The 57671-nt window shown below is 70.1% G+C and carries 43 protein-coding genes and 2 pseudogenes (1 of these 45 running past the window's edge); 13 read left to right on the forward strand and 32 right to left on the reverse strand.

The features are described from left to right. The 8 genes from ACIA8X_RS42730 to ACIA8X_RS42765 all read right to left on the reverse strand — a co-directional run. A partial coding sequence (locus ACIA8X_RS42730; protein ID WP_399460564.1) for a leucine zipper domain-containing protein occupies window positions 1-282 on the reverse strand: 282 nt, incomplete at its 3' end. 192 nt (window positions 283-474) lie between these two features. After that, on the reverse strand, window positions 475-1563 hold the full coding sequence (locus ACIA8X_RS42735; RefSeq protein WP_399460565.1) for a YihY/virulence factor BrkB family protein: 1089 nt from the start codon (window positions 1561-1563) through the stop codon (window positions 475-477). A 190-nt stretch (window positions 1564-1753) separates the two neighbouring features. Beyond that, the gene (locus tag ACIA8X_RS42740) at window positions 1754-2656 is read right to left on the reverse strand and encodes a hypothetical protein (RefSeq protein ID WP_399460566.1); all 903 of its coding nucleotides are present in this window, start codon (window positions 2654-2656) and stop codon (window positions 1754-1756) included. Further along, complete coding sequence (locus ACIA8X_RS42745; RefSeq protein ID WP_393459301.1) at window positions 2653-3084, reverse strand: hypothetical protein; 432 nt, start codon at window positions 3082-3084, stop codon at window positions 2653-2655. The genes ACIA8X_RS42740 and ACIA8X_RS42745 overlap by 4 nt, the downstream gene beginning before the upstream one ends. 505 nt (window positions 3085-3589) lie before the next feature. After that, the gene (locus ACIA8X_RS42750) at window positions 3590-4132 is read right to left on the reverse strand and encodes a hypothetical protein (protein WP_399460567.1); all 543 of its coding nucleotides are present in this window, start codon (window positions 4130-4132) and stop codon (window positions 3590-3592) included. 295 nt (window positions 4133-4427) lie between these two features. Beyond that, entirely contained in the window at window positions 4428-4949 is a 522-nt protein-coding gene (locus ACIA8X_RS42755) for an SMI1/KNR4 family protein (RefSeq protein WP_393459307.1), read from the reverse strand. Between the two features lie 286 nt (window positions 4950-5235). Next, window positions 5236-5847, reverse strand: a complete 612-nt coding sequence (locus tag ACIA8X_RS42760) for a hypothetical protein (protein WP_393459310.1) — start codon at window positions 5845-5847, stop codon at window positions 5236-5238. Window positions 5848-5879: 32 nt separating this feature from the next. Beyond that, window positions 5880-13628 (reverse strand): DNRLRE domain-containing protein, encoded by a 7749-nt coding sequence (locus ACIA8X_RS42765; RefSeq protein ID WP_399460596.1) that lies wholly within the window; start codon window positions 13626-13628, stop codon window positions 5880-5882. Between the two features lie 1272 nt (window positions 13629-14900). Between ACIA8X_RS42765 and ACIA8X_RS42770 the strand changes: the two genes are divergently transcribed. The 3 genes from ACIA8X_RS42770 to ACIA8X_RS42780 all read left to right on the forward strand — a co-directional run bounded on the left by ACIA8X_RS42770 (window position 14901) and on the right by ACIA8X_RS42780 (window position 18813). Continuing rightward, on the forward strand, window positions 14901-15365 hold the full coding sequence (locus ACIA8X_RS42770) for a hypothetical protein (RefSeq protein WP_393459313.1): 465 nt from the start codon (window positions 14901-14903) through the stop codon (window positions 15363-15365). 30 nt (window positions 15366-15395) lie between these two features. Next, window positions 15396-16352, forward strand: a complete 957-nt coding sequence (locus ACIA8X_RS42775) for a L,D-transpeptidase (protein ID WP_393459316.1) — start codon at window positions 15396-15398, stop codon at window positions 16350-16352. A gap of 214 nt (window positions 16353-16566) precedes the next feature. Next, window positions 16567-18813 carry a peptidoglycan recognition protein gene (locus tag ACIA8X_RS42780; RefSeq protein WP_399460568.1) on the forward strand — a complete coding sequence of 749 codons (2247 nt, stop codon included), beginning with the start codon at window positions 16567-16569 and terminating at the stop codon, window positions 18811-18813. 145 nt (window positions 18814-18958) lie between these two features. Here ACIA8X_RS42780 and ACIA8X_RS42785 read toward each other — a convergent pair whose 3' ends face one another. From ACIA8X_RS42785 to ACIA8X_RS42795, 3 genes and pseudogenes are all read right to left on the reverse strand, one after another. After that, complete coding sequence (locus ACIA8X_RS42785; protein ID WP_399460597.1) at window positions 18959-19432, reverse strand: hypothetical protein; 474 nt, start codon at window positions 19430-19432, stop codon at window positions 18959-18961. Window positions 19433-20054: 622 nt separating this feature from the next. After that, a pseudogene (locus ACIA8X_RS42790) lies at window positions 20055-20315 on the reverse strand (RNA polymerase sigma factor); the annotation flags it as partial. A gap of 139 nt (window positions 20316-20454) precedes the next feature. Beyond that, entirely contained in the window at window positions 20455-20808 is a 354-nt protein-coding gene (locus tag ACIA8X_RS42795; protein ID WP_393459325.1) for a hypothetical protein, read from the reverse strand. 812 nt (window positions 20809-21620) lie between these two features. Here ACIA8X_RS42795 and ACIA8X_RS42800 point away from each other — a divergent pair. Further along, a complete protein-coding gene (locus ACIA8X_RS42800; protein WP_393459328.1) occupies window positions 21621-22853 on the forward strand; it encodes a serine/threonine-protein kinase in 1233 nt (410 codons plus the stop codon). 198 nt (window positions 22854-23051) lie between these two features. Here the strand turns inward: ACIA8X_RS42800 and ACIA8X_RS42805 are convergent. From ACIA8X_RS42805 to ACIA8X_RS42840, 8 genes and pseudogenes are all read right to left on the reverse strand, one after another. Then, window positions 23052-23378 (reverse strand): annotated as a pseudogene (locus ACIA8X_RS42805) (CBS domain-containing protein); the annotation flags it as partial. A gap of 198 nt (window positions 23379-23576) precedes the next feature. Continuing rightward, window positions 23577-23837, reverse strand: a complete 261-nt coding sequence (locus ACIA8X_RS42810) for an ANTAR domain-containing protein (RefSeq protein ID WP_393459331.1) — start codon at window positions 23835-23837, stop codon at window positions 23577-23579. Between the two features lie 370 nt (window positions 23838-24207). Next, complete coding sequence (locus ACIA8X_RS42815; RefSeq protein ID WP_393459334.1) at window positions 24208-25215, reverse strand: hypothetical protein; 1008 nt, start codon at window positions 25213-25215, stop codon at window positions 24208-24210. A gap of 131 nt (window positions 25216-25346) precedes the next feature. Then, window positions 25347-27029, reverse strand: a complete 1683-nt coding sequence (locus ACIA8X_RS42820) for an SWIM zinc finger family protein (RefSeq protein WP_393459337.1) — start codon at window positions 27027-27029, stop codon at window positions 25347-25349. A 1235-nt stretch (window positions 27030-28264) separates the two neighbouring features. Next, window positions 28265-31114: an SNF2-related protein gene (locus ACIA8X_RS42825; protein ID WP_399460569.1), complete on the reverse strand. Its 2850-nt coding sequence runs from the start codon at window positions 31112-31114 to the stop codon at window positions 28265-28267. A gap of 110 nt (window positions 31115-31224) precedes the next feature. Continuing rightward, on the reverse strand, window positions 31225-31806 hold the full coding sequence (locus ACIA8X_RS42830; RefSeq protein ID WP_393459343.1) for a sugar kinase: 582 nt from the start codon (window positions 31804-31806) through the stop codon (window positions 31225-31227). Continuing rightward, the gene (locus tag ACIA8X_RS42835; RefSeq protein ID WP_393459346.1) at window positions 31803-32951 is read right to left on the reverse strand and encodes an ROK family glucokinase; all 1149 of its coding nucleotides are present in this window, start codon (window positions 32949-32951) and stop codon (window positions 31803-31805) included. Before ACIA8X_RS42835 ends, ACIA8X_RS42830 begins: the two co-directional genes overlap by 4 nt. A gap of 141 nt (window positions 32952-33092) precedes the next feature. Next, window positions 33093-33830: a GntR family transcriptional regulator gene (locus ACIA8X_RS42840; RefSeq protein ID WP_393459716.1), complete on the reverse strand. Its 738-nt coding sequence runs from the start codon at window positions 33828-33830 to the stop codon at window positions 33093-33095. 129 nt (window positions 33831-33959) lie between these two features. Here ACIA8X_RS42840 and ACIA8X_RS42845 point away from each other — a divergent pair, with 129 nt between their 5' ends. Beyond that, window positions 33960-34982 carry a Gfo/Idh/MocA family oxidoreductase gene (locus tag ACIA8X_RS42845; protein WP_399460570.1) on the forward strand — a complete coding sequence of 341 codons (1023 nt, stop codon included), beginning with the start codon at window positions 33960-33962 and terminating at the stop codon, window positions 34980-34982. A gap of 34 nt (window positions 34983-35016) precedes the next feature. Here ACIA8X_RS42845 and ACIA8X_RS42850 read toward each other — a convergent pair whose 3' ends face one another. The 3 genes from ACIA8X_RS42850 to ACIA8X_RS42860 all read right to left on the reverse strand — a co-directional run bounded on the left by ACIA8X_RS42850 (window position 35017) and on the right by ACIA8X_RS42860 (window position 38230). Next, window positions 35017-36195, reverse strand: coding sequence for a cytochrome P450 (locus ACIA8X_RS42850; RefSeq protein ID WP_399460571.1), 1179 nt, complete (start codon window positions 36193-36195; stop codon window positions 35017-35019). A gap of 48 nt (window positions 36196-36243) precedes the next feature. After that, a complete protein-coding gene (locus ACIA8X_RS42855; RefSeq protein WP_393459355.1) occupies window positions 36244-36924 on the reverse strand; it encodes a response regulator in 681 nt (226 codons plus the stop codon). A gap of 61 nt (window positions 36925-36985) precedes the next feature. Then, window positions 36986-38230, reverse strand: coding sequence for a sensor histidine kinase (locus ACIA8X_RS42860; RefSeq protein WP_399460572.1), 1245 nt, complete (start codon window positions 38228-38230; stop codon window positions 36986-36988). Between the two features lie 178 nt (window positions 38231-38408). Here ACIA8X_RS42860 and ACIA8X_RS42865 point away from each other — a divergent pair, with 178 nt between their 5' ends. Then, window positions 38409-38609 carry a hypothetical protein gene (locus ACIA8X_RS42865; RefSeq protein ID WP_393459361.1) on the forward strand — a complete coding sequence of 67 codons (201 nt, stop codon included), beginning with the start codon at window positions 38409-38411 and terminating at the stop codon, window positions 38607-38609. A gap of 61 nt (window positions 38610-38670) precedes the next feature. Here the strand turns inward: ACIA8X_RS42865 and ACIA8X_RS42870 are convergent, their stop codons facing one another. From ACIA8X_RS42870 to allB, 4 genes are all read right to left on the reverse strand, one after another. Next, entirely contained in the window at window positions 38671-39057 is a 387-nt protein-coding gene (locus tag ACIA8X_RS42870) for a ribonuclease domain-containing protein (protein ID WP_393459364.1), read from the reverse strand. Window positions 39058-39212: 155 nt separating this feature from the next. Beyond that, a complete protein-coding gene (locus tag ACIA8X_RS42875) occupies window positions 39213-39839 on the reverse strand; it encodes a dihydrofolate reductase family protein (RefSeq protein ID WP_393459367.1) in 627 nt (208 codons plus the stop codon). Between the two features lie 225 nt (window positions 39840-40064). Further along, entirely contained in the window at window positions 40065-41180 is a 1116-nt protein-coding gene (gene alc / locus ACIA8X_RS42880; RefSeq protein ID WP_399460573.1) for an allantoicase, read from the reverse strand. A gap of 50 nt (window positions 41181-41230) precedes the next feature. After that, window positions 41231-42571, reverse strand: a complete 1341-nt coding sequence (gene allB, locus ACIA8X_RS42885; RefSeq protein ID WP_399460574.1) for an allantoinase AllB — start codon at window positions 42569-42571, stop codon at window positions 41231-41233. Between the two features lie 249 nt (window positions 42572-42820). Between allB and ACIA8X_RS42890 the strand changes: the two genes are divergently transcribed. Beyond that, window positions 42821-43621: an IclR family transcriptional regulator gene (locus ACIA8X_RS42890; RefSeq protein WP_399460575.1), complete on the forward strand. Its 801-nt coding sequence runs from the start codon at window positions 42821-42823 to the stop codon at window positions 43619-43621. A gap of 68 nt (window positions 43622-43689) precedes the next feature. Here the strand turns inward: ACIA8X_RS42890 and ACIA8X_RS42895 are convergent, their stop codons facing one another. After that, on the reverse strand, window positions 43690-44010 hold the full coding sequence (locus tag ACIA8X_RS42895) for a DUF5955 family protein (protein ID WP_093905618.1): 321 nt from the start codon (window positions 44008-44010) through the stop codon (window positions 43690-43692). A 185-nt stretch (window positions 44011-44195) separates the two neighbouring features. On the opposite strand from ACIA8X_RS42895, the gene ACIA8X_RS42900 reads away from it, so the two are divergent. Beyond that, complete coding sequence (locus tag ACIA8X_RS42900) at window positions 44196-44798, forward strand: NTP transferase domain-containing protein (RefSeq protein WP_393459379.1); 603 nt, start codon at window positions 44196-44198, stop codon at window positions 44796-44798. A gap of 210 nt (window positions 44799-45008) precedes the next feature. Then, entirely contained in the window at window positions 45009-46631 is a 1623-nt protein-coding gene (gene aceB, locus ACIA8X_RS42905) for a malate synthase A (protein ID WP_399460576.1), read from the forward strand. 4 nt (window positions 46632-46635) lie between these two features. Here aceB and ACIA8X_RS42910 read toward each other — a convergent pair whose 3' ends face one another. The 3 genes from ACIA8X_RS42910 to ACIA8X_RS42920 form a co-directional block, all read right to left on the reverse strand. Then, the gene (locus ACIA8X_RS42910) at window positions 46636-46914 is read right to left on the reverse strand and encodes a SelT/SelW/SelH family protein (RefSeq protein ID WP_393459385.1); all 279 of its coding nucleotides are present in this window, start codon (window positions 46912-46914) and stop codon (window positions 46636-46638) included. Continuing rightward, on the reverse strand, window positions 46911-47825 hold the full coding sequence (locus ACIA8X_RS42915; RefSeq protein ID WP_399460577.1) for a HipA family kinase: 915 nt from the start codon (window positions 47823-47825) through the stop codon (window positions 46911-46913). The genes ACIA8X_RS42910 and ACIA8X_RS42915 overlap by 4 nt, the downstream gene beginning before the upstream one ends. 70 nt (window positions 47826-47895) lie before the next feature. Further along, complete coding sequence (locus ACIA8X_RS42920) at window positions 47896-49425, reverse strand: IucA/IucC family protein (RefSeq protein WP_393459391.1); 1530 nt, start codon at window positions 49423-49425, stop codon at window positions 47896-47898. Between the two features lie 94 nt (window positions 49426-49519). On the opposite strand from ACIA8X_RS42920, the gene ACIA8X_RS42925 reads away from it, so the two are divergent. The 3 genes from ACIA8X_RS42925 (at window position 49520) to ACIA8X_RS42935 (ending at window position 53161) form a co-directional block, all read left to right on the forward strand. Further along, window positions 49520-51025, forward strand: coding sequence for an IucA/IucC family protein (locus ACIA8X_RS42925; protein WP_399460578.1), 1506 nt, complete (start codon window positions 49520-49522; stop codon window positions 51023-51025). A gap of 67 nt (window positions 51026-51092) precedes the next feature. Next, entirely contained in the window at window positions 51093-52358 is a 1266-nt protein-coding gene (locus tag ACIA8X_RS42930) for a VWA domain-containing protein (protein ID WP_399460579.1), read from the forward strand. Continuing rightward, entirely contained in the window at window positions 52358-53161 is an 804-nt protein-coding gene (locus ACIA8X_RS42935; RefSeq protein WP_399460580.1) for a hypothetical protein, read from the forward strand. Before ACIA8X_RS42930 ends, ACIA8X_RS42935 begins: the two co-directional genes overlap by 1 nt. A 66-nt stretch (window positions 53162-53227) precedes the next feature. Here ACIA8X_RS42935 and ACIA8X_RS42940 read toward each other — a convergent pair whose 3' ends face one another. Then, window positions 53228-53869 carry a winged helix-turn-helix transcriptional regulator gene (locus ACIA8X_RS42940; RefSeq protein WP_399460581.1) on the reverse strand — a complete coding sequence of 214 codons (642 nt, stop codon included), beginning with the start codon at window positions 53867-53869 and terminating at the stop codon, window positions 53228-53230. Window positions 53870-53955: 86 nt separating this feature from the next. Here ACIA8X_RS42940 and ACIA8X_RS42945 point away from each other — a divergent pair, with 86 nt between their 5' ends. Beyond that, entirely contained in the window at window positions 53956-55164 is a 1209-nt protein-coding gene (locus ACIA8X_RS42945; RefSeq protein ID WP_393459406.1) for a pyridoxal phosphate-dependent aminotransferase, read from the forward strand. 57 nt (window positions 55165-55221) lie between these two features. Here ACIA8X_RS42945 and ACIA8X_RS42950 read toward each other — a convergent pair whose 3' ends face one another. Further along, window positions 55222-57671 carry the 3' portion of a type I polyketide synthase gene (locus ACIA8X_RS42950; RefSeq protein ID WP_399460582.1) on the reverse strand. The gene runs 2131 nt beyond the window's last position, so 2450 of the gene's 4581 nt are visible here — the last part of the coding sequence; the start codon falls outside the window, past its right edge — the gene reads right to left on this strand; its stop codon occupies window positions 55222-55224.

The raw sequence follows: 57671 nt of genomic DNA on the forward strand, positions 1-57671 counted from the left end.
GATCGGTCCGAGACGTGCGGGTCCGAGCTTGCGGCTCTGGCGCAGTCGGCAGACGCGGGCTTCGGTTGCGGCAGGGGTTCGGTGCGGTGTCGTGCGCGGGCGGCTGCTGCGGTCGATGAGCCCGCTTTCGCCCTCGGACCGCCAGCGCCGGATCCACTTGTGGGCCGTGGGACGGGAGATGCCCATTTCCGCGGCGACGTGCGCGACGGGACGGCCGGAGCGGACACGTTCGATCAGCAGTCGCCTGCCGTGAACGGTCAGCCGGGCATTACGGTGGGACACGAAGGCCTCCGTGCGGTGAAGATTCGACACCTCCACCACACACGGAGGCCTTCGCCATGATCAAGCCCGGCCAGCGTTAACAACGCTCGTGGTCAATACAGCTAGGGCCTGTCGATCGCGGAGACCAACGGCTACTGCGGACGCCTTGGGAGGAGAGATCCTGGACGAGGCCCGCGCCGGTGCTCCACCACCTCAGGATTCAAGACGGCGGCGGTCCTCCTCGTCCCACTTCCGGGTGTCGCGCGGCTGTACGTACGGCTCCTCCTCGGCCGGGTGACCGCCCGCAACAGCGCGCTGGCGGGCCATCTCCGCGTCGAACTCCAGGCCCAGCAGGATCGCCAGATTCGTGATCCACAGCCACACCAGGAAGATGATCACACCGGCGAAGGTGCCGTATGTCTTGTTGTACGAGGCGAAGTTGGCCACATACAGCGCGAACCCGGCCGAGGCGATCATCCAGATCACCAGTGCCAAGAAACTGCCCGGCGTGATCCAGCGGAAGCCGCGGACCCTCGCGTTCGGTGTCGCCCAGTACAGGATCGCGATCATGGTCGTGACCAGGACCACCAGCACCGGCCACTTCGCGATCGACCACACCGTCAGCGCTGTGTCGCCGACCCCCAGCGCGTTGCCGATTTCCTGTGCCAGGCCGCCGGTGAACACGACGATCACCGCACTGACCACCGCCATGACCATCAGGACCACCGTCACGCCGACGCGCACCGGCAGCACCTTCCATACCGGACGGCTCTCCGGGACGTCGTAGACCGCATTGGCAGTCCTGATGAACGCGGCGACATACCCGGAGGCCGACCACACCGCGATCAGCAGACCCACGATCGCCATGACCGAGCCGACCCCGGCGTTGCCCTGCATCTGCTGCACCGCGTTGCTCAGGACATCCCGTGCCGCACCCGGGGCCAGGTTCTGAATGCTGTCCAGAACCTGCTGCGACGCCGACTGCCCGACGACCCCGAGCAGTGAGATCAGCGCCAGCAGTGCCGGGAACAGCGCCAGGATGCTGTAGTAGGTCAGGGCCGCGGCCCGGTCGGTCAGCTCGTCCTTCTTGAACTCCTTCAGGGTGCCTTTCAGCACCGCCCCCCAGGAGCGCTTGGGCAGGTCCGTCGGAGTGTCCGGCGCCCGCTGCTCCGCCTGCTCATCCGGCCCGGCCTCAGATGCCCGCACGGTCTCGGCCCTCTGGCCGGTCGTGCCGTGCCCGCCGTGCCGTCCATGCCGTCCATGCCGTCCATGCCGTCCATGCCGTTTCAACGTCCGTACCATTCCGCACGAGTATCCCGCTGAGCACCACATATACGCGCATTCGCGCCATACCGTCACAAGATCAAAGAGGTCGACCTATGCAGCGGGCTCGCCCAGCGCACTCATGGTGGACACGCCTGCGCGAACGATCAGCCCGCCGCGTGTGGACGAACTCGCCGTCCACTACGAGGCGACCGTCCTCTTAGCGGTCTCACAGGGCCTCCCTCACCCCTTCAGGCAGCACGACGGTTCCCTGATACGCCCCCGAGGTCCACTCGGTCACCTCCTGTTCGTACCGGATGCGCTGCCCGTCGTGAGGGATCAGGAAAGTGCACTTGAAGGTGTGCGCGGTGACCCGGTAAGTCGAGGCGTCGAGGACGAGCGACTCCTCGACGCCGCCCACGGCGATCGCGCTGTCGGGTGCGGCGACGCCCGCCGCACGCAACTGGCTCAGAGTGGGGGCGAGTTCACGCAGGGCCTTCTGTACGACGCCCTGGTCCCGTACGCCGGTCAGCGGACCGGCCGCCGTACGGACGCGCAGTTCGACTCGGCCGTCCTCGCCGCCTTGGCCGTCCGCGCCGTCCTCCGGCGCGGTGAAGGTGACCTCGTCGCCGTATCCCCGGAAGGCGTCGAGCGCGGCGAGCGGGTCCTCCACCTCGTCCGCGAACTCCGGTGCGCCGAGGGGCCCGTGTTCCCAGCCGGCCGTGCCCTTCTTGACGTAGACCGTTCCGTCGGCGACGTAGATCTCCTCGGGTTTGCTCACGCCCTTGCTGAGGGTGGTGCCGGTGGAGTGCAGCGCCCACGGGTCGCCCGTGGTCCGGCGCACGGTGGCCGTGTAGGTCGCGGCGCTCTCCTGGCCCCGCAGGACCAAGCCCTCGCGGCCCTTCACAGCGAACGTCCAGCCCTTCTGTCCGGCCATCGCCGCCTCGGCGCGGGCGAGGAACTCGGGGACGGTGCGGGGATCGGGCTCGGTCTCGGGCTCGGCGGGGGCGACCTGCGGGCTCTGGGGCGTGGGCTGTGCGGACTCGACGGGCCTCCCCTCGTCCGTCGAGTCGGCACAGCCGGTCAACGCGGCGGCGAGGAGCACCGCCAGCGCGGCAGCGGTCTTTCTCACGCGGCGGCTCTCCTGGCTCGGCCGTGCAGCGTCAGATAGAAGGTCTGGAGCGATTCTCCGGGGCCGCCGAGTTCGAAGCGGTTGTGGACCTTGCCGAGCGGGTTCCAGATCCGGCCGTCCGGCATCCGTACACCGAACGGCTGGCCGAAGTAGGTGCGCTGGTCGGCGTCGAAGTCGACCCACACCGCCCCCGCGCGCCGAACGAGCACCTCACCAACGTAGGCGCCGAGCCCGAACAGAGTGTCCCGCACCTGCTCGCGCCCGGCCCCGCCCTTACGCAGCCCCTCGATCAGGAAATCCACGACCCGCAGGCTCGCCACGGAGTAGTCCAGCGGCAGCCGGTTGCGCACCGTCACGCGGGCGACGAACCCCGCAGCCCACGACCGCATCTCTCCGACACACAGGACGCGTTCGTCCACTGGGCTCATGCGGCCCCACCCCTTCGCTCGGTACGTCGGGAGACCTGCTCGTGGATCTCCCGATCGATCAAGCGGATGCCGCATCACCAACATCACGGGTCACAGGCGTGTTGATTGACACACAAGAAAGTCACAGGAGGTGTACAACCTTTTGCTCTTTCGTTGATCGGTGACAGGGGAACGTCGGTCCCCGAGGTATGGGCTGACGGTGCTCGATGCGGGCGGAGCGTGGCAGCCGCTACGATCACGGATCGTCACCGAGCAGTACAGGGAAGGACCGTGACCGAGGGACGGAGCACGGCGGCTGCGCCCCTGTCGAGCTGAGATACGAGCTGGGGCGGCGGGACTGGTCCACGCGTTGCGCGCACGCGCGCGGTCATGGGGGATCAACGGCCGCTGCAGGGGCTGCTCCTGCCGCTGCTCCTCACGGTGCCGGTGTGACGGCGGCTTGCTCGCGAAACTCGCCGACACCGCTGCCGTCAGGCGGTCACATGAAGTGGGGCTCAGCTACCGATCAGTCGATGCGGTCGCTCAGGCCCAGCACCTGCGGGTCGTGGCTGGGGAAGTACCTGGGCATGCCACCCACGTGGATGGTGCGCCCGTACACGCCGGCCAGGAACTCGACGGCACCCACCGGGAACTCTGACCAGTCGCCGTTGTCTCCACGGACGACCACCGGCCATGCGTCCGGGTCCTCGGGGCTCGTCCTCCAGTAGAAGACGTCCCCCGAATTGGAGGTCGCCCAGGAGATCAGACCGCCGGGCTGTGGATAGGGAACGTAGTCCTCGGTGTCACCCATCTCGTAGAGATCCTGAAGGATCTCGTCCCCCCTGGCCTCGGAAGCCCATGACGCCTCGGCGCCAGGCCGGGGAACGGACACCGACAAGAAGTCGTCGACGACCAGGATCGGATACGCCTCCGCCAGAGAGCGGAAGTCCGAGGGCAGCGCCGTGCCGAGGTCCGCCACCAGGGCGGCCCAGTCCACACTGCGCCCGCCCGGCACACGCCACCGAGTCATCGACGGCAGCGCGGCCTCCAGCTCTTCGATCCTCAGCATGTCGTCTGCCAATCCGGGCTGTTCTGGACCACCACGTTGTCGGCCAATGCTCCGTCCTCGGTGTGGGCGGACATGGTGATGCTGTCCACATAGCCCGTGGTGTGATTCGTTCACCCAGTCGCCGCCCACCTTGTCGCCGACGATGTGCGTGCGGTCGAAGATGTAGGCGCCCTCACTGACCCTGTTGTGCGGCGGGTCCGGGAATCGCCCCCCTGCCGCCCAAGGATGCACTGTTGAGCATGGCGACCTGCCGGGATGCGATGTCGTGGCCGAGTCTCAATGCTGGACGGGGTTTTTAGGGCAGGAATTCCCAGAACGGGCGGTCAGGCGCGAGATTGCGAGCACACACCGTCACGTCCTCACCCCTGAGATACGCCAGCAACCACTCGCTGAACGTCATCTCGTAGAGAGTGTGGGCCGGACTGTCGAGCTCCTGAACCAGGACGCTCCAGGGAGATGAGGGTTCATCAGGAACGCGAAGGAATACATATTCCCCGGTCATGGCCGACGTCACCGGCATCAACTCACCGGGGTCCGCCCCTACCGGACTGGGCAGAAACCCTGCCATGTCCTCGTCGCGCCATAGCTCGAGATCCCCCCTGATGGTTTCTCCCAGACTGTGCAGAAGATGGCCGGCAGGGTGCTCCAGATACAACTGCCCATTGATCACGATCGAACCGTAGGCGTCCACGATCTCACGGAAGTCCGCAGGAAATTCGATGCCGAGTTCCTGCTCCAGTTCGATCCAGGGCGCCGGATCCGACCAGTTGAACCGGGGGCCACCCAACAGGGCTTTTATCTCTGAAAGCGTCGCCACCACTGTGATCCTTCCAGCACCTTGAGCCGATGCCGGTCTGGGGGTAGACCGCCGTGCACGAGAGAGCAAAGGGCGTTCTCCGACTGCTGCGATGTCACGACGCGATGGGCCTCGTATCCGTCCCCGAGCCGGTGGACAGAGGGGACGCTCCTCCCAGGGATCACACCATCGGTGCCCATGTGCGGAAACCTCGCCCAGGCCGCGCGGCCCCTGCGGGCCGGCGGGCGCTTTCGATCACTTTCCGGCCGGTGTGGGCCGGGCCGGAGCCCGGCCCACACCGGTTGCGTCAGCCGAAGGACATGCCCGCGAACGGATCCGGTCCACCGGTCCACGGGTCCAGGCCCTGTTCGATGCGGCGCCGCTCCTCAGCTTCGTTGAGGAAGAGGGCGGAGCCCGCACCCCAGAAGGACTCGTCCCCGAGCGGGCAGTCGTCGAATTCCGCTCGTATGACACGCACGAGGAACTCGACCACTCCACAGTCGTAGCGACGCCACAGGTTGTCGTTCCTGTTGTACACGAGCAGAGGCCAGGTGGCCGGGTCCTCGGCCGAGGCGTCCCAGCACAGGATGTCGGCCGCGCAGGAGACCCCCCACGCGATCAACACCGGATCCAGACCGGCCGCCTCAGCGGCCTTCGGGATCCTGCCCCAGGCTCCCTCGGCGTTGGCCGTTTCGTGGATCATGCCGCCGTAGGGCGAGGCAGGTGGTTCCTGCCTGTTCTCGGGGGCGACGATCCCCAGGCAGTCCTCAACTCCACCCGCTCCGTAGGAGTCGATGAACCGGCGGTAGTCGGAGGGGAAGCTCCTTCCCCACGACTGTTCCACGCGGCCCCAGTCCACCGAGGTGTCGCTCTCGGCCGTAGGGGGCATGAGGCGCTGAAGCGTGTCCCACGCCGACATGCTGCTGTCCCTTTCTGCTGTACCCGATCCGGTCACGGCGTACCTCCGGTGGGAACCTGCCGCCCGGTGTTCTGGTCGTTGAACATGCCCAGGTTCCGGCGGTTCAACAATGTGTTGGACACGAAGGCGTCGATCTGGATCCCTGTGGATCCGTCCGGATTCGTCCCATAGGCGGATATCCGGAATCCGGTGGCCACGGTCCGGCGTCCACTGTACGACGGGGTCACCTGGTAGTAGACGGCCTGTCCAGCGTCGACCGCGGCCCGCACCTGGTTCTCGTAGTTCTTCATATTGTTGGCCCCCTGCTGGGAGCCCGTCTGCCAGTCGTTGGCTCCGCGGGCACAGGTCGCAAGGTTTTCGAGCTGGGTGCCCGAACCGCTCAACTGCTGACCGAGGAGGTGGCAGGCGTTGATGTTCGTCTTGGCCGGGAGACCGAAGTGGAAGGCGGCGCGACGGGCCCACTGATATCCGGGCGGTGCGACCACCTTGACATTCGTGTCGCTGCCCTCGTGAGTGTCGAGGTACGACTCGGTAAGGCAGGCGGTGGCGCCGGTGGAGCGGTTGCCGTTCTTCGCGTCCAGGTCACCGTGCTTGACCCAGCCGCCCGAACCGCTGCTGCAGTCGCCCCCGGTCTTGGTGTCGTCCTTCGGCGCCGGCCCTCGCGGCGTGGGCTTGGGATCCGGCTTGGGCGCTTCCTCCTCCTTCGACTCGTCGGACGTGTCGTCGGAGGTGTCGTTCGCCACCTCGGTGGCGACGTAGGCCACGGCGGCGACGACGACCACCGCTGCCACCACCGCGACACCGACCGGGCCCAGTGACAGCGCCGGCATGGCCAGGGCGAACCAGTGCCCGTCCAGTTCGACGTTGCTGGTGGGGTTGCCGCCGGTGAAGGCGTAGCGGTTGCCGGTGAAGGGGTCGGTGCCGAGGCCCATGTCCGCGAGGGCGCCGTTGTACATGTCCCGCGAGGTGAACCGGTTCAGGCCCGGGTCGTAGTCGCGGAAGCCCATGTCGTAGGTGCCGGACTGGGCATCCCACCGCTTGGCGTTGTAGCGGTAGGGGTTGAACGCCTCCTTCGTCGGGTCCGCGGTGTCAGGCTTGTCGATGCCGGTGAACTCGGAGGTGTCTTCCGAGCCGTAGGCGGTGTAGCCGTAGGTCGCCTTTGTGTCACCGGTGTCGGTGGTGAGGGTCTCGACGTCGCTCTGGCTGTTGTAGCCGTAGTGCGCGTCCTCGCTCGTCCCGTCGCTGTTGTGCTTGACCATGGAGAGCCGCTGGCCCCACGGGCTGTACTCGTAGGACTTCGTCAGCGCGCCGGCGACCTCCTCGTTCAGTACCTCGTCGGACAGGCCGAGGTACTGGTAGTCGGTGGTCTTGCCGTCCGCGGTCTTGGCCGTGGTGCGGTCGAGCGGGTCGAACGTGTACGTCGTCGACTTCATGGTGTCGTCGGCGCCCCGTTGCTGGGACTCGACGACGTGGTCGAAGCCGTCGTACACGTTGCGGGACTGGATCTTTCCGTCGGCGGTGACTGACTCCTGCCGTCCGAAGGGGTCGTAGGTGAAGTTGGACGTCACTCCGTTCGTGGTGGAGGTCTGCAGCCGGTTGCGGTCGTAGGTGAAGTTGGTGGACTCGTTCTTGACCGTCTGGCTGACGACGTTGGCGTTGTCGTCGTGGACGTAGCTCTCCGTGCCGGCTCCGGTGCCGGTCTTCACCGCCTGCGCCAGCCGGTCGGCGGGGTCATAGGTGAGGTTGGTGGTCGAGGAGAGGTACGCCGTGTGGTTGTCGGCGTTCATCTTCTTCGCCACGTCCTGCGCCAGGTTGCCGTTGGCGTCGTAGGCGTAGGTGTGCGAGGAGACCAGGGTGCCGCCCGGCTTCTTCTCGGTCTGGGTTTTTGCCGTGCCGTCCCGGTAGTAGGTGTGGTCGACGGTGTTGCCGTTCGGCTTCGTCTCCTGCAGCGGCAGTCCGCGGTCGGTGTACGTGTACGAGGAGACATTCGGGGACGGGTCCATGGCGGAGTCGCCGACGGAGACCGACTTGACCAGCTCACGCAGGTCGTACGTGAACTTGGAGTGCTGGTCGGGGTGGCTGATCGTCTCCGGTTGGCCGTTGGTGTCGTACGAGTAGGTGGTGGCCTTCTTCTCCTGTCCGGCCAGCGCCTCAGTGACCTTCTGGACCTGGTTGAGGCCGGTGTAGGTCAGCGTGTACGCGTCGATCCTGGCACCGGACGAGGTGTCGTCGATGGATGCCAGGTTGCCGTTGAGGTCGTAGGCATAGGTGAAGGTGTGCTTCTCGTTGTCGGTGTCGCCCGAGTTGTCGCGCACCAGCTTCACACCGTCGGCGACCACGGCACCGCCACTGTTCTGGAACAGTTGCAGCTTGGCGGAGTTGCCCTGGGTGAAGGTGTGGGAGCCCAGCGGGACCCAGGTCCCGGCTCCCGTCGCCTGGCTGATCGTCTTGTCGGTGGTTCCCGAGGCGTGGGTGACCGTGTACTTGGCGGACGTGGCCGCTCCGGACACCTGCGGGTACTTGACGTAGACGGTGTAGGTGCCGTTCCTGGGGATGTTCAGCGTCCAGGTGAACGCGTCGGTCCCGGTTCCGGCGGCGTGGACCTGGTGGTCGTGGCCCTGCTGCCCGGTGGCACTGGCCTTGGTCCAGGTGCCGGTCGAGCTGGTGTTCTGGGTGTCGGAGTTGTCGACGAGCGGGACCGCGGTGCCGACCGGGACGCCGTCGTCCGTCTTCGACTTGAGGCGGCCGTTGGGGAAGTAGCTCCAGCCCATGGTGCGGTTGAAGGAGCCTCCGGCCGAGGCCAGGGTGCGGGCGGTCTGCTGGCCGACGTCGTTGTAGTCGTAGGTGGTGGTGATGTCCCAGGGGTCCGTGGACGACCTCAGCCATCCGTTGTCGAAGTACTCGTAGGTGGTGTCGTTGCGGACGCTCTGGCCCTCGGAGGGCGGCAGCGAGGTCTTCGCCACCCGGCCGACCTCGTCATAGACCGTCTCGCTGTAGACGTTCGGGTCGTTGTAGCGGGCGTCGCCCGGGGCGTACGGCTGGTACTGCTTGGTCGGCCGGTTGAGGGCGTCGTACTCGGTGCGGCTCTCGAAGTCGCCCGCAGTCGCGGTCTCGGCGCCGCGCGGGCTGATCGCCTTCGTGACGTTTCCGACCTGGTCGTACTCGGTCTTGGAGACCCGGTAGGTGGTGCCCTCGTGAGGCACCTTCACCTCTGTCTGCTTGCCGCGCTCGTCGTAGGTGACGAACGTGGTGTTGCCCTCCTGGTCTGTGGTCTCGACCGCCAGGCCGTCCTTGTCATACGTGCTCGACGTGAACTTCCCGGCAGCGTCCGTGACCCGCACGACGCGGTGGTTCAGGTCGTACTCGCTCTTGGTGGAGTAGTCGGTGGTGTCGGCGGTCGCGTTCTTCTTGGGGTCGATGACCGTGACGACGTCGCCGACGTTGTTGTACTGGTAGGCGACCTTGTCACCGGCGGCGTTGACCACCGAGGCCAGCTGGTAGATCTCGTTGTAGTTGCTGGTGGTGAGGTAGTCGCCCGGCACGGAGGTGGTCGCGGTGCCCTTGGGCTCGGTGACCGTCTTGACGTTGCCGACCTTGTCGTAGGTGTAGGCCGTGGTGCGTTCGGGAGCCGTCGGCGAGTCCTTCGGCGCGGTCGCGGAGATGACCTGGTCCGCGGCGTCGTACACCGCCGTGGACACTGCGCCGTTGGGCGCCGTGACCTTGGTGGCGTTGTTGTTGGCGTCGAACTCCGGGGCCGGAGTGGTGATCAGCGCGGTCTCGTCCTGGTCCTTCGGCACGGTCGAGACCAGCGGACGCCCGAAGGTGTCGTAGTCCTGCGTGGTCGTCTTGCCCCGCGCGTCGGTGACCTCGGTGACCTGACCGCGCTCGTCGTACACATACGAGGTGGACTTGTTCAGTGCGTCGGTGATCCTTGCCGGGTAGCCGGTCGGCCCGAAGTCACTGTTCGTGGTCGGATTGCCGTTGGCGTCGATGGCCTTGGTCAGCTGCCCGTAGGAGTCGTACTCGTACTTCGTCGTGTAGTCGTCCGGCACTGTCGTCGTCGCGACACCCTTGGGGTCGGTGACCGTCTTCAGGTTGCCGAACGTGTCGTAGCCGAACTGCCACTTGCGGCCCTCCGGGGAGGTCTTGCGGAACAGGTCGGCGGAGTAGCCGTCCGCACGGGTCTGGTACTCGTACTTGACGGCGTTGGCCGGCCACTTGGAGGTGTCCGTCACGCAGGCGGTCGTCTGGTCCGGGACACCCGACTTGTTGTTCTCCGCGTCGCGCTGCCAGAGCGGGTAGCCCGTCTTCTGGTCGTAGCAGTACGCGGTCTTCGCCCCGTTGTCCTCCTCCAGGTACGTGACGTTGTTGTCCGCACCCCAGCTCATCTTGGTGTTCTGGGACTTGGCGTTGGTCGTCTGGACCGGGCGGCCGAAGTCGTCGGTGACGTACTTCGTGGCGTGCGTCTCGGCGTCCGTGACGGTGGTGTCGGTGAACTTGGTGTTCGTGGTGTTCGCCGCGTACGCGAAGCCGGTGTTGCCCTGGAGACGGTCCGTGATGGTCTTGGTCCACCAGTGGTACTTCGGGTCGTCGCCCGCCTGCGGCGCGTAGTACGCCAGGTCAGTGCCGTTGCCTCGCGGATCGGTGGCCTTGACCAGCTTGACGTTCTTGTTGCCCTGGGTGGCGTCGTAGGTGAACTTGAAGACCTTCGGCTGGCTGGAGCCGTCGCCGTCGGTGAACCGGCCGAGGAGGCCCTTCGTCGTGTAGAAGAAGGAGATCTTACGGACCGGCAGGCCCGGGACGGACCCGGAGATGTCCGTGATCGACTTGACGTGGTCGTAGATCTTCGAGTTCGTCAGGTTCGAACCGGTGACCTTGGCACCCGTGTCGTCGATGAACTCATACGACGCGTCGCCCTTCTTGTAGTACTCGACCCGCAGTGACTGTCGGCCAGCAGGGTCGGTGATGTACGTGAGGAACTTCGTCGGCTTGTTGTTGGACTTGCGTTCCTCGTACGTGTACGTCTGCGTGTTGCCGTTCTTGTCGACGACGGACGTCAGGTAGCCGTCGCAGCCGAACAAGAAGCGCGTGCCGTCCGGGCGCAGCAGCGTCCAGGCGTCCGGTATCGGGTCCTTGTTCGGGGTGCAGTCCAGGCCCGTCTTCATGGTGATGCGGTAGTGGACGCCCGCCGGGGCCTTCCACGTGCCGTCGGCCTGCTTGGTGAAGACGTGCGTGGTGCCGTCGCCGTCGGGCAGACGGATCTGCGTCGCGTTCGCGTTCGGGTTCGGGTGGAAGTCCAGCGGGGCACCCAGCCGGATCGGCCCGGCCAGCTGCGCCGACCAGCCCGCACCCGACACGGTGTCGGAGGTGTCCAGCGAGTTGTACGCGAACCGGGCGAACGTGGTCAGGCCACGGCCGGGGTTGGTGAACGCGTTGTAGGACCACACGCTGTTGCCCGAGGCGAGGTTGTTCATCACCGTCGAGCCCGCGCCGGTGTTCTTGCCGGTGTAGGAGTAGAACTTCTCAAGGCCGAGGGCGTTGGAGGTGGGGTCCTCCACCGCCACGTTCTGCTTCAGCGTCGGAATCCCGCCGGTTCCGGCGGACAGCCAGCTGCCGTCGGAGACCTTCTTCACGTCCCAGCCGAGCACGTATTCGGTGCGCTTGTTCCCGGAGTCGGAGTTGATCGGCGTCTTGACCTGCGCCTGGATCGTCGCCGACTGGCCGGGGCTCAGCGCCGGTATCGCCGTGGAGAGCTGGTTGCCGCCGGTGGTGACGTCCGTGCCGTCCGGGAGCTTCCACGTGTACGACAGCGCCCGCTCACCGCTCGCCCAGGCGGAGCTCGTCGTGTTGGTGACCGTGAAGTCCACCGTGTACGTGGAGTTGGGGGTCATCCGGGCCGGGGTCTGCGGCGCGTAGTACGTGTCCTCCGTGGTGGAGTCGACGTAGATCACCCGCAGCAGCGGGCCGAGCTGGTAGTCGGACGCCTCCGACGCGAGGAACAGGGTGCGCTCCTGCGGGCCGGTGGCCGTCTCGTCCTTCAGCCTGACCATCGCGCCCTTGTTGGAGGACGGTGTCCTGGCCCAGCCCTGGGTGAGCGAGGTGGCGTCCCACCAGTGCCGGCCGACCTCCGAGACCTGGGCGACCGTGTCCGAGACCGTGCCGGAGTGGTCACCGCCGGGCGTCGTCCACGCCGTCGTCGAGGTGGCGTTGTTCCAGGTGGCCGACGTCTCCGCGAAGTCCCGGGTCAGACCGCGCAGTTCGTAGATCGCGCCGTTCGTGCCGGTGGTGGTCTCCGCGCCCCACATGAACAGCCGCGACTCCAGCACCGTGGCCGTGGTCGGAATGTCGGAGGTGGCGAACTTCATCGCCGCGCGGGTCTTGCCGTACGTGGCGGAGTTGTTGCCCACGCTCAGCCACTTCTGGCCAACGCCGAAGGACTGGATGGCGTCCTGGTTGGTGGTCGGCTGCGCGGACGACAGGGTCGTGTCCGTCACCCCCGACGTGCCCTGGATCAGCCGCATGGTGCGGCCCGCCTTCGGCACGCCGACGATGCGGGTCGGTGAGCCGAGCAGCTCGCCGCTCTTGGTCTTCACCGCCAACTGGTAGTAGTACGAGCGGCCGATCTCGTTCGCCGAGGAGTCCGGGGTCGGTGTCGCGGTGGTGTCCGTGTAGCTGGTGGCCGCCTTGTCGATCGGCGCGACCAGCGTCGCGGCCGAAGGCGTGAACGCCTGCTGCGTGGAGCGGTGCAGCTGGTACTCCGCGATGTCCAGACCACTGTCACCGGTGGTGTTGGAGTACGTCTTCCACGACAGCTCCGGACCCGTGCCGTGGATCACCGTCGGCGAGTTCAGGGCCGTGCCGACCTTGCCGTAGGTGACCGTCAGCCGCGGGATCGTGGAGGTCTCGCCGCCGTAGTCTCCGTCACCGGCCTCATAGCGCGGGCCGCCGGTCGGGGTGGTGGACTCGTTGGTCGCCTTCAGTACGAAGCCGTGGTTGGTGGCGGTACCGTCCAGCCACTGCTGCACCGTGTCCGTGACCGGGAACTTGTGCCACTGGTTGTACTCGCCGGTGTTCTTCACGATCGACGCCGGGTTCACCCAGCGCACCGCGTCCGCGATCACCGCCGTCGAGCTGTCGGTGTCCCCCAGGACGACCTTGCCGGCCGTGCCCTTGGCGAAGTCGATCTGCGAGCCGCCGTTCAGCGACGCCCACACCCCGCCCGAGCCGGCCGTCTGGTCCACGGTGTAGGTGGCCGTACCGGCCTGCCCGGTCACCGTGTAAGGGGCCGCCGTGGAGCGGTCCGAGGCCGTCACATAGTGCGCGTCCACCCGGTAGGAGGCCGTCTCCGGGATCTTCGGCTGCCAGGTGTAGGTGTCAGTGGTGATCGAGTCCTTGTTGTACAGGTAGTCGCCGTCGATCCCGTACGTCTGCGAGCCCCGCGGCCACGTTCCGACCGCCGCCGTCGTCCCGGCGTCCCCGTCGTCCACCTGCACGCTCGTGCCGGACAACTCGCCCACCAGCGCACTGGTCTTGTCCCAGGTCGCCGACAGCTCGTCCCAGGTGCCGGTGGCCCGGTAGGCGCCGATGGTCACGTCGTTGGCATTGGTCGTATGCGCCTGGTCGAAGTACATCTCCAGGCGCGCGGTGTCGATCGGCGTGCCCGACGGGATCTCGCTCAGCGGGAACTTGATCAACGATCGGGAGGTACCCGTGTCGGTCTTGCCCGCCGACAGCTTCCAGGTCGTGTTGAAGTTCGCAGACGGCTGATCCGACAGGACCATCGTGTCCTGCGAGTCGGTCGGCGACGGTGCGATCGTGATCGTCGGGTCGATCACCACCGGGTACTGCCGCTCCTTCGACGCCAGCCACTTCGCGTCCGGCGTGACGGTGAGCTTCCAGGAGTCGCCGTCCTTGGTGAGCTTCTGGGTGACCTTGGTGCTGTAGGTCCTGCCGAAGACGGACTTCTCCGCCTTCTTCGCGTCCGTCATGTACGGCGCCGGGATCACCAGCTCCGGCGTGTGCGGCAACTCGCCGTACAGCGCGATCGAGCCGTCCTTGCGCGCCTTGGGCACCAGCCCGTCGGAGTCCAGCGTGAAGGTGAACTCCACGGTCCCGTCGGGACGTTCGGCCAGGGTGATGTTCTCCTTCACCCGGCCGGGGCCGACGGCGTACTCGATGTCCGCGCCGTGCACCACATCCTCGTACGTGACCGTGGAGCCCTTGGCCGTCGGCTTGAGGTCCCCGTCCTTCACACCGTCGAGACCCAGGGTGACCGAACGGCCGCTCGGCGACGCGAAACGCACCAGCCGGTCGGCGTCATCACCGAACCAGGACCGCCCGTTGTTCGTGGTGTTGGCGAACTCAAAACCCTTCGCCTTCGTACCACGCACGGCGGTGTCGATGGATTTCCAGGAAGCCTTCTTGCCCGACCCCGAGCGGTACGACGTCGGCACCGCCGACAGTTCCGCCTCCACCCGGCCGTCCGACAACTGCCAGAACCGCGCACTCGCCGTGCGCCGGCCCTTCAGCTCCTTGACCCGCTTCGCCTTCGGAGCGGCCTTGCCCTTCGGCAGCTTCTGCCGGTCGGCCATCTCCAACTCGTCATGCGACGGCGGCTTGGCCAATTCCCCGCTATCGTCATCGTCATCCGCGAACCAGCTCTTGACGGTGTCGACAATCCCCTTGTCATCACCGTCATCAGCGGGCGCCGCGTACGCGACCTGGGGCAACGCGGTGCTCGCCACCGCGGCTACCACCAGACACGCTATCAGCCTGCCCAGTCTGGGTTTCACGCCAAACCTTTCCTCTTGCGTCATGGCATAAACATGCCGCCGGAATTAACCCCGGCCGCAAGACACGAGTTCACAGGCCGGGGCGCCGGGTTTCTATTCATTCCGGTGACGCAATGTCAAGTCGTCGGACATTGCGGACGATCGACACTGAACAGGTCGCCAAGTGCCCGATATTTCCCGTCACTTGCTGTCGGCGAACGGCATCGGGTATAACCCGCCCGGTTCGACTTCGAGCAGTCCCATTTCGAGGGGGGATAATTCATGGCCGACAACACACGGGAATCCGCGACGCCGTCACTTTTCCGGCGCGCGGACCGGTCGGGTCTGATCGTGGCGGGCGCGGCGCTGGCCGCCTGCGCCGGACTCGTGGTGTACGGCGTCGCGGGCACCGGCGGGAGCGACGGTAAGCCGGAGCGCCGTACCCCCACCGCCTCGGTCACCTACGAGGTGTCCGGCCAAGGCACCGCCGACATCACCTTCCAGGCCCGCAGCGAGGCCGGAAAGGCCACCGTCGTCAAAGCCGCCGCCCTGCCCTGGCGCAAGACCGTCGACGTTCCCCTCGGCCAGGCCCCGACCGTCAGCATCACCCTCGGCGAGAACGGCGGTCAGGCCCGCTGCACCCTCGCGATCCGCGGCCGCTACGTCCAAAGCGCCACCGCCAGCGGCACGTTCGGCCGCGCCACCTGCGCCGGCGCCCTGCCCACCACACCCGCGACCGCGAACTGAGCTCGCCCTTCCCCTCCCAAGGAGTTCCCTGTGCACGCCCTTCTCCGGAAGGCTCTGATCACCGCCGCAATTCTCAGCACCCTCACGGTGATCTCCGCCTGCGGCGGGCAGGACGCCCAACAGACCGCAGCCTCCGACTCGGTCGAGGTGCCGCAGTCACCGCAGGACCCCGCTGCCGACGCCGTCGCCGGCAGCGCGTCGCCCAGCTCCTCCGGCTCCCCCTCCGCCAGCCCCTCCCCCTCCGCCTCCGGCGACGCATCCACCTCGCCCTCAGCATCCGCCTCCACATCGACCGACGATGCGAAGGGGACCGGACAGTCCGCGAGCGGCACGGGATCGGGATCGGGGTCGGGCTCCGGCGATACGGGATCCGCAGCCCAGGCGCCCACCGCGCCCGACTTCCCGGTGCCGGTCGAGGTGGGCGACGCCACCCAGCTGATCACCGTCAAGGCCGGCGGCTCCTACGCCACCGTCACCGCCTGGGCCAAGGGGCCCTCAGGCTGGAAGGCGCAGTTCAGCACGAGCGCGGGCCGGGTCGGCTCCAACGGCGTGACCGACGGGGCGACCCGCCGGCAGAGCACCTACACCACCCCTAGCGGCACCTACACCATCACGGAGGGGTTCGGCCACGTGGCGGGCGGCACCGCGATGCCGTATCACGTGGTCACCGACGATGACTGGTGGGTGCAGGACCCCGAGTCGAAGTTCTACAACTCCATGCACGGCGAAGCTGGAGCGGACTTCCCGCTCACCGAGTCCGGCGACCGCGGCAGCGAGCACCTCATCAACTACCCCACCCAGTACGCCAAAGCCCTCGTCATCAACTTCAACCGCTGGCCCGCCACTCCCGGCCGCGGCGCCGGCATCTTCCTCCACGTCAACGGCAACGGCGCCACCGCCGGCTGCGTCTCCGTGCCCCGGTCCACCATGGACCGCATCATGAGCTGGATCACCCCCTCCGCCCACCCCCGCATCGCCATCGGCTGAGCATCGCCGACCGATTCCGACGTCGGCGATGGGGTGATCTACGTCACCGAGATCTCGAACTGTGTGATGTTTCCCAGTCACAGCGCGCTGGGAGGGCGGGCCACCTGTGTGTCGGGTGTGCCTCAGGTGACTTTCTTCGTGGCCTTCTGGGGCCTTCTACTGGGGTGGATTCGTCGTGAGTCGTCGTACGACGCGTGCGTACAGACCGTTGAGCTTGAAGCGCCGGGCGTGGCTGACGCTCGGTGCGGTGGTCCTGGGGGGCGGAGGCGTGGTGACCTATGCGGTCGCCAGCCCGTCGGGCGACCCGGGTGCGGAGGGCCGGGCCAAGCGGCCTGTGGAGGTCTATGACCTCGCGCTGAAGGGGACCGTGGGCGGCAAGCGGGAGCTGCCGCGTACGGACACCGAGCAGTTCTCACTGGTCGGCGTCTCCTGGACAGGGGCCGTCAAGCAGCTCGACGGCACGGCGCAGGTGCGTACCCGCGGCCTGGAGAGCGGCGAGTGGAGCACCTGGCAGGACCTTGAAGTGAACATCGACCCGCCGGAGGACCTTGAGGCCGGGATGCGCGGCGCGTCCGAGCCGCTGTGGGTCGGTCCCTCCGACGGCGTCCAGGTCCAGGTCGTCCACGAGGACGGCACCACCGGCTCGCTGCCCAAGGGGCTCGAGGTCAACCTGGTCGACCCGGGCGTGGTGACCGACGCCGAGACGAAGGCGACCGAGCCGGCGGCGTTCGTCGCCGAGGAGACCAGCCCGGCGGCCACGCCCACCGATTCCACGACTCCCTCCGACGGTACGACCGCGACGCCGACGGACGGCCAGACCACCACCTCCCCCACGCCGACCGACACCACGCCCTCGGCGACCCCGACCACTTCGGACCCGGCCTCCCCCTCGGCGAGCACGTCTCCGAGCCCGTCGGCCACCACGCCCTCGGCGCCGCCGTCCACGGTTCCCAAGCCGCCGGTCACCTCGCGGGCCGGATGGGGCGCGGACGAGTCGCTCAGCCCCGACCCGTCCGAGTACAACGCCGACGTGAAGGCCGTCTTCGTCCACCACACCACCGGGGCCAACGACTACTCCTGCGCAGACTCGGCGTCGGTCGTGCGGGGCATCTACGCGTACCACACGCAGGTCAACGGCTGGAACGACGTCGGATACAACTTCCTCGTCGACAAGTGCGGCACCGTCTTCGAGGGCCGCAAGGGCGGCGTCGACCTGCCGGTGCTCGGCGCCCACACCTACGGCTGGAACCGTGAGTCCACCGGCATCGCGGTACTCGGCGAGTACACCTCCACCAGCGCCTCCAACGCCGCGCTGGCCTCCGTCGCCCGCGTGGCGGCCTGGAAGCTCGGCCAGTACGGCGCCGACCCGGCCGGCACCGTCCAGCTCACCGCGGGCGCGAGCCAGAAGAACTACTTCGGCACCAGTTACACGGCGGGCACCAAGTACACGTTCAACCGGATCTCCGGCCACCGCGACGGCTACAACACCCAGTGCCCCGGCAACTCCCTCTACGCCCAGCTGCCGACCATCCGCACCTGGGCCGCCGGCCCGGTGCAGGGCCTGAAGGTCACCTCCGTCGGCGGCGCGGGCCTTTCGGGTACGACGTACTACACCAAGGGCGCCATCACCGCGCGCTGGACGGCGACCACTCCGGCCTCGCTCATCTCCAAGTACGAGCTGCTGGTCGACGGCAAGGTTGCGGCCACCGCCTCCTCCACGGCCACCTCGGCGAACGCGACCCTGGCCGTGGGCAGCCACACCGTCGCCGTGCGGGCCGTGCACCAGTCCGGCAAGACCGCGACCACCGCCGCGCTGAACGTCGTAGCGGAGACGACCGCACCGACCTTCACGACCACGCCGAAGCTCTCCCTGCGCACCGGCACCGTCAACACCACCGCCATCCCGGTCACCCTCGGCTGGAAGGCGACCGACGACAAGGCACTGCGCGAAGTGAAGCTGGCGTCTCCGACCACGGCCACGTTCGGCCCGACCACTACCAGCTCCAGCCGCACCGCCAATTCCGGTACGGCCGCCACCTGGTCGATGCAGGCGTTCGACTACGCCGGTAACTCCCGCACCGCGTCCGCCTCCTACACGCCGGTGATCCTTCAGGAGACCTCGGCGGTGAAGTCCGGCAGCTGGACGACCCGTTCGTCCACCAGCTACCTGGGCGGCAAGTCGTACTCCAGCGGCTCCAAGAGCGCCAGCCTCAGCTGGACCTTCACCGGCCGCTCCGCCTCCTGGGTGGTCTCCCGGGCCTCCACCTCGGGTCAGGCGTACGTCTACGTCGACGGCGTCAAGGTCAGCACGGTCGACCTGAAGTCCTCCACCACCCTCTACCGGCAGGCGATCTGGACCAAGACCTGGGCCGGCAGCGCCAAGCACACCGTCAAGATCGTCGTCGTCGGCACCAGCGGCCGTCCCACCATCACCACCGACGGCCTCGTCTACATCAAGTAACCCCAACCGCCCCTCGGATCAGGGGCGTACGGCGCAGGGGCCCTCTTCCCACCTGGTCAGCCAGGCGGGAAGAGGGCCCCTTGCGGTGTGGCAGATCCGGCCCGTCGGTGATGCGGAGGCCCGCCTCGGAACGGCGGGCGGCGGTCTAGGGCCGGTTGGAAGGCGCCTTCGACGGCTTCGCTTCGGCGCTCGGCTTGCCTTGGCCCTTTCCGTTCTCCCCGGTATTCCCGGGCTTCTCTGCCTTGTTCGTTTTCGTCGGCGCCGGGGTGGCCTCTTGCGCCGCTCCCGTCAATTGGGCGCAGTAGGCAGCGACTTGTTGTTCGCCGCCCGCGGCGCGTACGAGACGCTGCCATGCCGTGGCGTTCAGGGCGTGGCCACGGTCCTTGACCTTCTCGTAGACGCGACAGTGTGCCTGGACGTCCTTTGCGGTGCTGGGGAGTGGAGTAGAGGCGGTGGGCGGTGTGCCGGACCCGGTGGAAGGAGAGTCCTGTTCGCCGGGCGTGGGTGCGGGCGGCCGGCGCGTGCTGTCGCTGGTGCCGGCCTGGGGAGCGGGGTGCTGCCCGCTGTCCATCACGCCGATGGAAGCGAAGGCAATGCCGCCCAGCAGCGTGCTCGTCACGAGAGTGAGTGCGCCGCCGCGCGCCCAGCGTTGCGTCCGGGGCCTCGGGCGCCAAGTCGTCCCAGCGTCGGGTGCGCAGGGCCCCGTCGACCGCCGTGCGTGCGCTTCGGAACGCGGCAAGGGCGGACTGCTCCGCGTGGTCGTCCACGGGCTGTTGCCGCAGTGCCTCACCGATCCGATCGGCCGTGCTGTCCAGGCCGGATGCGTCGTCACGTTCGCTCGTGTGGCCGGAGCGTGGCGCGGCCTCGGGGTGGTGAGCCTCGCCGCTCAACCGTTCGTCTCCGTTTCGACGGGTGCTCATCTCGGTTCCCCCCAGCGTCCGCGCGACATCGTGTGCCACATCGTCGGGGCCGAGCCAACGGGCCAGGTTCCTCACTCCACGGCGGGCCAAGAATCGTACGACGGCGCTGGGCCTGCCCATGACCCGGGCGACCGCGGACTCCTCCAGACGTACGACATGGTGGAGGAGGATCGCGTCGGCCTGGGCGCAAGGCAGGTGGGCGATCAGGGCCCGGGCCGTCTCGGCGGACAGCGTGGCTCCGGGCAGTGCGTGGGCGATCTGGTCCCCGGTCGCCGGCGCCCAGGGGCTTTTTGCCGAGTGGGGCGATGCGCCGCGACGTCGCAGGTGGCCGCGCGCGTGGCGCCGGGCGATGCTCGCCGTCCAGCCTCGGAATCCGTGCCCGTCGCCACGAAACCGTGGCAACTCCCGGGCGATCTCCCGCCAGGCAGCGGCGGCGACATCCTCGGCGCCCTCACTCACGGTCCCGCGCAGGTAGCCGAGCAGGCCCGGCTGGACCAATCGGTACAGCACCGCGAACGCGGCCTCGTCACCGTCCTGGGCCCGGGCGACCGCCGTGCCCAGCGCCAGATCGTCGGCCGACACGCGCTGAGCGTGCCTACCCGAGCACGGCGTACGGCGCCCGTATGCCCGCAAGAGGGGGCCTCCGGGGTCCTACGTGGTCGTCGGTTGTGAAGTCGCCGGCGGCAGCGATTTGTGGCGATCGGCAGAGGCCGGTCCGCTGTCAGGCTCGGTTGAGCCGGGCGGCGATCCCATGGCCGATCAGCAGGTACATGAGAGCCGGGAGGCCGTAGTTGAGGACAACTCGCAGACCCGCTGTGTCCATCGTGAAAATGTCCTGCGACCACCAGGCCAGCCAGTCCGCCGTTCCCCGCACGAACTCGACGAACACATTCGCCTGGTTCGCGTCGAGCAGGAACAGCACGATCCACAGGCCGAGCAGACCTGCCGCGATGTCGGCGATCGTGCAGACAGTGAGTGCCGCGCGTCGTGCGGCGGCCTGGTTGCGCATGGAGCGGTCCCGGTCTGAGGGCTGGTTGTACGACTGGTACCCGGGAACCGGGTCGATGTTACTCACAGGAAATCCGATCGACGTAGTGCCATGTCGGCGCGCTCGCTCCAGGTACGGAAATTCAGCCCGGGTAGTCGCCTTCTCTCTTCCTGCTTCTGCGTTCTGCATGCGCCGCCGCGTTACACCGCCGCCCGCAATGACACAAATATGGCTGCCCATTCAGGCAGTTGCCTAAATGTTCACGCATCAGGTCACTTTTCCGGATGGAATGAAAGGGGCTATTTCCGGAGTGGCATCACCGCCCCAAGTCCATTGTGCGCGCAATTTATGTAGAGGTCATGACGGTGGTAAGTATGCGCCTTCATAAGGGTGTCGGTCTCGCGACCATCTCCGTCCGCCCGTGACACTCCTGAGGTGTGGCGCGCTGTTGGGAGTGACCCCGGCGGGGTCATGGCGCCCACCCTCCGGGGGGAGGGTATGCAGGCGCCGCTATGCAGGGGCAGGCTCGGTTTCCCCCCGTGACCGGGTCTGTCCCTGCTCGCACGGCACCGTCACGGCATGCGTCTGCTGCGGGCGTACGCCGGGGGCATCCGGGCGGTGAGAGCCGTTCGGCGGTGGGTGCCCAGGGTGTGACGGGTCGGCGATCCAATGCGCTGTAGGGGGTGGCCCCAGGGTCCCGTGGCGCCCGCTCGCCCCCCCTTTCGAGTGGGTGGTCGCGCATTGAGGGGCAGGCAGGCGAGTCCCCCGTCGTCTGCCTGCCCCATGCGCGCCCCTCGGGAGTCGTCCGGTCCGAGGGGGGAATACGCACGGGCCTGGGCATCCGCGGCCCGAATGGCCGCAACCGTGATAGTCGACTCTGGGGACGTACGAGCATCGTGATGATCGGGGTGGGTGTGCAGGGTCTGCTGGCGGACCGCTATCAGGTGCAGGAACTGCTGGGACGCGGCGCGATGGGCGAGGTGTGGCGGGCCTTGGACCAGGTCCTCGGGCGCCCCGTGGCAGTCAAACTGCTCCGTGCCGAAGAGCCGGCGGACGCCGAGCGATTCCGCATGGAGGCGCAGATCGCGGCCCGGCTCAACCACCCCAACGTCGTGGGCATGTACGACTTCGGTGCGCACCACGAGCAGCTCTACCTGGTCATGGAATTCGTCGATGGCTGGAGCCTGGCCCAGGAACGCTCCCTGCGCGGCGCCCTGGCGCCGGCGGAGGCGGCAGCCATCACGGCCCAGGCGGCCGCCGGCCTTTCTGCGGCACACCAGCAGGGAGTGATCCACCGGGACGTCAAGCCCGCCAACGTGATGCTGACCGCCGACCGCACAGTGAAGATCGCCGACTTCGGCATCGCGCGCTTCGCCGAGGATGCCGCCAGCACCTTGACCGCCACCGGCAAGATCCTCGGCACCGCCGACTACCTCGCTCCGGAACGCGCTCTGGGTCGGTCCGCACAGCCCGCCTCCGACGTGTACTCCCTCGGCTGCGTGCTGTACGAACTGCTCACCGGACAGCCTCCGTTCAGCGGAGCGACCTCGCTGGCGGTGGTCCAGCAGCACGTCGGTGCCACACCACCGCCACCCGACCGACTGCGCCCCGAGATACCGCAGCCGCTCTCCGACCACGTGCTGCGTCTGCTCGCGAAGGACCCGGCCCACCGGCCCACCGCCGAGCAGGCGGCCGACTGGCTCGCCGAGCAGCACGGGACGCCGCGACCGGCCGAGCCGAACAGCACCACTCTCATGTCCGCCCCGGCGATTCCAACACCTCCGGCCCCGCACCCCGGGGAGTCCCGCACGGGCGCGCACTCCCGCCGTCGCGGCCACCGCAAACTGGCCACCAGATCCACTCTTTGCGGCGCCGGCCTCGCACTGTTCGCAGGGGCCGCAGCCCTCGGAGCATCGCTGAACTCCGGCGACGACACTCCTACGTCACCCTCTTCTCCCACCCCGACAACCGTCAGATCGTCACCCGAGAGCCGAGCACCGACCCCGACACCCCCGTCTGCCACTCCTTCCGCCACGACGCCGCCTGCGCAGGAGGACCATGAGGACGACGGCGACGAGCGCTCGGGTAAGCACGGCAAGGAGAAGGACGAGAACGGGCACTCCGACGACTGAGCCGCTGCCGAAGCATGCGTGAAGCCCCGGTGCCGACCGGCCCTTCGCGAGCCCTCGACCGGCAGCGCTTGCTCCTTGGGTTTCAGCAGTGCCCAGGCGTGCTGTGAGGCAGTGGGTGCAAGGCCCGCCGCCGGACGGCGTGGTGGCGGGGAGCCATCCGATCGAGGCGGGCCATGCTCCGGTGGACAAGGAGCGTTGATTGTTGGGCCTGGCGGCGCTGATGTCGCCGAGAGCAGACTGGGGGTCGCGCTCGATGGCCAGGTCGCCAATGGAGACGACGCCTACCGTGTGCTGCTCGTCGTCGGCGACCGGCACATGACGGACCGAGTGCTCCCGCATCGCTTCCACCGCGCGGCCCACATCGTCGTCGGGCTTCACCGTGACGAGATCGTCGCTGCACGCGTTCGCCACGGTCGTGTCGTTCGGATCGCCGCCGTCGGCCACCGCGCGGATCACCAGGTCGCGGTCACTCACCAGCCCGCGCAACCGCTCACCCTCGGTGACCAGAACGGCGCCGACGTTCTTTCACCGCCCGTCAGCCTTCCGAGTACCCGTAGGCAACCGAAGCCCACGCGCGTGGACGACGGTCAGGATCGGCGATTGTCCAATACCGCGGGGTTGCAGGTGTCCCAGCCGGCAGCGAGCCCCGCCAGTCGTCCAGGACTGGCACACCCCGCTTAACGGATTCTCAGATCCATCTCGTACGCCGCTGAACCTGCGGTTTCATTGGCCGGGCACGTTTTCGGGCGGTGTTGCAGGAGTGGGGTAGGGCAGTGCTGCGAGAGCGGCGTCGAGAGCTTGGCGGAGGTTGTCGGGCAGTGCCCTGCCAGCAGGCCAGGCGACCAGAGCCTCGGCCACTGTCCTCTGCTTCGTGTTCGTGTTCATCGACACCTCACGCAGGAGGTCCCGTGCGTCGTCGGGCGGGATGCCTCCGAGCGCGACCACCACGCCCATAGCCTGGTCGATGCGGGCACGGGCCTGCACACCCTTCGCGATGGTTCGCGGTCGAGCCGGGAACTACCCGCTACGGCAGTGGGGGGTGCCGAGGTCGTACGCCGGCCACCGCGGATGGATGCTCCGGCGAGCACCGAGCGAGACCTCCCACTGCTCGGGCAGTCGACTGAGGAGCTTGCACATGCCAGGGATCACATACGCGTCGCGGTCGCCGACCGCGCGCGTCGACCAGATGGACCGCGCCGCCTGACGGGATGAGCCGACCGCACCAACCGCGACCGTACCGGAGGCGACTTCGTCTCTCCTCACTACGCGCCCGGTCGCGGAACGCGTCCACAGCTATGGCACCCGCACCTCGTTTCAATGACAGAGAATCGCCTTCACGGGTTGCCGCCGCGGATCAGCCGCGGACGGTGATCCCGTACCGGGTCCGCATCCGCCGCAGCTCCCACAGCGAAACAGCGGTCACGGACAGCGGCCCGCCCAGCAGGGAGCAGAACTGGAAGACCGGCGGGCCCTTGGGCATGCCGCTGTCGATCAGGTTGAAGACCGCGAGCACCCACACCAGGATCGCGGTGATCACGGGCGGCAGCATCGCGTGGACGTGGGCGGTGTTGAAGGCGCTGCGCGCCGAGTACAGCGACGCAAAGAAGAAGAAGGGAAATCCCCACACGATCACGGCCAGCGCCGTGAAGGCGATCAGATAGCCGACCAAGTCCTTGCGGTTGTCGAGCGCGCTCTGGGCCGCCACGTAGAGGACCCCGCCGATGACGACCACCGTCAGCACGTACCAGCCGACCGCCTTGAGCGGGGCACGGAGCCGGGAGCGCAGCAGCGGCCGCTGGGGCGGGGGTGCGTAGAGGATGAACCCGAGGATGACCAGCGGTCCGGCGCAGATCAGCAGGATCGGGGTGATGATCAGGTTGGCGATGCCGTCCGTGCCCGCGTCCTCCCAGCGGTCCGCCTCCACTCCGTAGATCAGGATCAGTGCGAGGGTGGCGATGACGCCGAGCACCGTGCGGGCCACTTGGACCCGGTCCACGGTGCGGTCCTCGATCCGGCCCTCACCCTCCTGCACGAAGAGCCGGGCGGCGACACGGTGCGCGGAGCGGATGACGGCGCCGGCGAGGAAGAAGACGGAGAAGAACCACAGGCGGCTGCGGCGGCGGGGCGCGGGAGCGGGGGCCGGTGGGCCGTACGGGTACGGGTGCTGGTTCGGATACGGGTTCTGGTTCGGATACGGGTTCGGCGCGGGCGGGCCGTAGGGACCGCCCGCGGGCGGAGGCCCGTAGGGGTTGTTGGCCGTCGACCCTGGAGGATTGCCCCAACCCGGGCCGCCCGGTCCGCCCGGTCCGTTGCCTCCAGGTTGTCCCGAACCCGTTCCCGGACCCCATCCCCCCGTTGCCATGCCTCTCCCACCGTTGTTTTTCGGCCAGTTGCTGTGTCGCACGGCGACATCGCGGCAGTGTAATGGCTCGCGGAGCGGCTCAAGTGTCGGCTTCCGCAAGGTTCGTTGTCGGGTACGGCGCCTGGTCCTTGTCAGTCTTCCGGCGAGGTGCCCAGGCCGGTCAGGGCGCCGACCGGGTCGAGGTCGGGGGTGCCTCGGGGCCACCAGTCGTCGCGGCCCGGTTCCGACTCGTACGGGTACCAGACGCCGTCGCGGCCGAGGCGGAGCTGCAGATGGCCGCGGGGGTGGGTGAGGCGGTTGCGCCAGGGGCGGAAGGCCGGGAGGTCGGCGGCGAGGAGGAGGGGGCGGGCCCGGTCGAAGCGGCCGGCGGGTGGGTCCCAGGGCTCTTCGAGTACGGCGAGACCCTCCAGGCCGCCCTGGCGCCATGCGGCGACCGCGCGGGCCAGATCGGCCGTGGTGCGGTCGGCGGCGGAGGCGAGTGAGGAGTACAGGGCACGGGTGGCGGCGGTGAGGCCGGAACCGGGGCGGGCGGCGGCGAGCCGTACCGCGTCCTGCCACAGGGTCACCTCGGCGACCGGATCGCGCCCGGTGCTCAGCAAGGCGTGGGCGCGGGCGGCCGCGTCCGTCGCCAGCTGGTCCAGCGCGAAGGGGTCCGGGCCACCGGGTGCCGCCGGGTAGACCGGGGGCTGCTCCGGGTGTGCGGGTACGGGCAACGGGACCGGCAGGGGTAGGAGTTGGCGGTCCGACGCGAGGGCGTCGGTGGCCCGCACGCCCGGGAGGGGCGCAGGTTCCCGTTCCTGGGCGGCACGGGCCGCACGGGCGGCGTTGCGACGGGAGAGGGCGTCGAGCAGCCCGCGTTCGCCTCGGCCGCGCAGCAGGAGCAGTACGAAGGGGTCGGCGTCCAGCAGGCGTGCGGTCTGGTAGCAGAGGGCGGCGGCGTGCTTACAGGGGTGACCGCGGTCGGGGCAACTGCAGTGCGGATCGAGGTCGCCGGGGCCCGGCAGCAGTGGTACACCGCACTCGGCGAGGGACTGGGGCATCTCCTTGTCGAGCAACGCGGCGATATGTCCCGGCCTGTCGGCCGCGGCGTCCAGGAACCGCGCCCAGTCGGCGTCGTCGAGCGTCCGCAGCCGCACCTGCACGCGGTACGGCCGCGGCCGACTGCCCCGCACGTACGCCAGCACAAGCCCCGGCGTCACGGTGATGGCGTCGACATGCCCCTGCTCCGCGTAACCGCGTCCGCGGGTAAGCCGCTTGGGATCGAGGGCGCCCTCTTCCAGAGCGGTCACCCAGGCGTTGCCCCACCAGGTCTCGGCGAAGCGAGCGTCGTCGTCGGAGGGGCGGGGTGCGAAGGCGGGGAAGGTACGGCGGAGTTCACCGTCGCGGCCGGGGGCGGCCATGGAGCGGGGGACCTGGGGGGTGGCGGGAGTGGCGGGTTCGACGGGAGTGGCGAGTTCGGGGGATGTGTGGGGTGCGGGGGGCGCTGCGGAAGCGAAGGGTTCTGTGCGAGCGGAGTGCTCGGCGGATGCTGCAGGTGCGGCCGAGGAATCACTTCGGGGGTTGGTGGTGGGTGCGGAAGGATCGGCCGGAATAGGTGAGGGTTCGTTACTGGCGCGCGCCGAGTGCGTTGTGGGTGGCTCTCCCTTGGGTGCGCGTCGATCGGTGGGCGGCAGGGGTGCGGTGCTCTCCGAGGAAGGTATGGTGGGGGCCGGAGTTGAGGGCGTGGCCGAGGTGGGGCTCGCCGGCTGGTTCCGCCGCTGCGCGGACGGTTCGGGCGTCGCCGAGTCATCGCGGGGTGAGTCCAAAGGCGGCATCTGGAAGGCGCCGGCCAGCAGGCTCCGTACATCACGGAAACGTCGGCCCTCTGCGCCGTCGCCCTCGCCTCGTCGGCCCTCGGAACCGGTCGGTGCGGTTCGGCGCGACCGGCGCGTGTCCTCGGTTCCCTTGTCAGCCGCGTCCGCCTGAGCCAGCCGCCTCTCCCTGAGGGCGGCGCGCAGCGCTTCACGGGCGACATCCGCGGGACGTGCCTCTTCTCGGCGGGCCGCGGGGTCGGACGCCTGTGTCGGGGATGCCTCGGCGGCACCGGCTCGGTCCGCGTCCGTATCCGCAACGGGACGTGCCCGTCTTCCGCCGGACGCGGCGTCGGACGCCTCCGGCGGGGATCCCCCGGCGGAACCACCCCGGTCCGCATAGGTATCCGCATCCGCAACGGGACGTTCCCCTCCTCCGCCGGACGCGGCGTCGGACGCCTCCACCGAAGTTCCCCCGGCGGCACCGGCCCGCCTCGCACTCGCACCGGAGGGAAGAGATACCGCACGCCGCAACGCCGCACGCGCCGCATCACCCGGCCGGGCTGCGGGGGCTGCGGGGTGGTCGTGCCTCTCCCGCACGGACTCCCCTCCGACAGCCGGCCGCTCCCCCACATCGAGCCCCTCGGATGCCGCCGACGCTGCACCCTGCCCTGCCGAATTCGCCGACGCCTCGCCCCGCCCTACGGCACTCGCCACCCCCGACGTCGAGCCAGGACCCATGGCTTCCCCCGACGCCGAGCCCTGATCTGCAACATCCCGCGACTCCGAGCCCTGCCCCGCAACATCCCCCGCAGCCGCCCCCGCCGCCGAACCCCGCCGCGCGAAACCCGCTACCCCCGAGCCCCGCCTCCCAGCCTCCCCCTGCACCGACTCCCGAGCCGCCGACTCCCCCGGCACCGCCCCAAGCCCAAGCCCCTGCCCCTGCCCCTGCCCCTGCCCCACACTCCTCCCCGGCGCCCCCTCCCGCCGCTCCCGCGCAGCCCGCAGCGCCCGGCGTGCCGCGTCGGCCGGTCGGGGCTCGGGGTCCCTCTGTCGGTTCGGCTCGTCCGTGGTCGGCTCGGAACCCGTGGGCCGCTCGTCGGCGGACATCTCCACGTTCTCTGCGCTCTCCGCACTCTCCGCACTCTCCGCACTCCCCGCGTGCTCCACCTCCCCACCGACCGAACTCCCCACCTTCCCCGCCTTCCCCGCGTTCTCCGCCTCCCCACCGCCCGAACTCCCCCACTCCCCCACCCCGCTCATGACTCCCTCCGCAGCGACACCAGGTCGGACAGCTCGCGAGCCGTCAGTTCCGTGAGGGCGGACTCGCCGGAGCCTAGGATCGCGTCGGCCAGTGCCCGCTTGGATTCGAGCATCTCCGCGATGCGGTCCTCGACCGTGCCCTCGGTGATGAGGCGGTGGACCTGGACGGGCTGGGTCTGGCCGATGCGGTAGGCGCGGTCGGTGGCCTGTTCCTCGACGGCCGGGTTCCACCAGCGGTCGAAGTGGACGACATGGCCCGCGCGGGTCAGGTTCAGGCCGGTGCCCGCCGCCTTCAGGGACAGGACCAGGACCGGCGTCGCGCCGCTCTGGAAGCGGTCCACCATCCGTTCGCGGTCCGGAACAGGTGTGCCGCCATGGAGCAGCTCCACCGGGACCGCCCTGGCGGCCAGGTGGGAGGCGATCAGCCGGGCCATCCCCACGTACTGCGTGAACACCAACGCCGAGCCGTCCTCGGACAGCACCGTGTCCAGCAGTTCGTCCAGCAGCGTCAACTTGCCGGAGCGGGCGGCCAGTCGCTCGGTCGGCGTCGCTGTCTCCTCCTTCAGGTAGAGCGCAGGGTGGTCGCAGATCTGCTTGAGCGAGGTGAGGAGCTTCAGGACCAGCCCCCGGCGCCCCATCCCCTCCGCCGTCTCGATGGCGAGCATCGACTCACGCACCACCGCCTCGTAGAGCGCGGCCTGTTCACGGGTGAGCGGGACCGGGTGGTCCGTCTCCGTCTTGGGCGGCAGCTCGGGGACGATGCCGGGGTCGGACTTCTTGCGGCGCAGGAGGAAGGGGCGGACCAGGGAGGCCAGCCGGGTCACCGCCTCCTCGTCCTCGCCGTTCTCGACCGCGCGCGCGTGCCGGGCGCGGAAGGACTTGAGGGGGCCGAGCAGGCCCGGTGTCGTCCAGTCGAGCAGGGCCCACAGTTCGGAGAGGTTGTTCTCGACCGGGGTGCCGGTCAACGCCACGCGCGCGGGTGTCGGGATGGTGCGCAGGGCCTTCGCCGTCGCCGAGTACGGGTTCTTGACGTGCTGTGCCTCGTCGGCGACGAGCATGCCCCAGTCGTGCTGGGCCAGGGTCGGTGCCGTCGACCGCATGGTGCCGTACGTCGTGAGGACGAAGCCGCCGTCCAGGTCCTCCAGGGTGCGGTCGGGGCCGTGGAAGCGGCGGACGGGGACGCCGGGCGCGAAACGGGTGATCTCCCGTTGCCAGTTGCCGAGCAGCGAGGCCGGGCAGACCACCAGGGTCGGGGCCGTGCGGGCGCGCTTCAGGTGCAGCGCGATGACCGTGATCGTCTTTCCCAGTCCCATGTCGTCGGCCAGGCAGCCGCCGAGCCCCAAGGACGTCATGAGGTCCAGCCAGGCCAGGCCCCGGAGTTGGTAGTCCCGCAACGTCGCCCGCAGGTCGGGCGGCGGTTCGGCCGGTCGTACCCCTGCCGTCAGGCGGTCGCGCAGGGCGGCCAGGGCGCCGACCGGTACTGCCTCGACCGTCTCGCCGTCGACCTCCGCGCTGCCGGTGAGGGCTACGGAGAGCGCGTCGACCGGGTCGAGCAGGCCCAGTTCGCGCTTGCGGGCCTTGCGGACGAGGCCGGGGTCGACGAGCACCCAGCGGTCCCGCAGCCGGACGACCGGGCGGTGCCCCTCGGCGAGCGCGTCCATCTCGGCCTCGGTGAGCGGGTCGCCGCCGATCGCCAACTGCCAGCGGAACTGGAGCAGTTCCTCGCTCTCGAAGAAGCCGGTGCCGTCGGTCGCCGAGCCCGGTGCCGGTCGTACGACCGCCGCCGCGCTCAGGTCCTGCGCCAGGTCCCGGGGCCAGTGCACCGCCACCCCGGCCGCGGCGAGCCGGGTCGCCGCCACGCCCAAAAGATCGCCCAACTCCTCGTCGGACAGGGCCAGTACGTCGGGCGCGTCGTGCTCGGACAGCCGGTCGAGCGGTGCCCACACCCGGGCCGCGCGCCGCACCGCCAGCGCCGCGTCCACCCGCGCGCGTGGCCCGAACGCCGCGTCCGCCTCGCCGGACCACAGGGCGGCGGCGTCGGCCACCAGGGTGGGGTCGGCGAGGCTGTGCACCTGGACGATCGCCGCGCCCGCGCTGCGCACGCCGTCCCCGCCCTCCCCGCTGTCGTCGAAGAGGTCGTAGGCCGACAGGTCCAGGCGCAGCGAGATCCGCACGCCCGCGTCCATGCCCGCGGCGACCTCGGCCGCCCACTCGTGCGCGTCGGGCAGGCGCTGGGCCTCGCGCGCGGCGAAGGGCCTCCCGGAGGCGTGCGGGGCGGCGGGGGTGCGGGGCAGGGTGTCCGCCACCGCGTCCAGGAAGGAGCGCATCAGCGCCTCCGGCTCGGGCAGCCGCAGCGGGCCCGGACCGGTCAGGGGGACCGCATGCCCTTCATACGGCAGGGCCGCGGCGATCGCCCGCAGGTGCGCGATGTCGTCCGGGTCGAGCGGGCCGGCCCGCCAGGCGTCGTGGCCGGCCGGGGTCAGGCCGGGCAGCAGCCGGCCCCGCGCGGTGAGGCGCAGGGCGTGCAGCGCGGCCGCGCCCCAGCAGGCGGTGGCGGGGTGGGCGGCCGGGTCGCGCCGGGCGCCCACGAGCAGCGGCAGCGCCTCGCCGAGCGGCAACGACAGCGCGGGGGTGGGCCTGCGGCGGACTCCGGCTCCATGACGTCGTACGACAGTGAGTTCCGTGTCCACACCGGGCAGCGGGCCGCCCTCGGGGTCCCAGAAGGCCATCCGCCCCTCGCGCGGGAGGGGCGCGGGCAGGAAGACGGCCGCGAGTCGGACGGGGACGGTCTCCCCCGCACGCTCGGCCACCGCGGTACCGCCGCTGTGCGCGACCCTGTCGCTCATACGTCCTGTCACCTCCCGCCCATGAGTCGGATCAATCGTCTTCGACTCTACGGGCGGGGTCTGACAATCGGCCCCGGCGACCTGCTCGGGCCGGGCGGCTCACGGCGTGATCAAGGAACCGTGCGCGAGACGACGTACACGAACGGATGGTCCGGGTCGGACATGTTCACGACGAGGTCCTGCGTGGGATGCGGGTTCTTCTGCTCGCGGATGAGGCCGTACCACGGACCGGGGCCCTTGAAGTCCCAGCCGGTGATCTTCTGGTCACGGGCGCTGATGGAGATGTCGTCCGGCTTGAGATCGTCCCGGTCGAGGCCCATGGTCTTCAGGTAGGCGTCGAGGTTGCCGGAGTTCGTCTCGAACTGGACGTACAGACGGCTGGTCCGCCAGTTGTTGGTCTCGTAGTACGCGACCTTGTACGACGGAACCGGGATCGTCACCTGGTAGATGCGGCGTTGGACCCTGGAGGGCCAGCCCTCGGTGAGGCCGGTCGCCGAGTACTTCGCCTCCTTGTCCTTGCCGCTGTCGCGGCTCTGGTTGGCGGAGATCACCAGATAGCCGGCGGGCACGCCGATGAGCAGCACGATAATGAGCAGGGTGAGCGCCCTGCGCCGGATCATGTGGCGGCGGTCCTCGGCCGGCTGCTGCGGCTCGTCCGGGGAGTCTGCCTGGCGGGGTACGGTCACGGTCACGCCGACCCCTGCGACGACCGGCGGGCCTCCGCGAACCGCGCGTAGCGCTCGTAGCGCTCGACCCGGCGCCGGTTGGCGCGGCGGAAGCGGCGGGCGACCAGGCGGGCCAGGTCCGCGGCGCCGACCATGCCGGCCTCGGGGCCGAGCTGCGCGCGCGTGATGCGGGCTTCGGGGCGGTAGCCGCGGCCGGTGAGGTGGCGCTTGAAGGCGTCCCGCGCGGGGCCGATCAGGAGGTCGTCGGCGGCCGAGACGCCACCGCCGATGACGAAGCAGGACGGGTCAAGGGCCGCCGCGAGGTTGGCGATGCCGACGCCGAGCCACTGGCCGATGTCCTGCAGCAGCTCGATGCACATGGCGTCGCCGTCGCGGGCCAGCTCGGTGATCATCGGGCCGGTGATGTCGCCGATCTGGCCCTTGACGTGCTCGATGATCCCGTACGCCACCGGAGAGTCGGCGGCGGCCAGCTCCTTCGCCTCCCGAACCAGCGCGTTGCCGGAGCTGTACTGCTCCCAGCAGCCACGGTTGCCGCACGCGCAGCGGTGCCCACCGGGCACGACCTGCATATGGCCGAACTCGCCGGCGACGCCGTACTTGCCGCGCTTGACCTGTCCGTCCTCCAGGATCGCGCCGCCGATGCCGGTGCCCAGCGTGATCATGACGAGGTGGTCCTCGCCCCGGCCGGCGCCGAAGCGCCACTCGGCCCAGGCGGCGGAGTTGGCGTCGTTGTCGACCAGGACGGGCACGGCGAGGCGGCCGGCGAGGCGGTCCCTGAGGGGTTCGTTGCGCCAGGACAGGTGCGGTGCGAACAGCACGCGGTTGCGTTCGGCGTCGACCCAGCCGGCCGCGCCGATGCCGACGGCGTGCACATCGTGGCGGTCGGACAGGTCCAGGACCAGCTCGACGATCGTGTCCTCGACGACCTTCGGGCTCTTGGACTTGTCCGGGGTCTCCGTGCGGAGCTTCTCCAGGATGTTGCCGTCGGCGTCAACGACGCCCGCCATCACCTTCGTGCCGCCGATGTCGATACCGACCGTCGGAACGCGGGGTGCGGTCAGGTGTGACCTGCGCTCCCGGGAACCGACCGTTCGGAGCACGGGGGCTCGGCGGGAGCCGATGGGGGCGGTGAAGTCGCGGTAGGTGCTCATCAGGCCCGATTCTGCCGCACGCTCACGCTGGGTGCCGAACGGGGCGGGAAAGGGGGGCACAGGTCACAGCACTTTGTCCGGACATTGCGACCAGCCGGGTACACCGGTCGCTCTCCGGTCAGGACCGTACGACGGTGGCGCTCATGGCCGTACGAGCAGCTGGAACTCGAACGAGTACCGGCTCGGACGGTAGGTGTGAGTGCCGTACTCGACCGCTCGGCCCGTGTCGTCGAACGTCACGCGCTGCATGGTGAGCAGCGGGGCACCCTCCTCCTCCGCGAGGCGTTCGGCCTCGGCGGCGGTGGCGGCGCGGGCGCCGATGGTCTGGCGGGCGCTGTGCAGGGTGATCCCGGCGGTGCGCATCAGACGGTAGAGGCCGGTGGCCTCCAACTGCGCGGTGTCCAGGTCGATCAGGGCGGGCGGCAGGTAGTTGCACAGGTAGGCCATCGGCTCGCCGTGCGCGAGGCGCAGCCGCTCGATGCGGTGGACGTCGCTGTCCTCGGCCACCCCGAGCGCCGCCGCGACCTCGGCGGAGGCCGGGACGACTGTGTTGACGATCACCTTGGTCGCCGGGCGCTGGCCGGCCGACTCCAGGTCGTCGTAGAGGCTGCTGAGCTCCAGCGGTCGCTTGACCTGGCTGTGCACGACCTGCGTCCCGACGCCTCGGCGGCGCACCAGCAGCCCCTTGTCGACGAGCGACTGGATGGCCTGGCGAACGGTCGGCCGGGACAGGCCGAGGCGTGCGGCGAGTTCGATCTCGTTGCCCAGCAGGCTGCCGGGGGTGAGCGCTCCGTGCTCGATCGCGGCCTCAAGCTGCTGGGACAGCTGGAAGTACAACGGCACCGGACTGCTCCGGTCCACACTGAGCTCGAGTTCCACGGTCGGGTCCACTTCTGGTTTCGGCACGGGCCGAGCGTAGCTCTACGCGTTGTTGACGGGAAGTAGTGTAGTTCGATTGTCCTGACATATGCATTGACAGCGTACGCACTGAACCCGCACTTTGTTTCCATGCGCATCGGGGTCATCGGTACGGGCCGCATCGGCACGATCCACGCCAACACGCTCAGCCGGCACCGCGACGTCGGCTCGCTGATCCTCACGGACGCGGACGCCACGCGGGCCCAGGCGCTGGCGCACCGGCTGGGCGAGACGGCGGCGCCCGGGATGGACGAGATCTTCAGGTGGGGCGTGGACGCGGTGGTGATCACCACGGCGACGTCGGCCCATGCCGAACTGATCGGTCGGGCCGCGCGGGCGGGGCTTCCGGTGTTCTGCGAGAAACCCATAGCGCTCGACCTGCCGGGCTCCTTGCAGGCGATCGGGGAGGTGGAGACGGCCGGGACGATTCTCCAGATGGGTTTCCAGCGCCGCTTCGACCCGGGGTACGCGGGCGCGCGCGACGCGGTGCGGTCCGGGCGGCTCGGGCGGTTGCACACCGTGCGGGCGCTGACCAGCGACCAGGCGCCGCCGTCGGCGTCGTGGCTGCCGCTGTCCGGCGGGCTGTACCGGGACACGCTGATCCACGACTTCGACGTGCTGCGCTGGGTGACCGGACGCGAGGTTGTCGACGTGTACGCGGCCGGGTCGGACGCCGGTCCCGTGATGTTCCGTGAGGCCGGTGACGTCGACACGGCGGCGGCGGTGCTCACACTGGACGGCGGCACGCTGGCCACGGCGACGGCGACGCGGCTGAACGGTGCCGGGTACGACGTGCGCATGGAGCTGGCCGGGGAGTTGGACCAGATCGTGGTCGGCCTGGACGACCGTACGCCCATCGCGTCCACCGAGCCGACCGGGCCGCCCGCGGCGGACAAGCCGTGGTCGGGGTTCCTGGAGCGGTTCGGGCCGGCGTACGAGGCGGAGCTGAACGCGTTCGTGGAGGTGGTGCGCGGGGAGCGGGCCAATCCCTGCGACGGGCGGGAGGCCTTGCAGGCGCTGCGGATCGCGGAGGCCTGCGAGGTGTCGCGGCGGGAGCGAAGACCGGTCGCGCTCGGGGAGATCGCGGGCGGGGCCCAGGCGACGGCGCTGTGACGTCCGGACTCGGAAACCCACGGTGCCCGGCCCGCTACCAGCACACCGGTAGATTCCGCATCCCCCGGATCAGCATGCCCGGCAGCCACTCCCCCGGCGGACCGTCCGGCGCCAGGTCGGGAGCTCGCTCCAGCAGGGACCGTATCGCCGTGCGGGCCTCCAGGCGGGCGAGGGGTGCGCCCAGGCAGTAGTGGATGCCGTGGCCGAAGGCGACGTGGCCTCGGGTGTCGCGGCGGATGTCGAAGGTGTCGGGAGCGGCATAGCGGCTCGCGTCCCGGTTGGCCGCCGTGAGGCCGACCAGCACCGGTTCGCCCTTGTCGATGGCGACGCCGGCGATCTCCAGGGGCTCGGCGGCATACCGGAACGTCGCCGTCTCCACCGGGCCTTCGTGCCGCAGCATCTCCTCGACCGCCCCGTCAAGGAGGGTCATGTCGGTGCGCAGGGCGGCGAGTTGACCGGGGTGAGTGAGCAGGGCGTGCACGCCACTGGTGATGAGGTTGACCGTCGTCTCGTGCCCGGCGATCAGCAGGATGAAGGCCATGCCCCGCAGTTCGTCCGGGGAAAGCCGGTCGCCGTCCTCGGCCGTGGTGCGGATCAGGTCGCTCAGCAGGTCACCGCTGGGCCCGGCGCACCGTTTGTCCTCGATCAGGTCGGTGAAGTAGGCGCCCAGGGCGACGAAGGCGTCGACCTCACTGCCCGGGCTGGTGGGTGCGATCGCCTCCGTCGACATCTTGCGGAACTCCACGCGGTCCAACTCGGGCACGCCGAGCAGTTCGCAGATGACGGTGAGCGGCAGCGGGTAGGCGAGGGCCTCGACGAGGTCGGCGCGGCCCCGCGGCAGCATGTCGTCGAGCAGGTCGTCGGTGATCCGCTGGATTCTCGGCCGCAGCTCCTCCACGCGGCGCATGGTGAAGGCACGCGAGATGAGTCCGCGCAGCCGGGTGTGCTGGGGCGGATCGGTGGCCAGCAGGTTCTTCCCGATCAGCTCCTCCTCGAGCGACTTGAAGCCGATCTTGGTGCCGTCTTTCGAGAGCCGCTGGTCGGCGAGCGCCGCGCGTCCCTCCTCGTGCCCGACGACGAGCCACACGTCGGACTGCCAGTCGGGCAGCCGGACGCGGTGCACCGGGCCCCGCTCCCGTAAACGCGCGTACACCGGATGCGGGTTCTCGCGGAACCCCTCTCCGAACTCCCCCAGGTCGATCACGTCTGTCATGGCGCTCCGCTCCCCCTCCGACACACCGACAACGCACGGGATCCCTGACTAGTGCCCGTCGCCCTCCAGTTCCTCCAGCAGTCCCGCGTCGTACGCCAACAGGGCGATCTGCACACGGTTGTTGAGGTCGAGCTTGGCCAGGACGCGGGAGACATGGGTCTTGACGGTGGCGACGCTCATGAAGAGCTCCACGGCGATCTCGGCGTTGGCCAGGCCCCGGCCCACCGCGACGGCGACCTCGCGCTCACGGTCGTTGAGCGCGCTGAGCCGCTCACGCGCGCGCGTGCGGCGCGTGTCGGCGGAGGTGCCGGCCGCGTGGTCCATCAACTGGCGTGTCACGGTGGGCGACAGGACCGGGTCACCGGCCGCGACACGGCGCACGGCGTCGACGATCTCGGCGGGCGGGGTGTCCTTGAGCACGAACCCCGCGGCTCCGGCGCGCAGGGCGCGCAGCACGTGGTCGTCGGCGTGGAAGGTGGTCAGCAGCACGACCTGCGGGGCGTCCTTCCGGCCGCGCAGCCGCTCGGTGGCCGTGAGCCCGTCGACCGACGGCATCCGGATGTCCATCAGCACCACGTCGGGGCGGACACGGTCGACCAGTGTCTCGACCTCGGCACCGTCGGCCGCCTCGCCGACGATCTCGATGTCGTCGGCACCGCCCAGCATGAAGGACAGGCCGGCCCTGACCAACGGGTCGTCATCGACGAGGAGGAGTCTGATCGCAGTCATGTGCCTTACGTAATCACGGTTGTACGGCGTGGAGGTGCCGGACGGTGTGGAGTGCCCGGCGTCACCCCCACGGCAACCAGGACCGCACCTCGAACCCCCCGTCCGCGGCCGGCCCGTGTTCCAGCCGGCCGCCCGTCAGCGTGGCCCGTTCCGTCAGGCCGATCAGGCCCTGCCCGGAGCCGGGCACATGCGGCACCTCGCCCTCGGGTGCGGGGTTGCGCACCGCCACGGTCAGGCCCTCGCCCGACGCGCCGGTCACCGTCACCGTGACCTCCGTGCCGGGGGCGTGCTTGCGGGCGTTGGTCAGGCCCTCCTGGGCGATGCGGTAGGCGGTGCGGCCGACGGAGGCGGGTACGGTCGCGGGGTCGGTGACGCGCTGGTCGAGGGTGACCTTCATGCCCGCCTCGCGGGACTCGGTGGCCAGCGCCTCCAAGGCCGCGAGGGTCGGCTGCGGTCGGCCAGCGTCGTCGGCCTCGCCCGCCCGCAGCACGCCGATGATCTCCCGCAGGTCCTGGAGGGCCTCGTGGGCGCTCTCCCGGATGACACCGGCCGCCCGCGCGATCTCCTCGCGGGGCGCGTCGGGCCGGAACTCCAGCGCGCCCGCGTGCACGCTGAGCAGGGTCAGCCGGTGGGCGAGGACGTCGTGCATCTCCCGGGCGATGGCCTCACGGGCGAGCCGCTGTGCCTGCTCGGCACGCAGCCGGGCCTCCGTCTCGGCGCGCCGGGCACGGTCGCGCAGGCTCAGCATGAGCTGCCGTTTGGACCGGGCGAGCATGCCCCAGCCGACGACCGCCACGGTCAGCAGCGAGGCCAGGAAGACCGACCAGGGGTACGACAGGTCGGGCTCGGGGCGGTACAGGAAGTACACCGGGTTCAGGACCGCGTAGGTTCCGGCGACCCAGGCCACGTACCGGAAGGGCCGGTGCACGGCGAGGGTGAACAGGGCGATGAGGCTCGCGCCGCCCGCAGTGCTCGACACGAGGGCGAGCGGGACCATCGCGACGGCGAATCCGACCGGCCAACGTCGCCGCAGCCACACCGCGGCGCAGGAGAGCGCGCCCACCAGCTGGTCGAAGGCGGCGTAGCCCGGCGGAAGGTCCTCGCTCTTCATCGTGTCCGCGGCGAGCAGCCCGATGAACACGGCCAACAGGAAGCAGGTGAAGTCGACCACCCAGTCGCGGGCGGTGCGCCGGGGCCGCCCGGAGCGCTCGGGGTCCGGGTCGAACTCCTTGATCAGAGCCGAGGGCAGCAGCCAGCGCCGCCCCGCGAACGCCTGCGGTGCGGGCACCTGCTTTTCACCACTCACGGTCGACAAATCTACGCAGCACCGGGCCCCGGCGCGCCATCGCGGGCGCGATCAACGACCAAAGTCGCGGCACCGCAGACCTTGGTCGCGGCGAGTCACCCGGAACGTGGACTTCCGTCTGACATGGCTCGCCCCGCGGCCGATTGGCGTGGGGGGTCCGCGGGGCGAGAGTCATGGCATGAAGCAGTTTCTGGAGATCCTCGGAGTCATCGCCCTGGCGCAGGGCGTCGCCGGCCTGGTGAACGAGTTCACCGACTGGGACTGGGGTCTCGTACAGGGGCTCGGCTTCCTCGACGGCTTCGAGATCTACGTGAGCGTCGCCCTGCTCGTGCTGGCGTTCGCGCTGTTCGCAGCCGCCGGGAGCCGGAAGTCCGGCTGAACACGGACCGGACTTCCGGCCGATCGCGCCGTTCCTCGGCGTCGACCGTGATCTCGGGGGCTCAGCAGCTGTAGTTGATCAGGTCGAACGACTCGTAGTGGTCGGCCGTGTAGTAGTCCTCCTGGTTCTCCTCACCGGTGACGATGCGGCGCGCACCGCGCGTGGAGGAGCCCGGCGTGATCACGGTGTACTCGTGGTAGTAGCCGGAGGACTGGCTGGGCAGGATGCCTTCCCGGTTCTGGAAGACGGTGCCGTCCTGCGAGTAGGGGAAGGGGCCGCCCTGCTCGATCAGGTCGAGCGTGTCGTAGGCCTGCGACGGCAGGTCGCTGTAGCAGATGCTGCCGACCGCGGCGGCCGCCGGGGTCGCGGCGACGGTGCCGCCGACGAGGAGGGCGGACAGAACGGCGGCTGCGGCGCCGATGCGGGTGATTCGTGGGGGGAATCTCATGGCTTCATGATGACGCGCGTAGACAGTGGCATGTCAATGACAACACTGGAGATTTTCCCGGCAAGTCCGATGAGTTTTCGGGAAGTTAACGTACGCCCCGGCGTCCTCACCCGATCTCCATGAGGAGTCGCGCGAGAACGCCGGCCGGCCGGGCGTCACGCGTTCTCGGGGAGCCCGAAAGTGCCGTAGTCGGGGCGTCCCGCCAGGTCGTAGGAGTGGATGGCGACGCCGGTGCTCGTCGTGCGGCCTGCGGTGTGCTCGAACTTGGTGGGTACGGCGCCCTCCGCGAACAGGCGGTGGCCCGCGCCCAGCACGACCGGGAACGTCAGCAGATGGAGGGTGTCGACGAGGTCGTGGGCCAGCAGGGACCTGACGAGGGCGCCGCTGCCGTGGACCTGGAGTTCGCCGTCGGTCTGCTCCTTCAGGGCGGTGACCTCCTTGGCCAGATCGCCGCTGATCACGGTGGTGCCGGCCCACTCGGGGTCCGTCAGCGTCGAGGAGGCGACGTACTTCGGGAGTGCGTTCAGCTTGGACGCGACCGGGTCGGCGGGGTCGGTCACCTTCGGCCAGAACCCCGCGAAGATGTCGTACGTACGGCGTCCGAGGAGGAAGGCGGCCGGGCGCCCGAAGACCTCGTTGATGAACTGGCCGAATTCGTCGTCGGCGTACGGGAAGACCCAGCCACCGTGCTCGAAGCCGCCGCGGGTGTCCTCCTCCCGGCCGCCGGGTGCCTGGTAGACGCCGTCGAGCGTGACGAAGAGGGTGGAGACGAGCTTGCCCATGAGGAGTGCCTCTTTTCGGGGGTGCGGTCTGTTGTCATCACCTCAGACCCCGTCGGCACCCGCAACTCATCGGTGGGCGGGATTGCTGTGCGGGTGGATGGGGGGGGCCGTTCCTGGGGGCTGCCGCCCCCAGACCCCCGCTTCGGCCCCGAAAGGGCCTCATCCTCAAGCGCCGGACGGGCAGAAATGCCGAGACCAGCGTTTGAGGAGCGAGGCCCCCCGGACTCAGCCGCCCAGCTCCTGATGCCGCGCCGCCAGCCCCGCCGCGCCCTGCTCCGTCAGTGAGCCGAACAGGCGCAGTCGGGAGATGCCGCCGTCGGGGAAGATGTCCACGCGCGCGTGCGTGCCGACGGCGGGGGTCGGCAGGACGAAGCGGTGGTTGGTGTCGGGCTGGAGGCGGGTGCGCGGGAGGATCTCCGTCCAGTCGCCCGACTCGCCGTCCTTTACCGACACCGACGCCCAGCCCGCGCTGTTGCCCTTCAGGTACGCCGTGTCGATCTCGATCGCGCGGATGTGGGACTGGGACACCAGGCGGTAGCGGATCCAGTCGTTGCCCTGGTCCCGGCGGCGGCGCGTCTCCCAGCCGTCGTCCATCTTGCGGGAGCGGCCCGGCTGGATGGTGTTCGACGCCGGGGAGTAGAAGAGGTTGGAGGCGTCCTCGGCCTGGCCGCCGTTCTCCAGGGCGACCACGTCGAAGGTGCCCAGCACCTCCAGCCACTTCGGGTCCGGGGCCACCTCGCCGTAGACGCGCAGGCGCGCGATGCCACCGTCGGGGTGCTGGTTGACCCTCAGGTGGGTGAAGCGCTGTTCGACGGCGATGGAGAAACCATTCTCCGCATGGCCGCCGACCGGCGTGCGCGGCACCAGCGTCGTCCACTTCACGTCGTCCGCGAGCAGTTCCTGAGGCGACGGAGAGCCCGGCACCGAGGTGCCCTCGACCGATACCGCCTGCGGGTAGTTGCCGCGGAAGTGGGCCGTGTCGACGACGATCCCGCGGATCACGCCGGGCGCCCCGAGCCGGACCAGCGCCCAGTCGTGGTCCTCGGCCGTCGGCCACGGGTGCTCGGCGGAGGCACCACGGCGCCGCCGGGTCTCCCAGCCGTCCATGATCTTGCCCTTGTGCCCGAAGTGCTCGGGGTCGAACTCGGCACGCTCGGGCACCAGCAGGTTCTCGCGCTGGGCGAAGAACTCGTCGTTGGCGGCGATGACACCGGCGCCCAGCCGGCGGTCGGCGAGGTTGGCGTACTGGGTGAAGGGGAAGTCGGCGGTGCGGTAGTCCGCGTACGGGTCGCCGCCGCCGTAGGGGTTCGCGTCGCCGGTGAAGCTCGGTATCGCCGTCACTTGAGTGTGCCTTTCGGGAGTCGGCCGCTGCGGGTGCGGGTTGATCGGTATCAGTGGTCGCGGGTGAGCAGCCGCCCCTTCGGCTCGGTGAACTCGCCGTCCTGGACGATGCGTTCGCCGCGCAGCCAGGTCGACTTCACGACGCCGTACAGGGTCTTGCCCGCATACGCCGTCACGCGGTTGCGGTGCTGGAGGGCGGCCGGGTCCACGGTGAACGTCTCGTCGGGCGCGAGGACGGCGAAGTCGGCGTCGCGGCCCGCCTCGATGGCGCCCTTGCGGTCGTCGAGGCCCACCAGCTGTGCCGTACGCGCGGACATCCAGCGGACCACGTCCTCCAGGCCGTGCCCGCGCTCGCGCGCCTCGGTCCACACCGCCGCCAGGCTCAGCTGGAGGCCGGAGATGCCGCCCCAGGCGGTCGCGAAGTCGTCGGTCTTGAGGTCTGCCGTGGAGGGCGAGTGGTCGGTCACCACGCAGTCGATCGTGCCGTCGGCCAGCGCCTGCCAGAGGAGGTCCTGGTTGGCGGACTCACGGATCGGCGGGCAGCACTTGAACTCGCTGGCGCCGTCCGGGACTTCTTCGGCGGTAAGGGTCAGGTAGTGCGGGCAGGTCTCGACGGTGATCCGTACGCCCTCCCGCTTGGCCTCGGCGATCAGCGGCAGCGCGTCGCTCGACGACAGGTGAAGTACGTGCACGCGCGCGTGGAGGCGCTTCGCCTGGGCGATCAGCTGGGCGATGGCCGTGTCCTCGGCGTCGCGCGGGCGCGAGGCCAGGAAGTCGGTGTACTTGGGGCCGCCCTGCTGCGGGGCGGCGTCCAGGTGGCGCGGGTCCTCGGCGTGCACGATCAGCAGGCCGCCGAAGGAGGCGATCTCGGCCAGGGACTGGGCGAGTTGGTCCTGGTTCAGGTGCGGGAACTCGTCCACGCCGGACGGCGACAGGAAGGACTTGAAGCCGAAGACGCCGGACTCGTGCAGCGGGCGCAGGTCCTTGACGTTGTCGGGCAGGGCGCCGCCCCAGAAGCCGACGTCGATGTGCGCCTTGTCGGCGGCCACGTCCTGCTTGGTACGCAGGTGGTCGACCGTCGTGGTGGGCGGCAGGGAGTTGAGCGGCATGTCGACGAGGGTGGTGATGCCGCCGGCCGCCGCGGCGCGCGTGGCGGTCCAGAAGCCCTCCCACTCGGTGCGGCCGGGATCGTTGACGTGCACGTGCGTGTCGACCAGGCCGGGCAGCAGGACGTCGTCGCCGAGGTCCTCCAGGCGGGCGCCGGACGGGACTTCGGCGTCGTACGGCAGCACGGCCGTGATCTTTCCGCCGGCGACCGCGACCGAGGCGGCACGCGTCCCCTCGGGTGTGATGACGCGCGTCGAGCGCAGCACCAGTTCAGCGTCGGACACCCGGACCCCTCTCTGCCGCCGTTTACTTCCGCGTAACGGAATTCAACTTTCTGTTGAAGGAGTCTTCACTCCCGTTTCCGCGCCGTCAAGGGCACACTTCTCCACAGTGCACCCAACCCCTGCACTCTGGACGTTTCCACAAAGCGGAATTAGAATTCCAGCACGCAGAACGTAGCTACGTACAAGCGGGGAGTCAACCGACCGACGGGTAGGCTTCTGGCCTTCCACCGGTCCCGAAAGGAACGTGCCGTGCCGTCGTCCAGCGCCAGCACCACCGACTCCGCCAGGAACAACGCCAGTGGCGGTGTCCAGTCCCTCGAGCGCGCCTTCGACCTGCTCGAGCGGATGGCGGACGCGGGAGGCGAGGTCGGCCTGAGCGAGCTCTCCGCGAGCAGCGGGCTGCCGCTGCCCACCATCCACCGCCTCATGCGCACGCTCGTCGCCTGCGGCTACGTCCGCCAGCAGCCCAACCGCCGCTACGCCCTCGGCCCGCGCCTGATCCGCCTCGGCGAGTCCGCCTCCCGGCTGCTCGGCACCTGGGCCCGGCCCTACCTCGCCCGGCTGGTCGAGGAGACCGGCGAGACGGCGAACATGGCCCTGCTCGACGGAGACGAGATCGTGTACGTCGCCCAGGTGCCGTCCAAGCACTCGATGCGCATGTTCACCGAGGTCGGCCGGCGCGTGCTGCCGCACTCCACGGGCGTCGGCAAGGCCCTGCTCGCCGGGTTCCCGCCGGAGGAGGTGCGCGCGCTGCTGTCCCGCACCGGCATGCCCGCCGCCACGGAGAAGACGATCACCACGCCGGACGGCTTCCTCGCAGCCCTGGAGGACGTACGGCACCACGGCTACGCGGTCGACGACAACGAGCAGGAGATCGGCGTCCGCTGCCTGGCCGTCTCCGTCCCCAACTCCCCCACCGCTGCGGCGATTTCCATCTCCGGTCCGGCCGGGCGGGTCACCGAGGCGGCGACGGACAAGATCGTGCCGGTGCTCCAGCAGGTGGCCGGGGAGCTGTCGGAGGCGCTGGCCAGTCAGAACCAAACGTCATGAGGCGGAGCCGGAAATGACGGCAGGGCAGGCCCACCAGGGCCTGCCCTGAACTCATCTACCGGCCGGCCCTAGCCCCGCCCCCGGGGCGCCTCCCCGAACAGATCCACGGCGTCACGAACATCCGACAGACCCCGCGACAGCGCGCTCACTGATCCGATCGCCCCCGCGATCAGCAGCAACGACCTGCGCAGTCGCGGCATCTCCGGCACCCCGTGGGTCGTCATCGCGGCCAGCGCGGCGAGTTCGTCCTCGGCGATCCCCCGGTCCGGGAACTCGGCCGGGTGCGCGGCGAGTTCGCGGCGCAGACGGGACACGGCCGTCCGCAGTTCCGCCACCCTCAGGTCCTCGTCGCTGCCCGTCACCGACCTCTGCCCCAAGCTCCGCAACACAGCACTCCCCCTCGCACGCCGTTGTGCGCCAGTAGTCCCGCTCCCCCATAGAGCGACCCTGGCGTTGGTCGGGCGCCGGGGACGCGGGTCAGTAAACGCCACCCGTTGCCGATGCGCCACCGCGCGGGCGGAAATTCAGTCGTTGGAAGTCGGGCACGCGCGCATGTGTCAGGTATGCAGGACGCATGACGGAGAAAGACGCGCCCCCGGTCGCCGGTCTGCTCCTCGCCGCCGGCGGTGGACGACGGCTCGGCGGACGGCCCAAGGCGCTGCTGCGGCACCGCGGCCGACCGCTCGTCGAGCACGCCGTCGGGGTGCTGCGCACGGCCGGCTGTGCCCGCGTGCACGTGGTGCTGGGCGCACGGGCCGCCGCCGTACGGGAACAGGCCGAGCTCGGTGACTGCGTCCTGGTGGAGAACCCGGACTGGGCCGACGGAATGGGCTCCTCCCTACGCGCCGGACTCGACTCGCTCGCCGGGACGGGGGCACGGGCGGCGCTCGTCTCGCTCGTCGACCAACCCGGCATCGGGCCCGAAGCGGTGGCCCGGGTGCTCGCCGCGTACGAGAGCGAGCGGTCACTGGTCTCGGCCGCCTACGACGGGGTACGCGGGCATCCCGTGCTCTTCGGCGCCGCCCACTGGGCGGGCATCGCGGCGACCGCGACCGGCGACCGGGGAGCACGCGCCTATCTGAAGGAGCACGAGGGGGCGATCACGCTCGTCGAGTGTCGGGACGTGGCGCTGCCCTATGACATCGACACGGAGGCCGACCTGGGCCACCTTGAGTGAGCGAGGTGGCACTGAGCGCCGTCTTTCCTCGACTCAGAGAATCTCGACATCAACAAACGATTGAACTTCCACCATGAGGAAACTAGTATCCACTGTTCAGAAGCGCCCGACCGTTCCCCGGGCGTTCTCAGCCGTATCCGGGAAGACTGGCACCCGGTGCCAGAAGCTCGACAGCTCGTTCACGTAGCTCGCTGAAGGAAGTGACAGCTCATGTCCGCACCAGCGCCGTCCCCGCTGGCCATCGTCGACGCCGAGCCCCTGCCCCGGCAGGAGGAGGTCCTTAACGAGGCGGCCCTCGCCTTCGTGGCCGAGCTGCACCGCCGGTTCACGCCCCGGCGCGACGAACTGCTCGCCCGTCGCGCGGAGCGCCGCGCCGAGATCGCCCGCACCTCCACGCTCGACTTCCTCCCGGAGACCGCCGCGATCCGCGCGGACGACTCCTGGAAGGTGGGCCCCTGCCCGCCCGCGCTGCAGGACCGCCGGGTCGAGATCACCGGCCCCACCGACCGCAAGATGACCATCAACGCCCTCAACTCGGGCGCGAAGATCTGGCTCGCCGACTTCGAGGACGCCTCCGCGCCCACCTGGGAGAACGTCGTCCTGGGCCAGATCAACCTGGCGGACGCCTACACCCGGAACATCGACTTCACGGACCCGAAGTCGGGCAAGTCGTACGCCCTCAAGGCCGACGAGGAGCTCGCGACGGTCGTCATGCGCCCGCGCGGCTGGCACCTGAACGAGCGCCACCTCCAGATCGACGGCGAGCAGGTCCCCGGCGCCTTCGTCGACTTCGGCCTGTACTTCTTCCACAACGCGCAGCGCCTGCTCGACCTCGGCAAGGGCCCGTACTTCTACCTCCCGAAGACGGAGTCGCACCTGGAGGCCCGCCTCTGGAACGACGTGTTCGTCTTCGCGCAGGACTACGTCGGCATCCCGCAGGGCACCATCCGCGCGACCGTCCTGATCGAGACGATCACGGCGGCGTACGAGATGGAGGAGATCCTCTACGAACTCCGCGACCACGCCTCCGGGTTGAACGCCGGCCGCTGGGACTACCTGTTCTCCATCGTCAAGAACTTCCGTGACGGCGGCGCCAAGTTCGTCCTCCCGGACCGCAACGCGGTGACGATGACGGCCCCGTTCATGCGGGCGTACACCGAACTCCTGGTCCGCACCTGCCACAAGCGCGGCGCGCACGCGATCGGCGGCATGGCGGCCTTCATCCCGTCCCGCCGGGACGCCGAGGTCAACAAGGTGGCCTTCGAGAAGGTCCGCGCCGACAAGGACCGCGAGGCCGGCGACGGCTTCGACGGCTCATGGGTGGCTCACCCCGACCTGGTCCCGATCGCCATGGAGTCCTTCGACAAGGTCCTCGGCGAGAAGCCGAACCAGAAGGACCGCCTCCGCGAGGACGTCTCCGTGCAGGCCGACGACCTGATCGCCGTCGACTCGCTGGACGCCAAGCCGACGTACCCGGGCCTGGTCAACGCCGTCCAGGTCGGCATCCGCTACATCGAGGCCTGGCTGCGCGGCCTCGGCGCCGTCGCCATCTTCAACCTCATGGAGGACGCGGCCACCGCCGAGATCTCCCGCTCCCAGATCTGGCAGTGGATCAACGCGGGCGTCGAGTTCGAGAACGGCGAGCACGCCACTCCGGAGCTGGCCCGCAAGGTCGCCGCCGAGGAACTGGCGAACATCCGCGCCGAGATCGGCGAGGAGGCCTTCGCGGCCGGCCACTGGCAGCAGGCCCACGACCTGCTCCTGGAGGTCTCCCTCGACGAGGACTACGCGGACTTCCTGACGCTGCCGGCCTACGAGCAGCTGAAGGGCTGAGCCCTCAGGAAGTTGGTTTGTCCGAGTGGCCCAGGGTCTTTCCCGGGGCCACTCGGTCGCGTACGGCCTGCTTCACGGCCGTCGGTTCCGGGAAGCCCTGGCCGCGGCGGTCCCAGACCACCTCGTCGTCGACGCGCACGACGAACACCCCGCCCTTGCCGGGCTTCAGCGCCAGCTCGGACAGCTCCGCCTCGAAGGTGGTGAGCAGTTCCTGCGCCAGCCAGGCCGCGCGGGGCAGCCAGCGGCACTGCGTGCAGTACTCGATCTCGACACGGCCACTCATCCGAGGTGCACCGACCAATCCTGTTCCGCGGCCGGTTTGCCGTGCAGGTCGGGCACCCGCTGCAGCCACTTCGGCCGGCCTTGCTGTGTCTTCGCCGCCCGGAGGGCCTCCTCGGCGGCGAGTTCCTCCCGGGTGGGGAAGTCTGTGGGGAGCCAGGCCGAGGACGCCCGCACGCGCGCGTGGAGGTAGCCGACGTACGCCTCGCGGACCGCGTCGGGCGTCGTGAGGCCCGCCTCGGCGGTCAGCCAGGCGTCCGGCACCTCGGCCACGATCCCGCGCAGCAGTTCCTCGGTCACCCTGGGCGCGAGCTCCGCGTCGGCGGCGCGCACGTCCGGGGCGTAGTGGCCGAGGGCGTGGTGGCGGAAGTCGTACGCCTTCTCGGGGTCGGTGCCGTCCCAGCGGTGGTGGAAGACCAGGGCCGCTCCGTGGTCGATCAGCCACAGGTGCGGGGGTGCGATACCGAGCGTCGGCCAGACCATCAGGTTCGAGCTGTGGACCGTACGGTCGACGTTCGCGGTCAGGGCGTCCAGCCAGACGATCCGGCCGGCCTCCAGCGGGTCCACGCGGAAGCTCTTGGCCACCTCGGGCGTGAAGTCCCGCGCGCCCGGCAGGTAGTCCATGCCGAGGTTGACGCCCCCGCTGGCCGCGTGCAGCTCCCGAACCTCCTGGTGCGGCTCGTGCTCCGCGATCGCGGGATCGAAGTGGACCAGGACCAACTCGGGGAAGCGCAGCCCGAGCGCGCGGGCCAGCTCGCCCACGATCACCTCGGCGACCAGCGCCTTGCGGCCCTGCGCGGAGCCGGTGAACTTGACGACGTACGTGCCCAGGTCGTCGGCCTCGAAGACTCCGGGCACGGAGCCTCCGGACCGTAGGGGGGTCACATATCGAACAGCAGTCACTTCGCGCAGCACACCGGCCAGGGTAAGTCAGGTCGTGTGATCGCCGGCGGGTTCAGGTCATGTCGTCGCCGGTGGGTTCAAGTCACGTCACGGCCAGCGGGTTCGGCAGCGGCAGATAGCGCGCGTCCGCGCCGTCCGCGCCGGTCCAGCGCAGCAGCAGGTTGGTCTTGCCGGGGAGGGTGGGCGCGGTGAGCAGGGCCGTGATCTCCGGGAGGTCGTGGCGTGCCAGTTCGCGGCGGACGGCGGGCCAGGGGTCGAGGCCCGGGTTGCGCTCGGCGAGGGCCGCCGCGACCTCGCACAGATGGTTCACGACCAGGGTGTACACCAGCCGTTCCCAGCCGGCCGCACGGGACACGTCCGGCAGCAGCTTCACGCCCTCGGCGTCCCGGAACAGCGCCTGCACGGGGGTGCCGTCCGCGTCGACGGCGACCAGCGTGTTCTGCAGATGCGCCTCCAGTACGACGCTGTGGTCGGCGAAGGCCGCGAGGGCGGGCGGTACGACCGCGCGCAGGTACGCCGCCCACCAGGCCGTCGGATCCGTCGCCCCGTCGAGCGGGCTGCCCTCGAAGCCCTCCACGAGGCCGGCGGCGAGCAGCGGGGTGGCGCCGGGCGCCAGGTGGCCGTGGAAGCCGTCGCGCACGAGGACCGCCAGCTCCTCGAACGCGAAGTCGGCGGTGCGGTAGCCGCGGTCGGACAGCCAGGCCGCGGGGCCCGTCGTGAACGCGCGGGACGCCGCCGTATCGGTCCTGCGGAGTTTCAGCAGGTCGTGGCGCCACAGGCGGCGGATGTCGTTCGTGATGCGCACGTCCAGGCTGAACTTCAGGAACAGGTCGCGCTCGGGGGCGTACAGCGTGCGGATCGCGGCCGTGGGCCAGGCGTCGCAGCCGGTCGTGCCGAGCCGGATCAGACGGCCGTCGGCGAAGGCGTCGGCGAGGCCGACCAGGTCGAGCTGCCAGGGATGCGCGGGCAGCAGCCGGTACCCGGGCGGGGCCTCGCCGAGGGCGTCGAGGGCCGAGGTGTCGCCCTCCTCGACGACCGTGTCCTCGCGCAGGCCGAGCAGCGTCAGCGGGAAGCGGGCGTGCGCCTCGGGGGCGTACGGCAGCCAGGCCGCGACCGGGCCGCCGCCGCGCGCCTTGGGGGCGGGGTGGTGGGGGTGGCCGGTGAGGAGGGACTGCTCGGAGCGCAGGTAGGCGTCGTCCGGCGGCGTCGCACGCGCGCGTGCCGTGAGCAACGCGGCCACCGCGTCCCGGCTGTCGATCATCTCGGCGGGCAGTTCGTGGTTGGACAGACCGGTGTGGCGGCGCAGTTCGTCGGCGACGAGCTTGACGAGCTCGGTGTGTCCGAGGCGCTGCCAGGTGCCGGCCGCGTGCACCTCGGGTTCGGCGGGCCGCCGCTCGCCGCGGACCCGCAGCAGGCTGCCCGAGCCGGGCAGCCGGTACACGCGCAGCTCGCCGGAACCTCCATGTGGTCCGGACCCGCCATGTGGTGCAGACCCTCCGTGTGGTTCGGCCACCTCCCGCAGCAGACAGTTGAGCAGGGGCGCGACCGCGTGGGCGTCGGCGCGTTCCGCGACGTCGGCGGCGGGTGGAGGGTTGAGGTGCACGCGATCCACTCGTTCTCTACAGTCCGTTCAGGCGGGAAGACGATCAGTATGTCTGTCGTCGGTGCCTGCCCCGACGCCCTACTCGTACCCGAGGAGCCCGCCCGTGCACCGTCCCCCCAGCGCCGAGGCCGAAGTCGCCGCAGAACTGGCCGACGTACGCCCCGAACTCGCGTCGCGGTACGCAGCCGAGGTTCCCGGTGCCCGGGCCGCCGTGCTGACCCGGCTGTGGCGTGCGCTGGCGTACGAGCCGCTGCCCTGGATCGAGCGCCGCGAGCCGGGCCGTCAAGGCCTCACCCTGCGCCTCTCCGACGGCCGCCGCTTGCACGGCCCACACGCGGACCCGTTCGCCACCGCCGCCTACGTCACCGCCGTACGCCTCGACGGGATGTCGTACGACGATCCGGCCCGGCTGCTGACCGACCTCTCCGTGCCGCACGGTACGTCCTTCGTCGCCGAACTCGGCCACAGCGTCGCCTCGTTGGCGCTGTCGCGGGCCGGGCAGGACGCCCACTCGAAAGAGTGGCCGACGCGCGACTGGGAGTGGGAGCAGCGGGTGGTCGACGGGCATCCCTTCCACCCCAACTGCCGTTCCCGGCCCGGCTTCTCGGTCGCCGAGCAGCTGGCGTACGGGCCGGAGCACCGGGCGGTCGTCACGCTGTGTCTTGTGCCGGTGCGGGCGGACGGGTGCCTGGTGACCGGGGAGTGGCCGGAGGGGATGCGGGACGGGGAGCGGCTGCTGATCCCGGTGCATCCGTGGCAGGCCGAGCATGTGCTCAAGCGTCCTTACGAGGGAGGGATGCCCGGGCACCCGCTGATGTCCCTGCGCACGCTCGCCCTCCCCGAAGGCCCGCACGTCAAGACCGCGTTGAGCGCCCGGCTGACGTCGTCGGTGCGGGACATCTCGGTGTACTCGATCGGCCTGTCGGCCACGCTGTCGGACTTCGCGGAGACCCTGGCGGCCCGCATGGACGGGCTGCTGCACGTCACCCGCACGCTGGGGGCAGCCACCGCCGACTCGCCCGATCTGGCGGCGGTGGTGCGCGAGTCGCCGCAGGTGTACGCGGGGCCCGGCGAGCGGGTCGTACCGGTGGCCGCACTCGCCACCACCGAGCTGCCCGAATCCCCGGCGTGGCTCGCGGAGTTCACACGTCTCGCGCTCACCGTGGGGCTGCGGTTGATGGACCTGGGCGTGGCGCTGGAAGCGCACGGCCAGAACCTGCTCGTGGTGCTGTCGCCGAACGGCTCCCCCGTGCGCCTGGTCTACCGCGACCTCGCCGACATCCGCGTCAGCCCGGCCCGGCTGGCCCGGCACGGAATCCCGGTGCCTGAGCTGACCGGTCGGATCGTCACGGACGACGTGACGGCCCTGCGCCGCAAGCTGTTCGGCTCGCTGGTGGCGGGGGCGCTCGCGAGTACGGCGGGGTCGGGCGCGGCGCTCCGCGCGGCGCTGCAGGCGGTCGTACGGGATCTGCCGGGCACCGTCGATCTCGCCGCGCTGCGCCACGAGCCGCTGCCCACGAAGGCGCTGACGCTGATGCGGCTGTCGCCGGGGCTGCCCGGGGACCAGTGGGCCCAGCTGCCCAATCCGCTGGTCACCGAGGTGTTCTGAACGGTGTTCTGAACGATGTTCTGAGCTCGTTTTGAAGCGGGACACCTCTGATCAATAAGATCCGCCGATGATCACAAGAACACGGCTGGCGACCGGGGCCTGTGCCCTGCTCGCCGCGCTCGCGGCCGGGATGGCGTTCCCGGCCGGGGCGGTAGCCGATGAGACCAGCGCGATGGCGCCCAAGGTCGACCTCGTCCTCGACGTGAGCGGCTCGATGCGCGCCAAGGACATCGACGGCCAGTCCCGGATGTCCGCCGCGAAGCAGGCCTTCAACGAGGTGCTCGACGCGACGCCCGAAGACGTTCAGCTCGGCATCCGCACGCTCGGCGCCAACTACCCGGGCGACGACCGCAGGACGGGCTGCAAGGACACCGCGCAGCTCTACCCGGTCGGCCCGCTGGACCGCACCGAGGCGAAGGCGGCGGTGGCGACCCTGGCACCCACCGGCTGGACGCCGATCGGCCCCGCGCTGCTGAAGGCGGCCGACGACCTCGACGGCGGCGAGGGCTCCAAGCGCATCGTGCTGATCAGCGACGGCGAGGACACCTGCGCCCCGCTCGACCCGTGCGAGGTGGCCCGGGAGATCGCCGCCAAGGGCATCGGCCTGACCATCGACACCCTCGGCCTGGTCCCGAACACCAAGATGCGGCAGCAGTTGAGCTGCATCGCCGAGGCGACCGGCGGCACGTTCACCTCCGTAGAGCACACCGAGGAACTCGCCGACAAGGTCAACCAGTTGGTGGACCGTGCTGCCGATCCGGTGGTGACGCCGGTCGCGACGACGGGCGCGGACCAGTGCGCGAAGGCGCCCACGCTGAAGTCCGGCCTGTACACCGACCGCGAGGAGTTCGGGCAGCAGCGCTGGTACCGCGTGGACGTGCAGCCCGGCCAGGAGCTGCGCGCGTCGGTGAGCGTGTCGGCCGACCGGGCCGTGAACCCGTCGTACGGCGTGCTGCTGCGGGCCGTCACGGTCCAGGGTCGCGAGATCGTGCGCGGTGAGGCGGCGGGCAACGGCCGTACGGATGTCATGTCGACCGGCCTGCGCTACCCGAAGGCCGAGGTCGACGACGAGGACACCGCGACCGCCGAGACCGTGTGCCTCCAGGTCACCCACTCCTTCTCGGCGGGCTCCGGGGTGCAGAGCAAGCCCGGTCTGCCGCTGGAGCTGACGGTCGACGTCGTGGACGGGCCGTCGCAGTCGAGCGACGTGGCCTCCTTCGGCCTCGGGCGCGGCTGGTGGCTGCTCGGCGCGCTGATCCTCACCGGCTTCCTCGCCGGTCTCGTCTGGGGCTGGGTGTCACGCTGGCGGGTCGCGGTCTGGAGGACCAACTGATGCGGATCACAAGTGTGTTGAGCGCGGCGATACTGATGCTCGGGCTGGCGGTCGCCCCGGCGGTCGCCGACTCCTCGCCGTCGCCGAGCGCTTCGGAGGACGACGGCGCGCCGACCGAGGCGGGCACCTCCTTCCGTACGGCGACCGAGATCGAGCAGGGGCAGACGGCCACGGCCGGTGCCTCCACGGGCGACTACCTGTACTGGTCGTTCCCGGCGGACGCCGGACAGCGCCCCACCGTCAAGGCGACGGTGAAGCTGCCGGACACGCACGCCGCCGAGACCTGGCAGGTCGATGTCTACGACGGCCTGCGCCGCCGTCAGGCCTGCCAGTACGGCGCCCAGACGCGCACCGCGGCGGCGGACTCCGCCTCGGTCGAGCTGACCTGCGTCCTGCGTACCGTGCGGGCCTGGTCGGAGCAGTGGGCCGATGACCCGCTGCCGGGCACGTACTACATCCGGCTGACGGCCGTGGACGTACCCACCTCCGACCTCGGGCTGCCGGTCGACGCCGAGGTCCGGGTCGACTCCGAGGACATCGGCGGTTCGGCCGCGGTGGACGGGGCGCTGGCGCAGCCGCTCGTGCCGGGTGTGGCCGTGAAGTCGCAGGAGGACGAGGAGAGTTCGTCGGCCTCGGCGGTACTGTCCAGCATCGAGCCCGAGGACGGCTGGGCCTCCGGCTGGTGGTCCGACCGATGGGTGTGGACGGCGATCGGCGGCGCGCTGGCCGCGCTCGCGGGCATCGGCGGCTACGCGCTGTCCCGCGGGGCAGGGCGGCCGACCCGGGTGCCGCCGGGCGCCTGACATCCCAGGTTGCCTGACATCCCGTCACAAGGGGCTCACCGCGAGGGCGGTGGGCCCCTTGGCCGTTCACGACTCCTTGAGCGCCTTCGCGAGCGTGCCTTCGCCGGTGACCTCGATACGTCCGCCCCGCACGGCGTCGACGACACTCAACTCCCCTCGCGCGACCGCCTCACACGTCCCCGAGTCCAGCGCCAGCCGCGCATCCGGCTCCCCCGGAGCGGGCCCGTCCCTGTAGACCGGCCCGTCCTCGGCGCCGACGTACAGGTGGAAGTCCCCCTCCTCCAGCCGGACTTCGACGAGTCCCTCGCCGCCGTCCCCGTTCTCCCGCAGGGCTCGCAGCAGCGGCAGCGCGAACCAGTGCGCGCGTACGGCGTCGGTGGGGCGCCGCTCGCCGAGTTCGGCCTGGCCCCACTCCCCCAGCGCCTGGAGCACGGGCAGCAACTGGCGCCCGCGCGGGGTGAGTTCGTAGACGTACGCCGCTCCGGGCGGGGGCAGCTTGCGGCGCGTGCTGATGCCGTCGCGCTCCATGTCCTTCAGCCGCGACGCGAGCACGTCCGTGCTGACGCCCGGCAGATCGGCGTGCAGGTCGGTGTAGCGCCGTGGGCCGGCCAGCAGTTCCCGGACGATCAGCAGGGTCCAGCGGTCGCCGACCACGTCGAGCGCGCGGGCGGCGGAACAGTACTGGTCGTAGCTTCGGCGAGGTGACATGCGACGCAGTCTAGACATGTTGTTGGACTTTCCAAGCTGGAACTTGGTAAAACCAAGCAACACACGAAACCGGAGGGCGAGCGCGCATGGAGTTCCGGCAGTCGAACAAGCTCAGCGAGGTCTGCTACGAGATCCGCGGCCCGGTGATCGAGCACGCCGACGCACTGGAGAAGGCGGGCCACAGCGTGCTGCGCCTGAACACCGGCAACCCCGCGCTCTTCGGCTTCGAGGCGCCGGAGGAGATCCTCCAGGACATGATCCGGATGCTCCCCCAGGCGCACGGCTACACCGACTCGCGCGGCATCCTCTCCGCCCGCCGGGCCGTCGCCCAGCGCTATCAGACGCTCGGCCTCGAGGTCGGCGTCGACGACGTCTTCCTCGGCAACGGCGTCTCCGAGCTGGTCTCCATGGCCGTACAGGCGCTGATCGAGGACGGCGACGAAATCCTCATCCCGGCCCCGGACTTCCCGCTGTGGACGGCGGTGACGACCCTCGCCGGCGGCAAGGCGGTGCACTACCTCTGCGACGAGCAGGCCGAGTGGTACCCCGACCTGGACGACATGGCCTCGAAGATCACGGACCGCACCAAGGCCCTGGTCATCATCAACCCGAACAACCCCACCGGCGCGGTCTACCCCAAGGAGATCGTCGAGGGCATCCTCGACCTGGCCCGCCGCCACGGCCTCATGGTCTTCGCCGACGAGATCTACGACCAGATCCTCTACGACGACGCCGTGCACCACTCGGCCGCCGCCCTCGCCCCCGACCTGGTGGTCCTCACCTTCTGCGGCCTGTCGAAGACCTACCGGGTGGCGGGCTTCCGCTCCGGCTGGCTGGTGGTCACCGGCCCGAAGCAGCACGCCAAGGACTATCTGGAGGGCCTGACGATGCTGGCCTCCATGCGCCTGTGCGCCAACGCGCCCGCCCAGTACGCCATCCAGGCCGCCCTCGGCGGTCGCCAGTCGATCCGGGACCTGACCGAGCCCGGTGGCCGCCTGCGCGAACAGCGCGACGTGGTCTGGGAGAAGCTCAACGAGATCCCGGGTGTGTCGTGCGTGAAGCCGAAGGGCGCGCTGTACGCCTTCCCGCGCCTCGACCCCAAGGTGCACAAGATCCACGACGACGAGAAGTTCGTCCTGGACCTGCTGCTGCGGGAGAAGATCCAGGTCGTCCAGGGCACCGGCTTCAACTGGCCGACCCCCGACCACTTCCGGATCCTGACCCTGCCGTACGCGGAGGACCTGGAGGCGGCGATCGGGCGGATCGGGCGGTTCCTGAGCGGGTACCGCCAGTAGCGCGGTGCGAGGATGACGGCAGGGGGGGGCACGCGGCGCGAGGTCACGCCGCGCGGATCACGCGGCGCGGGCGACGCCGGCGTCCCGCAGCTCCCGCGGTTCCCGCAGTTCCCGCTGCAACGCCGCCACGGTGAACCGGATCTGGTCGGGCGTGTGGTCGCACGTGACGAAGAACCGCAGTCGGGCCAACTCCTCGGGGACCGCCGGGTGCAGGATCGGGTTGACGCTGACGCCCAGCCGGAAGAGCGCCCGGGCCAGCCGCAGCGTGTGTTCCGAATCCCCGACGACACACGGCACGATCGGGGTGTCGTGGCTGGCCCCGGTGTCGATGCCCGCCTCGCGGGCCAGGCGCACGAACAGCGCGGAGTTGTCCCTCAGCCGCGCGAGCCGCTCCGGCTCGGCCCGCATCAGCCGCAGCGCGGCCAGCGAGGCGGCCGTGTTGGCGGGTGTCATGCCGGCGCTGTAGACGAAGCCCGGGGCGGTGTACCGGAGGTACTCGACGACGGCGCGGCTCGCGGCGACATAACCACCGCACCCGGCCAGGGCCTTGGACAGGGTGCCCATCCACAGGTCGACGTCCGACCGCTCGACGTCGAAGTACTCGCCGACGCCCCGCCCGGTGGCTCCGAGCACTCCGATGCTGTGCGCCTCGTCGACCATCAGCAGCGCCCCGTGCCGGCGCTTGACCTCGATGAGCTCCGGCAGGGCGGCGATGTCGCCGTCCATGCTGTACACGCCCTCGACCACGACGAGTACCCGGCGGTACTGGTGACGGACCTGGGTGAGGAGGGCGTCCAGGGCAGCGGCGTCGTTGTGCGGGAAGGGACGTCGGGTCGCGCCGGAGAGCCGGCAGCCCTGTAGGACGCTGTCGTGGGCGAGCGCGTCGTGGACGATCAGATCGCCGGGCCCGACGAGATGCCCGATCACGGTGACGTTGGTGGCGTGTCCGCTCACCATGGTGATGGCGTCCTCCGTCCCGAGTGTGCGGGCGAGTTCGTTCTCCAGCCGCACGTGGAGCGGACGGCTGCCGGACAGCAGCCGGCTGGCGGATGCCGACGTGCCGCACCGATCGACGGCATCCTTGACCGACTCGGTCACCTGGGGGTGCGTTGCCAGGCCCAGGTAGTTGTAGCCGGAGAAGGAGATGAGCTCCCGGCCGTCGACGACCGTACGGTCCGTCATGCCGCCCTCGTGGACCAGGAAGTAGGGGTTGGGCAACTGGAGTCGGCTCAGTGTGCCCATGCGCTCGTGGTGTGCGGTGACCTCCGGGAAGCACTCGATGCGGGTCTGCTTCTCGGGGGGTGCGGGGACCGCGGGGGTGGGGGCTGTGGTGGTGGGAGGTGTGACGGTGGGAGGCGGGACCGGTTCGGCCGGCTCGGCGGTGCCCGTGATCATCGCGACGACGCTTCCAACTGTCGGCCGGGCACATTCCTCGTCGACCTTCAGGGACGGCCACCGTCGCCTGAGCGACGCGAACAGGTCGGTCAGCATCAGTGAGTCGAAGCCGAGTTCCTCGACGAGCAGTTGATCGCCACGCAGATGGTCCACCGGAAACGCGCTGATGCGGGCGATCTGTGCGAACACGGCGCCCTCCGCATCGGGGGCGGGAGCGGGGGCCGAGGCCGGAGCGGGAGCGGGGGCGGCATCAGGGGCAACGGTCGCGGGCAGCGTCTCGCTGAGGCGCCTGAGAGCCGACACCTGTTGCTGGATGAGGTCGAGCAGTTCGTACATCGGGTTCTCCTTGTTCGTCGAGGCCGGAACGGGGGCACTGGAGCGAGCCCCGTCGCGCACGGGCCGCGCCTGCGGCACCCAGTAGGGCTGCGCCTCCAGCCGGGCCACCGGCAGGTCCAGCAGCCGGCGTTCCCGCTCCCGCACCAGGGCCCGGGGCTCGACCGGGACGCCCAGGACCGCGAGCCGGGCGAGGGCCCGCAGGAACCCGTACGTGTCGTCCGGCGCCGTGCCGTCGGCGGCGACGACGTGGATGTCGCCCCGGTCGGCGAGGTTGCGGCGGACCGAGGTGAGGAGCGAACCGCCGCCCGCCACCTGGAGGAAGACGCGGGCGCCCGCGTCGTAGGCGCCGCGCACGGCGTCACCGAAGCGGACCGGCGCGGACGCGTGCCGCGCCCACAGCTCGCGCAGCAGCTCGGGCTCGTCGCACACCGTCCCGCTCACCGCCGAGACGAACGGCATACGGGGAGCGGCGAGGTGACGCCGTTCGAGGTCCGTACGCATGGCGTCGTCGGCCCGCGCCAGCCGCGGGGAGTGAAAGGCGTTCGACACGTCGAGCGGGGCCGTCACGACACCCGCCTCCGCGCAGACGCGTCGCAGCGCGCCGAGCCCCTCCTTGCCGCCGCTGACCACGATCTGCCTCGGCTGGTTGAAGCACGCGAGCCATACGCTGTCGATGTCCCGCACGAGTTCACGGCAGGTCTCCTCGTCGGTCTGCACGGCGAGCATCCCGCCACGAGGCTCGCCCTCCGCGTCCCGCAGCATCGCGCCGCGATGGG

This window comes from Streptomyces sp. NPDC051738 (assembly GCF_044453205.1).
Classification (GTDB): domain Bacteria; phylum Actinomycetota; class Actinomycetes; order Streptomycetales; family Streptomycetaceae; genus Streptomyces.

Bases quoted from the DNA above. Each gene is read 5' to 3' on its own strand.
- ACIA8X_RS42735 (WP_399460565.1), bottom strand. From the start codon at position 1,563: ATGGTACGGACGTTGAAACGGCATGGACGGCATGGACGGCATGGACGG.
- ACIA8X_RS42745 (WP_393459301.1), bottom strand. From the start codon at position 3,084: ATGAGCCCAGTGGACGAACGCGTCCTGTGTGTCGGAGAGATGCGGTCG.
- ACIA8X_RS42750 (WP_399460567.1), bottom strand. From the start codon at position 4,132: ATGCTGAGGATCGAAGAGCTGGAGGCCGCGCTGCCGTCGATGACTCGG.
- ACIA8X_RS42760 (WP_393459310.1), bottom strand. From the start codon at position 5,847: ATGTCGGCGTGGGACACGCTTCAGCGCCTCATGCCCCCTACGGCCGAG.
- ACIA8X_RS42765 (WP_399460596.1), bottom strand. From the start codon at position 13,628: ATGGTCCTGTCGGATCAGCCGTCTGCGAACTTCAACACGACCTGGAAG.
- ACIA8X_RS42770 (WP_393459313.1), top strand. From the start codon at position 14,901: ATGGCCGACAACACACGGGAATCCGCGACGCCGTCACTTTTCCGGCGC.
- ACIA8X_RS42800 (WP_393459328.1), top strand. From the start codon at position 21,621: ATGATCGGGGTGGGTGTGCAGGGTCTGCTGGCGGACCGCTATCAGGTG.
- ACIA8X_RS42815 (WP_393459334.1), bottom strand. From the start codon at position 25,215: ATGGCAACGGGGGGATGGGGTCCGGGAACGGGTTCGGGACAACCTGGA.
- ACIA8X_RS42820 (WP_393459337.1), bottom strand. From the start codon at position 27,029: ATGCCGCCTTTGGACTCACCCCGCGATGACTCGGCGACGCCCGAACCG.
- ACIA8X_RS42825 (WP_399460569.1), bottom strand. From the start codon at position 31,114: ATGAGCGACAGGGTCGCGCACAGCGGCGGTACCGCGGTGGCCGAGCGT.
- ACIA8X_RS42835 (WP_393459346.1), bottom strand. From the start codon at position 32,951: ATGAGCACCTACCGCGACTTCACCGCCCCCATCGGCTCCCGCCGAGCC.
- ACIA8X_RS42845 (WP_399460570.1), top strand. From the start codon at position 33,960: ATGCGCATCGGGGTCATCGGTACGGGCCGCATCGGCACGATCCACGCC.
- ACIA8X_RS42850 (WP_399460571.1), bottom strand. From the start codon at position 36,195: ATGACAGACGTGATCGACCTGGGGGAGTTCGGAGAGGGGTTCCGCGAG.
- ACIA8X_RS42855 (WP_393459355.1), bottom strand. From the start codon at position 36,924: ATGACTGCGATCAGACTCCTCCTCGTCGATGACGACCCGTTGGTCAGG.
- ACIA8X_RS42865 (WP_393459361.1), top strand. From the start codon at position 38,409: ATGAAGCAGTTTCTGGAGATCCTCGGAGTCATCGCCCTGGCGCAGGGC.
- ACIA8X_RS42870 (WP_393459364.1), bottom strand. From the start codon at position 39,057: ATGAGATTCCCCCCACGAATCACCCGCATCGGCGCCGCAGCCGCCGTT.
- ACIA8X_RS42875 (WP_393459367.1), bottom strand. From the start codon at position 39,839: ATGGGCAAGCTCGTCTCCACCCTCTTCGTCACGCTCGACGGCGTCTAC.
- ACIA8X_RS42900 (WP_393459379.1), top strand. From the start codon at position 44,196: ATGACGGAGAAAGACGCGCCCCCGGTCGCCGGTCTGCTCCTCGCCGCC.
- aceB (WP_399460576.1), top strand. From the start codon at position 45,009: ATGTCCGCACCAGCGCCGTCCCCGCTGGCCATCGTCGACGCCGAGCCC.
- ACIA8X_RS42910 (WP_393459385.1), bottom strand. From the start codon at position 46,914: ATGAGTGGCCGTGTCGAGATCGAGTACTGCACGCAGTGCCGCTGGCTG.
- ACIA8X_RS42930 (WP_399460579.1), top strand. From the start codon at position 51,093: ATGATCACAAGAACACGGCTGGCGACCGGGGCCTGTGCCCTGCTCGCC.
- ACIA8X_RS42935 (WP_399460580.1), top strand. From the start codon at position 52,358: ATGCGGATCACAAGTGTGTTGAGCGCGGCGATACTGATGCTCGGGCTG.
- ACIA8X_RS42940 (WP_399460581.1), bottom strand. From the start codon at position 53,869: ATGTCACCTCGCCGAAGCTACGACCAGTACTGTTCCGCCGCCCGCGCG.
- ACIA8X_RS42945 (WP_393459406.1), top strand. From the start codon at position 53,956: ATGGAGTTCCGGCAGTCGAACAAGCTCAGCGAGGTCTGCTACGAGATC.